We start from the raw sequence: 55,842 nt of genomic DNA on the forward strand, positions 1-55,842 counted from the left end.
CTTGTGCGACTTCCTCGGCCAACTGGTCCAGCGTCACGGCACTGGCCGTGGCCTCCCAGATGGCCGGTCCGATCCCGCTCAGCCGCACGATCTCCGACTCCAGCATCACCAGCAGGTCGCCGTCGATGGCCACGGCGTCCTTCGGTTCCACCCGGCGGATCCAGCCTTCGGGGATTTCTCCCGCTTCGGTTCCTGCTGCGGCTGTTGCTGCTCCTGCCGCTGCCGTTCCTGCGGCCGGGCGGGCTTCCCACGTGGGCTTGGAGCGGCGCTGCTTTTTGAATAGCGGTTCCAGGGCTTGGGGCAAGTCCGCGGCCTCGGAGTACGTCACCTGCCACACTCCGCCCACACGGTCGATCAGCCGGCACAGCGACTGCAGCGGCTCGTCGATCTCGGCCTGCGAGGACGAGTCCGGGATAAGCGCGAGCAGTGCGTCCGCCAACGGGAGCTGGCGGAGGGTTGGTTCTTCGTCCACGTTGGACGTCGGGGCGACCCGGTCCAGCTCAATCCGGTCCAGCTCAATCCGGTCGAGCAGGACGATGGACTGGATGAACGGCTTGGCGGGTGCCGGCCGGAGGCCGAGTTCATCCGGACCCACCTGGTGCTTGGGTGCGCCCGGCCCCTGCTTCACGGACAGCGGCTTGGGGTACGGAAGCACGGAACCGTCCGGTGCGATGGCGACAGTTTCGTCCGTGACATACCCGTACGTCCCGGCCAGCACCGAGGCCGCGGTGGTTTTGCCTGTTCCGGACTTGGCCACAAGGGCCACCACGGCGCCGGTGGCGGGATCCGCGACTCCGCAGGCGTGGAGCATCATGAACTCGCCGGCGTTCTCCAGGATGGCCGCGACCGTAAGGCGGGAGGTGAGGTTCTCAGCCAGTTCCTCAAAGGAGGCTGCCTGCAGGGCGAACGTCCCGCCGTCGTGCATCAGTGACATATACGAAACGGAGGCAGAGAACGGGAGGGACTCCGTGGGTTCCTTCGCGAGCGGCGGGACCAACGGCGCCTCGGTGCCGGCACAGCGCGACCAGGCCGAGCGCATGCTTTGCTGCTGCTCCAGCGTGACCGAGCGGCCCCAGCGGATGCCGAACTGCGTGCCCAGGACGTCGAGGCTCAGGATTGCCCCGCCGCCCCGAAGGTTTTCAACAAGCCACTCGCTGGGGAAATCCCACTCGAGCTGCGAATTGGCTCCGCGCTCTTTGTCCTGGCCCTTCATGACTCCCCCATCAGTCTTGCCGGTTGGTGCTTGGTTACTGGTCCTCTTGGTTACTGGTCCGCGCTGGCGGCGGTGGCTGCGTCCGCGCTGGCCGCGATTTCAATGAGCCGCTGGGCCTCAAGGCTGGCGAGGAAAGCCTCGACCTGCTGCGCCAGCTGGCCGGCCGCATCCTCAAATGCGGCTTCCAGTTCGGCGATGACGTCCGACTGGTCGCGGCGGCCGTCGATCAGTTCCCAAATGACCGCCGCGGTGCCGTCCAAAACCACCGGCTGGGTTGCGTCCAAGTGGAGCAGGGCGACCCTGTTTGTTGACTCGGTGCGGACTTCGGCGACGTCGGTGGAGTGGTGGTAGATCATGGCTAGAAGGTGATGGTGGGGTTGGGAGTGGTCGGCGCCAGTGGAGCTATCTGACTTCCCGTCACTGCAATAGTCGTGGTCATCACAAAGGCGTAAGCCACCTTGCTCGGCTTCGGGTTTACGGTTTCATAGTGGAATTTGAGGGCAGACTGCAATGTTGCATTGGCGCCGATGTTTCCTGTGTACGTAAAAGTCCTTTTGGAGCCATGAGCAGTAAAAGTGCTGGTTGAAGACGGAGTGAAGTTTGCGACCGACTCAACTCCGATTCCCACAAGGACGGTCCCCACTGGGGCGAGGTCTATCGTCAAGGTAAAGGTACCCGTGAAAGAGGTTCCCGAGTTGGTGATGTCCAACCGGACGGGTCCGCTCCCTGAGTATGTTGTGCCGCCACCACCAATCTTGTTAAAAGTCGGCGCACCCCCGACCCAGGCCGCGGTAATTCCGCCCGACGCCGCGGCAGCCGGAGCCGCGATGGCTGTGACGATAACGGGCACTGACCAGGCCACACCTCTGACTACCCTGCGGCGGCTGAAACCGCGCTCTTCGCCGCTCGTGACCTCTGCGTTCAGAACCTCAGACAATTGCGCCCCCACATGGATTTCGACTGGGGCCAGCCCTCATGGACCGGCCAGATGCTTTCACCGCGTTTCCGCCGGTTGCACCCACTTTCCCCAACGACGCGAAAGGTTCACGCAATCGTTTTGCAAGATTCGGTCAAGGTTTGCTGTGCATGGAGATGTTGAGCAATTCCATCGCTTAGTGCCATCACGGTTCCGACGACGGATTCGACCAGGGCGTCTCTCCCACCCTGTCGAGGGGACCCGGCGATCCAAGTGCCGCAACTCATCGCACCAAGGGATTGTGTACTAGAGCCGGCTTCCTCGTCCCTCGAGTAGCGGCGTTTCACGGACCTTTGCCCCCGGACAAGCGGCGGCTCCCTGCCGGACAGTGCTGCCTATACCGCCCCCGACCGAGTAGTCAAACGGGTATCGACCCGGGAAATTGGAGTAATCAAATTCGGAGAGACGGGTGAGTGACACTCGTGCCGTGCCCGGAAGCCCTCCGGTAGGTTCAGAGCACTTGGCCGGTTGGGAGGCCCAGATCAGACTAGAAACCCAGGTCAGATCGACGCATCCCACCCCAATCATCGTCAACTCCAGACCACCTGCCACCGGAAAATATCGGTCCGCCGCGCTCCGCGGACTTCGCTCCCCGGAGGGTTCCCTATTTTCACGCCGGAGGAAACTATGCCCTCACGTATTGAGTCAAAAGAAGCTGCATGGCCGAAACCCAGACCGATAAATCACGTGAGGCAAAGGCATTCCTTGAACCTCGATGTTCCTGCTGCCATGCCGGCGTTGCATCGAGTAGCCAGTCTGGCTGGAGATACTCTTGCGGCCACGCACAGACAGCCATCCGGGGGGCGCCTGTCCGTCGCCAAGCGGCTTTGGTCCGCGCAGCGCCTGGCCCTTCTCCTCGGTCTGCTGGATCTGGCGGCCGGCCTGTGCATCGCCCTAGCAGCAACAATTACCGGGTACCTGGACTCCTTCGCCGACGTTCTTGTTTTTGCATGCTGGCTCCTCGTTTGGTTCGTTTGCTCGACTGAAGTGGGAGGGGTCCCCCCACTGGGCGGGTTCTCTGGTCGCCGGAACACGATCGAAATCTTTGTCCTCAGCATTCGCTCCGGAGCCTCTGCTCTAGCCGTGTGCGTCGTGCTCGGAGTCATTATCGGCCAAGAGCATGGCTACCTCGAACTCATCGAGGTAATAGCCGCACTCAGCCTGTTCAGCGGCGTGGCTAGGGTGTTCCTAACGCGGCTGTGGTCTCCTCGAGTCCTGGTGGTCACGCTCGAAACCGATCCGATTCCTGTGGGCTACGCTCCAAACTCTACATACCGGCACCTTCCTGTAGCTGCCGAGCTGTTAGAGAATCCGGACCTTCTAGTGACCACAATCGCAGAAGCAGCCAAGGCGCTTGACGCATGCAACGTGGAGCTTGTCGGCGATGTGGGTCTTTCCGGCCAGCTTTGGCGAAGCCTCAGCTGGGCGCTGCGGGAGCAGCACGCCAGCCTGAGCTTCGCCGTCGCAGGCGGTCCACTACGCCAACGTAGGGTCAAATGCGCGGTCAAAGGCCCCCGTGTCGTCCTTGAGATTTCAGCTCCGGCGCAGCGCCTAGCCGTAAGGCTGGGAAAGCGGAGCACCGATATCGCAGGATCGATATGTCTACTTCTCATGCTTTCGCCCGTGCTTATTACCGTGGCGATATTGGTCAAGTTAAGTAGTCCTGGCCCAGCCTTGTACCGGCAGGAACGTGTGGGCAAGGACGGTGCTCTGTTCGATATTTTGAAGTTTCGTTCCATGGCCGATGGCTCGGACGCGCAACTGCAGTCCCTGCTCAGGAAGCAGGACAAGGGTGACACTCCCTTGTTCAAGGTGGATAACGACCCTCGAATTACGCGAGTGGGCGCCGTTCTTCGCCGGTACTCGCTAGACGAACTACCACAGCTATTCAACGTCCTTGGCGGCTCCATGAGCCTGGTGGGGCCCAGGCCCCAGCGGCCGGCAGAGGTTGCACTGTACCGCGGAGACGCCGCACACCGCCTTGGAGTACGCCCAGGGATGACGGGGCTGTGGCAGGTGAGCGGGCGTTCACGGCTTACCTGGGAAGAAGCTCAACGACTGGACGTTGACTACGCCCACAACTGGTCACTCTGGGAAGACCTACATATCCTAAGCCGTACCGCTCGCGCGGTCTTCGGAGCAGACGGTGCTCAGTGATGTCCCGCGGGATTGAGACCTCGGTGCCGCATCAAGATGCCGTCAACTTCATGAGTGAAAGCAGGGCCAGGGGCCGGGTGGGTCACAGTGCAGGAGCACAATTATTCGCGATAGGCCTCGTGGGCACGGCGTGCACCCTCTCCTTGGTTGCGCGGCGATTGCTGCCCGAAAGGTTCCTGCTTGACGACTATCACATCAAGTTAGCCATTGAGAGCCCGATGGCTGGTGAAGAAAAGGCGCAATCCTTCCGAAACATCGCCACTGTCTACAGGGTTCTTGGGCTCGGCTACGACCCGGCAATGGATGCTTTGTTGACGATGATCATTTTTAGCCTGGCGGTTTTTGCGGCCGCCAGGTGGACTGAGATCGCAAAATTCGGTGCTGTTGGCGTAACCGTACTAGCGAGTTGTTTCCTCTGCGCCGTTGTCTACTTGGCCCAGTACAGCAAAGAGTCCATTCCGGTCCTTCTGGTCCTGCTCCTTCTGACCATGCCTCGGCATATTGGGGCAGAAATCCTGTTTGTGGCGGCGGCGGTCGGTTACGGTGCTCTTTTCCGGCAGTACTGGTTTTTTGTGGCCGCAATTTACATCGTCTGGCGGTTGCTACTGACCAGAACCCGCAACCCCGTGTGGATGCTGGCCGCCGTCGCGATTCTGTATGCCTTGCTGGAGTTGACCTTTCAAAACTTCCTCGGCGCGGACCTCACCAGCTTCCGTCAAATCGTGAATGACTCCCGGGAGGGTGAGTCCGTTGCGTCCCTCATTTCAGATCCCTTGGCGGCCGACGGGTTCACCATGGTGCCCAGCGCGGTACTGCTGCTGCTGGGGCTGCTCGTACCTATCCAGCTTTTCCTGAGCGGGAACGCCATCCACATAATCTCCGGCGCGATGATCGCTTTCCTGTGGATTACCGCATTCAACGGAATCCTCCGCGCCAAGCCTGGGCAGGGCCGGCAGGAGCTGGGCCTCACCGCCCGGACAAAAACAGACTCAAGCCGCTCACTGAGGGCCACGCGGGCAGCCGCCCTACTGCTGGCGGTCGTTTTGGTACAAGCCATATTCGAGCCAGATTTCGGGTCCTACCTCAAGCATCTCACTCCCCTTCTTCCGTTATTCCTAACTCTGGTTCCGTTGCGTGGTCAGGACGTGATCGCATGAAAGTAATGCACGTGACCGACGCAAGTTCGGCCGGCGTTTTGACGTCAGTGACCACTCTCGCGAGGGCACAATCCACCTCGCCCTTGTTCAGCGAGGTTGTCTTCGCCTATGTTCGCCGTGAGGACACCCCAGGGCGCCAAGATATTCAGGCGCTCACGGGCCAGCATGTGGTCGTGCAGGAATGGTCCACCACAAGTGGTCCTGTCCGTTTGGTTGCGCTGACGTATCGTCTAGTCCTTGCATTGCGCTCGGAACACTTTGACGTCATTCATTTCCATTCATCCCGTGCCGGCTTCCTGGGCCGACTGGTCGCGCGACTAACTGGCCGCGCCGGCGATGCGGTCTACAGCCCGCACTTCTTTGCCTTCGCTCAGAGCGGCCTGAGCACGCCCCGGCGCGCAGCATACCTCTTCCTGGAGCGGGTGGCAGCGTTCTGCGCAGACAAGGTTGTGGTCGTATCGGATTCGGAGGGAACGCTGGCAAGAGCGTCGCTGCCAGGAGTTACCGTCGCAGTCCTTCCCAATGTCGTGGACAACGCGTCCTTGAGTGTCTATGCCCGCAAGTCCATGACCGGAAGCCATGGACCGCGTCTTTCGTCTGCCAAGCGGGTCTATCGTGTGGTGCATGTCGGGCGCATAGCTGAACAGAAATGCCCCGAACTTTTCAGTGCGGCCGTCGACGCACTGAATGAGCGCTTTCCGCCCGACGCAAACGTCCAGGTCGAGGTGGTTTGGCTCGGCGACGGCAGGCGGTCCCTGTTGGGCGACGGTACCCAGCGAATTCAGGTCAGTGGGTGGCTCCCCCGCGAGGCGCTGCGCGAACGGCTGGCTGCCGCCGACGTCCTTCTGTTCACATCCCGTGGCGAAGGCATGCCGATGGCCTTACTCGAAGCCCAGGGGCTTGGGATCCCCGTCGTCGCTTCAAGGGTGACCGGAGTATGTGACGTCGTGGACCACGGAATCACCGGATTCCTGGGCACGTCCGTTGACGAGCTCGCCGGCTATGTCTACCGGCTCCTAAAGGACGACGGGCTACGGGCACGGATGCGGCACGCATCCCAGGTGCGCAGTGCACTCCTTTTCGATGTCGGCGCCCATGCAGAACGCTCCATGGCGGCGTACCACGCACTGAAGCTCGGCAGCGGGGTGACGGTATGAAGGTCGCGACGGCAAAGCACAGGAGCGAACCGACAGGCATGGCCCGGCTCGGAGGGGATGCAACCACGGTTGCCCTGGGTCAAATGAGCGCCTTCGTCTATCCGTTGATCTCCATTCCGTACCTAAGCCGGATTTTCGGTACTAACGGACTGGGTCAGCTGCTTTTGGCAATGTCCATAATCAACGTATTGGTCCTGGTTGTGGACTTTGGTTTCGGCATGAGCGCACTCCGTCGCGTGGCGCTGGCCGAGACAGCTCGCGAACGGTCCCATATTGTGTCCTCAACGCTGGCCGCCAAGGTCCTTCTGCTCGTGGGCTCCGCATCCGTTCTCGGCATCCTGGTCCTGCTGATTCCGGAGCTCAGGGCACAATGGCATCTCTACCTCATCGGAGCCGTCCTGACAATCGGGGCAGCGGCCTACCCAACTTGGCTTTTGCAGGGAATTGGCAAGATCAAGACCTTCGCGGTGTTGCACGCCGCTTCGCGTCTTATCGCGCTCGTCGGACTCCTACTCACGGTCAGGACAGGGTCCGATAGTGCCCTGGCAATCTTCTGGCAGTTTGCGCCGGCCACGATTGCCGCAGTTGGTTCGTGGATCTACCTGTCCTCCATTGGTTGTCACCAAATCGACCGTCCGACCTGGCACGCAGCAATCAGCGCCCTACGCGAAAGCGCACCGCTTTTCGTCGGGTCAGTTGCCACAATCGTGATTTCAGCGATGAACACAGTCTTCCTCGGCGTACTCTCCACTATCCAACAAGTTGCCTTCTATGGGTCCGGTGAACGTCTCTCCAACGCCTTACGAGGCGTGCTGGGAGGAGTGCAGCAATCCTTGCTTCCGCGTATGAGCGCATCCATCGGCTCTGAGCACGGGGCGGCGCTGCGCCGCACTGTGCTCACCGGGTTGGTAGTGGTTTACGCATTGGCCGGTATCGCGTTGACCGCTTCCTCTGGCGTCCTCGTTCCCTGGTACCTAGGTCACGGATTCGATGCCGTGATCCCAGTCGCCCAACTGCTCGGGGCTGCCCTCTGTCTCACGGGCGTGTCCACGGCCCTGACGTTGCTCCTCATCGCCCACGGGCAAGCGAAAATCTCTTCCCGAGTGCTGCTGAGGGCCGCGCTCTTGCACCTTGTGGTGCTGCCCTTGGGTTGCATCAACTTCGGAGCACTCGGTGCGGCCGGCGCGGTCTGCCTCACTGAGCTCTTCATCGCAACCATGCTCGGCCTGTCATTTCGGGCCTTCGACCGGGACGAGACCTTTGCTCGACCCGCCGGCTACGCCGCTCTTCCTGGGGGAAAACCATGAATCCGACCGTGACAATCGTCATACCCGTATACAACAACGAGGACTTCGTAGCCCGCGCCGTACATTCGGCTCTGAACCAGTCCTTCAAGGACTTCGAGCTAATCATCATTGACGATTCGTCGACTGACCGATCTCTGTCGATTGTTCGTCAGGCGGTCAACGAACGATCGGAATCGGACCGGGACAAGGTTCGCATCATTGGCCGGGAACAGAACCTGGGGTACTCCGCCGCAACAAATACCGGTGTCAGGCTGGCCCGGGGGCGTTGGATCTGGTTCGTGGATGGGGACGACTGGGCCGAACCGGAGATGCTGCAACGGCTTATGGACGCTGCTAGGTCCCACGCAGCGCAAATAGCCGTCTCAAGGATACGCACAGTTCGCACGGCGACCGGAGCTACCAAGATCCTTCCTGAGTGGGCGCCGAGGGCTGCGGTGGCTACAGGGGTTGAATCGTTGAAACACCTGGCGCGTGGAGACATTGGGTCCTTTCAGACAAACAAGCTCGTTTCGAAAAACATCTGGGACGGCGTCGTCAGTCCCGGCAACGCCTATGGGGACCTGGCCATCATGCACAAGCTTTTCAGCCTCTGCGAACGCATTGCCTTCGTGGATGAGCCGCTCTACAACTACTCATTGCACTCGGGTTCAGTCACCGGATCGCTCCGGCCAAGCGTGTGGGACCTTACAGCCCTGCACAGCTTCGTGGACCCCATCCTGGACGAGGTTTTCGCCCCCCACGCGGCCCGTGCCCTCAGGAGGCACTTCACATATCGGCTGGTGTACTGGCCGCTGATTCACAATTCGGCCGCCGACATCAACTCGGGCGTGCTGGCGGAGGAAATTCAGTCGTGGACACGGCATCAAATCCGCTGGACGGAACTCTTGTGGCTCGTTGCCAGGGGGCGGGTGGCGCTGGTCGCCTCCCTGGGGCTGGCAAAGGGCTCACCAGATCTGCACAAGAAACTGTTTCGATACTACAAGGGGCGCACATCATGACATCGGCATTATTCTTCTCCGCGATCCGTCGATACTGGTACCTGATCGTCGCCGGTCTCATGCTCGGTGTGCTCGCTTCAGTGGCGGTCGGTTCTGTCATGCCAAAGACCTACGATGCGACGGCGCAAATCATCCTGTCCGCTCCCAAGGTGTCCGACCCCGCAGTAAGCAGTCTTTACGTCCGGGACCGGATGCCGACATACGCGGGTTTTATCAAGTCGGAATCTGTTTTGGCTAATGCTCGCAGATTGATGGGCACAGATGAATCAACCGGCTTTCTGGCCAGCCACATCGACGCCAGGGTTGAAGTCTCAACAGTCCTAATAACCATCACAGCACGCTGGGGCAACCCCCAAGGCGCCGCCGACCTGGCCAACGCCGTCGCGCGGTCCTATGGTGAGGTGGCCCCACTCCTGGACAACAAGGACGATCCTATCCTCCGCGCCGATATCGTCGAGGCGGCCCAGGCGCCGCTTGCCGACGCTGGCATGAGCATGACGGCCCTGATGATGATCGGGTCCACGGCAGGTTTGGCTGCCGGGCTCCTCGCAGCGCTCCTGCTAAGGGTCTATGGTCCGTACGCCCGTAGCGTCGAAGACATTAGTGAGGCCGCTGACGGCGAAGTCCTGGCCGTCGTGGCTGTTCCGCTTGGACGGGGGGCACATTCTGCCGACAGCCCGTCACCCCGCCGCTCGTCGTCGAACAAGCGCGGCAGCGCCGCTGATTCTTTTGCCACCTTGTACTCGAGAGCGGGCCTGGGCGGACTGGGAACCGGCCCGCGCCTCCTTGTGGTCGTCTCCACAGTGAACGGAGCCCATGCAGCCACGGTTGCGTGGGGCGTGGCAGCAACGTCCGCTGCGAGCGGCCAACGGTGCCTCCTCATGGCTGTCGATTCTGATGCCCGGGCAGTCCTGGAGAGCCACGCCGGTCCCATACCCGCACAAACAAACGCCAAAGTTCCGCAGCTGTTGAGTTCGGAAGCATTCACTACCGCTGAGGGAGGCGTCATAACCGTCGACAGCTTAAACATGCTGCTGCATAGCGCCGCGGGTTCCAAGGACCTTGTGGTGATTGCGGCGCCGCCTCTCGCTACTGATGCCAATACCCGGGCATTTGTGCAAATTGCCGGTGAGACCCTGCTGGCCACTCCGCTTCGGGGCTCCCGACTCGAGACGCTGCGCACCGCGTCCCGCATGGTCAGGCAGGCCGGCGCGTCAATTCTTGGGGTTGTTGCCACAACCTCCAGCACGTCCAATCCCCCTGCAGCGGTCCCAGTCGAGATTGAAGCCAAGACTGAGGCCTTGACGATCGGAGTAAGGTCATGAACGCAACGCGGCCCCCGAGGACAGGCCAGCCCGCCTACACAGTTCATCTCTCCACACCGGACGTGGGCCAGGCCGAAGAGGACGCCGTCGTGCGCGCGTTGCGCTCCGGGTGGGTGGCACCATTGGGGCCTGAACTTGTGTTGTTCGAGCAAGAATTGGCGGCACTGGCCGAGCGGAAGCACGCCCTCGCCGTCAGCTCCGGTACCGCAGCCCTCCACCTGGCGTTGCTGTGCTGCGGCGTACGTCCGGGAGACGTTGTGCTCTGCTCCACCATGACGTTCATCGCGACGGCCAATGCAGTCACTTATACGGGAGCCACACCGTATTTCGTCGATTGCGATGCCACGGGAAACATGGACCCCGACCTCTTGGCTGAAGCACTCGCCGGGCTTTCGGACCGCGGGGCGAAGGTAGCGGCCATCCTCGTAGTGGACATGCTGGGCAAGGTGGCCGATTACGAAGGAATTTCCGCGATCGCGATGCTGTACGGCCTGCCGGTTATATCTGACGCCGCCGAGTCTGTTGGCGCGTACCGGGAGGGGCAACCTGCCGGCTCTTTCGGGAAATGCGCAGCCTTCTCTTTCAACGGCAACAAGATAATCACGACCTCCGGCGGCGGAGTCTTGCTATGCGACGATGTGGAAACTGTCGAACGGGCAAGCTACTTAGCCAGCCAGGCACGCCAGCCAGTAATCCACTATGAGCACACAGAAGTCGGCTACAACTATCGACTTTCAAACCTTCTGGCCGCCCTTGGACGGGCTCAGCTGAATCGGCTCCCCGAATTCAAGGCCCGTCGACGGGAGATTCGGTCCACGTATCGAGAGTTCTGTGACGGACTGGACGGGGTGGAGATCTTTGGCGGCGACGACCAAGGAGATAACTGCTGGCTCACGGCCATCGTCATCGACCCTGAGCGCGCCAAATTCGATGCTCCTTCGCTCGGCGCCCGCCTGCAGGCAGACGGGATAGAGACCCGGCCGTTGTGGAAGCCGATGCACTTGCAACCCGTGTTTGCCTGCGCGAGCCAGTTTCCGAGGCTCGCCAACGGCACATCCGAACGATTTTTCAGGCAAGGCATAGTACTGCCGAGCAGCCCGAACCTGTCCGAAGACCAGCTCAGCATGGTCATTGACCGGATCAAGAGTTTTGCCACCGAGTTCGAACTGGTTTCCTAATCCCCTTGCATCACTGACCTACCCGAAAGGGACTGACATGAACTATCTTCACGGAGAAAACGTATTGATAACGGGTGGCGCCGGTTTCATCGGCACGAAGCTGCAAAAAGAGCTCGGGGCGGCCCAGCATGTTGCAGTTGTGGACAACCTGCATCCTCAAGTCCATGGCCTCGAGCCCAAGCCCGTCGACCTAGCCTTGAACGCGACGTTCTACAGGGGCGACATAGCTGACCCGGAAACCTGGGATGACGTCTTAACCGGGTTCAGGCCGACGGTGCTGATCCACCTGGCAGCGGAAACTGGAACAGGGCAGTCCTTGACCGAATCGGCCCGCCACTCCCACACCAATGTGCACGGGACGGCAGTCATGATTGACGCCCTCCACCGGGCCAATGCATTCCCGAAGCATGTACTGCTGACGTCCTCCCGCGCGGTTTACGGGGAAGGCGATTGGGCGGAACCCTCCGGACAAACATTCAGCGCCCAGCCACGGGACGCCGTTGCCCTTGAAAATGCCCGCTGGGCTCCCTTGGGACCAGCCGGTCAAGAAGGCAAGCCAATGCCCAACAGCGCCGCCCAGGTCAATCCACGGCCGACCAACATCTACGCGGCGACGAAACTTGCGCAGGAGAATATTCTGTCGTCCTGGTGCCAGTCATTCCAAGTACCACTGAGCATCCTCCGGCTTCAAAATGTCTATGGAGCCGGACAGGCGCTGGACAACGCCTACACCGGTGTCCTGACGTACTTCGCCCGCCAGGCCGCCAACGGCGAGACCGTGGAGGTTTACGAGGACGGCGGAATTATCCGTGACTTTGTCCACGTCGCTGATGTGGTGCAAGCCATACTCTGCGCGTTGTCCACGCCGCCGCCCCCCGCCCAGCCACGCACGCTGGACATCGGATCCGGGACACACGGGACTCTGTTTGCGTACGCGACGCAGCTGGCCACGGCCGCAGGATCGCCTCCGCCTGCCACGTCGCGACGCTACCGTGCGGGGGATGTCCGCTCCGCGTTCGCCGAAGTGGAGTCTGCCCGCCGGGAAATAGGTTACGAACCGTCGGTTCCGTTCCAGGAGGGCCTTGTTGACCTCATGGGCTGGGCCTACCAAGGAGCCAGCAAATGAATATCATCTCTCCCATTGCCCTCGTGACGGTCACCTACAACAGCGAAGACGTCCTGGATGACTTCTTCAACAGTTTGCTGAGGGATCCCAGCCTGCCCAGAATCAGGCTCTATCTCATCGATAACGCTTCCGCGGACAAGACACTTGAAGTTGCTGCCCGCTATCAAGACCGGATTGATATTTCGATCACAGCAAATGATGAAAATCTCGGTGTCGCGGTGGGTAATAATCAAGGCATTTCGGCAGCGCTGAGTGCTGACGCCGAGTGGATCCTCCTGGTGAACAACGACACCATAATCCCTGCGGGTACGATCGCCGGCTTGCTGAAAACGGCGACTGAACAGGGATTACATATCCTGACTCCAACGATTGAGGGTATTGAACCAGCCGAAAGTGTCTGGTATGCGGGGGGCACAATTTCTCCGTATCAGGGTATGAAGGTAAGGCACGAAAAAATGGGGTCGCCCATGTCCGGGGCACCCCGCGGATTGCGCAAAACCCCGTACGCGTCCACGTGCTGCCTCCTGATCCACCGTGACGTTATCGATCGCATCGGGGGCATGGACAAGGACTACTTCGTCTACTTCGATGATGTTGATTTTGCTATCAGGGCAAAGGCGGCCGGGTTCCCTTACTGGCTGACAGGAGAGTACAAAATAATCCACAAGGCGAGCAGCCTCACCGGCGGCTACCTTTCGCCCTTCTCCGTTCGATGGATTTCACGGAACTGGGTGCTGGTCACCCGAAAGCATTGTTCCCCGGTTCAGAGGATCACGGCGCTGGCCTATATGCAGTTGTGGATGCTCGCACGGATGGCGGTGCGGCGGGACACCATTGCACATTTCAAATTGCGCCAACGCTCGTTTCTGGAAGGACTGAAAGTGCCGATGACCAGCAACGGAGCCTTCGTCGGGCTTGAGTAATTATTCGGCCCAGCCAGCCCTGGCCTCCCCCTCCCCCACTACAACCCCAATCTGAAACTCCGAAGGGAAAAGGCAATGAATCGACGAGGTTCCCAAATGCACATCGTAATGGTGACGAATGTCGTGGCGCCGGACAAACTGGGCGGCTTGGAGAGATACGTCCGTGAACTCTCTGCAGAAATAGTCCGTCAGGGCCACTTGGTCACGGTTGTTTCAAAAAAGACCAATGACTTGCAGCCACTTGATGAAGAGTTTGCCGACGGCGTCAAAGTACAGCGCTACGACGTGCCGTCAAAGCGGGACCCGCTGTTTGCCATTAAATATCCATTTCTCGTGGCCATGGGCGTAAGGAGGGCAATAACGGCGGCAATAGCCGACGGCGACGCTGGACACACCATCATCCACGGACATTTCCCACTGCCCATGATTTATCCGCTGCTCCTCCGCATGCCGTATGTTTACACGTGCCACGCGCCAGTATATAAGGAGATATTGGACGAGCGGCAGGAAAGTTACCGCCTACCGGCGATTGTGCAGGGCGCGTTCATCGGCACCTTCAAGGCGGTTGAGAAGCAGATCATCCGTTCTGCGGAGCGCGTGGTCACTCTTAGCCAGTTCGTTTGCAACGAGGTGGTAGAGCTCACCGGCCAGGCTCCCGAGAGCATTACCCGCATCCCTGGCGGCCTCGACACCGCATGGTTCACTCCAGGTTCGCAGCCGGAGGCACTCGAGCGCGCCAAGGGGCCCCTTCTCTTCACCGCCCGCCGCTTGGTCAGCCGGACCGGAGTGGAGGAGCTAATCCGCGCAATGCCGTTGATTCTGGAACAGAAACCCGATGCGAGGCTGACCGTAGCCGGCGACGGTCCGCTCAGGGACCGGCTGCAACGCATCATAAAGGAATTGGAACTCGTAGAATCGGTTCAGCTGGTCGGCCGCATCAGCGACGCAGAGCTGCGGGACTGGTACAGGCGAGCAGACATTGCTGTGACCCCCACGCGGAACCTCGAAGGCTTTGGACTCTCAACGGTCGAGGCCATGGCGTGTGGTGCCGTTCCCTTGGTGACGCCCGTCGCAGCCAATCCTGAGATCGTCGGGAGACTCTCCTCAATACTCGTCGCACCAGCAGCTGACGCCCGAGGAATAGCAAGCGGAGTTTTGAAGCTCTGGCAGGCGCCCGGTTACACAACGCTTAAGGCGTCGGTCCGGACGGAAGTCCATCCACGGCTGGGTTGGCCGGAAGTCGGCAGTCAGTACCTGGATCTCTACCGCAATATGTTGAGAATTGGAGTAGAAATTCCGCGGCAGGTCATGGCGTCGGACCCTGTGTAGGAGGAAGCTAGGAGAACGCGCCGGCACCGTGTTGGACCGGCAGATCCGCGCATCAAGGAAAGCCGACTACTTACGGTCATTCCGTTCCGAGGGGCTTATGGGGTCCGGCCCAAGGGAGGCACGAACCGTGGGCAAGAAATTTCGGAGGAATCATGACAGGCCGTTTACAGCCGTTGCGCCGCCACAGCCTAGCGGCAGTGATCTTGTTGATCGTCGCAACTTCCATTACAGCCGCTGCGCCATCCGGGGGCGGCGGAAATTCATCAGGACCTAGTACGGGCGCGAATTCAATAGTGGGGCCGAGCGTTGCCGGTGCAGAGGGGCTTACGCCCGGTTTTGGCTTTATGGTGTTGTTCTCCACCAGCGGTCACGGCCCGACTTTGGAAGAGTTTAAAAAGGATATAGATCTCCTGGCGGCCAACGGGCAAAAGTGGGTCCGCTTAGGAATCGTGGGCTGGGACATCATGGAAATTTCGGGACCAAAACGGGAAATTATCTGGAATGATGCAGCGCTGAAACAGTATGATGCCGCCGTTGATTACATCAATTCCAAAGGTCTGTCTATTCACCTGATAACGGCGGATGCCGACAATGATCCAGCCATCAGTTTCGACGAATATAAAATCACACTGAAACAATTCTGGGACACTCTCGCACAACGATTTGCTAACAAGGTCCAAGTCTGGCAAGTGTACAGCGAATCCGACACAGCGCATTTTCGGTTGCTCAGCCAGCCCATCGAAGACATCACCTCCGATTATCTGTCCGACCTTGGCTCCATGCTGGCGATAGCCAGAACTTCCATAAAAGCGGTGAACCCCGGGGTGCTGTTGACAACAACATCGACCGGATGGCCGATGTCGGATGAACGCCAAGACAGATGGCAGAAGTACTTCGACGGCATATCGCAATACTTGGATGTCATCTCTTTGGATGTCTACCCGGCGGACAATTTCGTTGAAATACAGATGCTCCCAAAGCGCATCAACGACACGAAACTCCGATATGGAAAGCCCGTAATCATTTCTGAAGTGGGGCTGCAGGTTGCCGGACAATGGACCTCCGAGGATCAGCGTCTCTTCGTGCCTGCCGCGATAGCGGCAGCGAAACAGGCAACCCCGTTGGCCATCATTGTTTATCAGCTGCGCGACGACGGGACCAACGCTTTCGGACTCATCGAGGAAAATGGGGTGCAGCGTCCAAGTTTCATGGCAGCAATCCAGGTCATGAGGTACTAGCCCGGAGGTTTGATGGGCGGCTGCGCCTTCGATGCAAGGTTCCACGGTGTTTTTCCGCCGGTTTCGGTTGCTTTCAACGGCGGGTATGCAGAACTGCGCTCACTGAATCCGGTGTGGCTCCGGCGAGGACGCTACCGCGGCATCCTGCCAGCGGACAGCGGACAGCGCACCATCTCACAGACGAATGACGGAGCGGGAAGCAAGAACTGTCGGAGCCTGTTTGCCGTGCTCCTGGAAGGTGACTTCTACGTTCATCTCGAAGTCGCGGCGGTCCCTCCTCCCGCCACAGTAGCCATAGCGGTCGATCGCGAAGTCCTGCTCCGTTGAACCTGCGGCCACCTCGTACATGAAGGCCGCCGTAAACGTGCCACCCTTGATTGTCAGTGCGGGCGAAACGCACGCCGCACCCGCACCGACGAAGGAAAATGACAGGCTGCCAGGCGCCGGAGCCAGCCTACCGATCTGCAAAGCCGATGTGACGACGGGCACCACCGGACTCATGGTGATTTGGACGCTCACCAAGCCGGAGACGGCACCCAGGCCCCGCACGCGGAGTGCGACTGGCACCTTGACGGCAGGCCGAAGGTGGCCAGCCTCATTAGGGTGCGTTGTGGAAGGAATGGCCCGAATACCCGTGACGAGCACCGCTGAAGCCGCCGACGCTTCGCCTGCCGTGATCGGTACCGGAGCGTCCCAAGCAGGCGCGGCAGCGGCCGCCAAGGTCAGGGCGGCCTTCCTGTTCTGAACCGACCTAGCGCCTCCCCACACCGCCCTGCGGTGAGTGGCTCCGGCATGATCCTTGATGCGATACGCAAGCTCTGACATCTACGCCCCCCGTAGTAATCGATTGGGCTTCCCTGGCGGGCCGCCCTGCTGCTGTGGCCGGCTTTCACCGGTTGATTCCACTGTGCACAATGTGACGCTAGGTTCCCGCAACCGACCCGCAAGTTTCAATCAAGAATCTGCCAAGTCATCGGGGCGATTCGCCCGCAGCCGGAGGCACCTAGCGTGTTAAGTTGAATGCCAGGGATCGCACCGATCTGACAGCAATACCCGAAAGAGCCCTTACCGTGGAATCGCCAACGCCCGTACGGATCCTCACAGTCTGCACGGGAAACATCTGCCGCTCCCCCGTGGCCGAACGCCTCCTTCAGGCCGGCCTGGACCAGGTGCTGCCAGGGGCCTTCGAGGTGCGCAGCGCCGGCACCCGTGCCATGGTGGGCAGCCTCATCCAACCGCTGTCCTCAGACATCGTGCGCATGTACGGCGGCACGGACAAGGGCTTCGCCGCCCGGCAGCTGACCCAGAAGATCCTCCGCGACACTGACATCGTCCTCACCATGACCTCCAAGCACCGCGGCGAAGTACTCCAACTGGACGCCTCCCTACTCAAACGCACGTTCACCATCCGGGAATTCGCGCGGATGCTGGAGGCTCTCGAGGAACGCGACGCCGCCACCAGCGCCGGAGACAAACCTGGAGCCAGACCCGCCGAAAAAGCGCACGACGCCGGTACGCTGTGGCGCGGCCTGCCCGCCCGCCTCGCCTCTGTCCGGCACCTCGCCCTCGCCTCGGACAGCTCCGACAACGAAGTGGTCGACCCCTACAAACGCGGCCCCGAAGTCTACCGCCAGATGGAAGACGAACTGGCCCCCGCCATTCTCACCATCCTCCGCTACGCCCGGCTCAACACGCCCACATAACAGGACTTTCGGCGTCGGCCTTTTCCGCTTCAGCGGTGGTACGGTCCGGTTATGGACAACCAGTCTGATCCGGAAGGAGCGGCTGAAGGCAAGCCGCCGCAGGGAAACTTTGCATGGCTTCCCGTCTGGCTGCGCCGGCAGCCCACGTGGCTCAAAGCAGTCCTTGCCATGGTTTTGGTGATCGCCCTGGGCAGCACCGCCTACGCCTTCTCGCAGGTGGGACGCGGCGGGCAGCCAACCCCCACCGCAAGCGGAGGCACGACGGCGGAAGGCGCCACCGCGGTGCCGTCACCAACCACTGCGGCCCCCTCCCCCACGCCGACTCCGACCCCTACTCCGGAACCGCCGCCCGTTGCCATGAACGTGCTCATCATGGGCAGCGACAGCCGAGGAGACTTCCGCGCCGAAGAAGCCCAGGCTGCGGCTGGGACACAGGCCGACCAGCGCGCCGACGTCCTCATGCTGGTCCATATTCCGGCCGACCGGCAGAAGATCTACGGCATCTCGATCCTCCGCGACACGTGGGCGGACATCCCGGGCTACGGGCAGGCCAAAATCAATGCCGGACTGGAGCTGGGCGGCGTTCCACTCATGACCCGGACCGTGGAAACGCTCTTCAATACCCACATCGACCACACCGTGCTGGTGGACTTCAAAGGCCTCTGGGACGCCGCCGACGCACTGGGCGGCGTGGATGTGAACGTCACCGTACCTTTCACCTCCAGCACCGATTCCGGCCACTACTTCCCGCCAGGCGTCAACCACATCGGCGGCGCGGAGGCACTGCAGTTCGTCCGCGAGCGCTACGCCTTTGCGGACGGTGACTTCCAGCGCGTGCGCAACCAGCAGACGTTCCTCAAAGCGTTCATCGGCAAGTTCATGAGCGCCGGCACCCTTACCAACCCCACCACGGTGCTGGGTGTAGTGGGCGCCGTCCTCCCCCACGTCCTGGTGGACCCAGGCTTCACCCCGGAGGCGCTGGTGCGTCTGGGCTTCAGCCTCCGCGACGTGGGGCCGGAGGACGCCTACTTCTTCCGGCTTCCCGACGCCGGATTCGGTACCAGCACCACCGGCCAGTCGATCGTCCTCCAGAACCCCGCCGCGGTGGCCGCCGTCTCCGCCGCACTGGCTAACGGCACGCTGGCGGACTACGTGGCCGCCAACGGCTTCCAGGGCGGCAACTAGGAACTCACGAAGCCGAGGCGCACTGCTGGTGGTGGGTGCGGGAGACGTACCCGCGGCCATGGGCCTGCATGCCGTTACCGCCGCGGCCTGTGTCCTGCCCGTCTAACCTCTTCAGCTCCGGCTTTGGCGTTTGCTCCGGCTTTGGCGGACGGGTCACGTGTGTCAACGCGAGCACCCGCAAAAGCATCTGCTGCAGGATCTGCCGCAGGATCTTCGAAGGACCGGGATTCCTTCCGAGGCACAATCTCCGGTGGTGCTGTTGGGGCCAAAGAGTCACGCAGCCAGGACTGGGCACTTATCAGTCCGTTTGCCACGAGCGCACTGTCAATTTCAATCGCGTGCTCGGGGGCCGCTCTCTCCAGCCCCAGGCCTCCGGGGAGGTTGAGCTTTTGGGCATGTGGCCAGACAACGGCTAAACCCGCCAGCGCAAACAAAAGAACGCGCGCCTCCGGTCCAAGACTGTCAAAGGCTGGCAGAGCTGTATCGGCAAAGATCAAAGCCGGAATCGCTACCAACCCGAGTACCGGCAAGCCTCGCTTAGACAGCCGCCGGCGGAGGCGTTCCCTCTGCGGCCGTCGCAGAATGTGCGCCAGCCGCTTTGCTTCCTCACGATCGAATTCCGCAAGACTAGCAGTGAGCGTCTTTCCATCACTTAGGAGCCGCCGGTCTCTGGGCAGCCCGGACTTAGTCATGACCATTACGGCTTGCATGGCTGCATGGGCACCTTTACGCGACGCATGTTCCACTGCATCCCTACTCAACGGATCAGAGCCCAGCCGCGACGTAAAGGCCTTAGAGGACAAGGCGGCGACAAGCTCCTTGTCGAGCCGGAGTGCTGTGGCGTAATGCCGGGCAGCGTAGATGCAGTCTTGGAACTTTCGATTATGGTTGGCACGCGCCGGGTCCTCGTGGTGACGGATCGGGGCGTTGGAGTCGCGGAGCGAGTACTGCGGGTCAGGCTTCGCCGAGGAGGCGGCGTTTTCGAGGCACTCTGCCAGCAAGAGGTGCGCTAGGACATGCTCAGGGGCAAACCTTACTAGCGCCTCTGCTTCGCGCAACGCCAGCGTGAACTCTCCCGCCATTAGAGCGGCCTCGATGTACATGCACCGAACCCTCAGGTCGTGAGGGCGCTGAGACCGAAGACGGCTGCAGAAACCGAAAGCCCCGATCTTGTCACGAAGGCCCAGCGCCGCCTGCGCCTGCATAGCCAGAACCCGCCAACTCTGGCTGTGCTCCTCACCCACCAGTAGCTTCCGGGCCAGCCCGTAGTCGTGGGCAAGAAGTGCTACATAAGCCCGCTTGTGCGCCAATAGACCGTCAGCTGGCTTTTCCTTCAACGAGGCCAGCGCATCGTGGAGAGCGTTCTCCGTCACCTTGCAATAACCAACCACGTGGGTAGACAACCACGATAGAGTCTCCAGGCGGGTCGTCTCAATCGTCATTCCTTCAGGAGTGTCCCATCCGCTGGGTTGGCGCAACTTCTCCATTTCGGCCAGAATATCCTTGGCGTTTTGCACATCGAGCTGACACTTAAGGCCGAGCAATGCCACGCGAGTTGTCACCGGCAGTTCCTGATTACCCCATTTCTCGCACACTTCGCTTGCGTCACTCCAGTGGCCTCCAAAATCACCGCCGTCGTACTTGATCAAGGCATGGACGAGCGTTGCCGAAATTGCTGCCGCCTCCTTTTTGGACTCGTCGATGGTGTCCCGCTGCGACGGTCCAGCATCGGACGAAGCCTGCTCCGAATCGCCGGCGCCGGCACCATGCACTTCTAGTTTTCCGTTTTCCCTGCCCGGCAGTTTCAAACAGCTCAGAATGCCGATGGCTTCCTCAAATTGACCAACCTCAAAAAGGGATTGCGCCAGGTTCAGTTCCAAAGACCCGTCCCTGGGTGCCTGTGCCGGAGGTAGCTCCTCTCCAACCAGCTCCCGTAGCAGGGGAACAGCACGTTCGTGGTTGTCCGAGGCCACTGCAATCAGTGCACGCCAGTACTTCGATTCCCATACGAGGTCCGGAGCTACCGGACCGTCCGCGTTTTCGAATTGCTGGCAGCGGTCAAGAAACTCCAGGGCTTCGCTGAATTGCCCATGACGTACGGCAAGTCTCACTGCCTCGACACAGGTTCGCTGACTGCCTACCTTTGTGAGCGCTCGTAGAACCTCCCCAGCGAGCGGCGTCCACGCTCCGGACGCCTCTAGGAGAATTTGAACAACGGTTATGAGGTCTTCCGAAGCCGCCGGGGTCAGGTCTTCACGGTTGTAGAGCTCGATCAGCACCCTGGCAGAGGCATCGAGGTTGTCACAGACAGCAAGGCACCAGGATGCTTTTGCGCGACCCTCAATGTTTCCGTCGGCGCTAGCAAGGAACAACTGGGCTACGTCCGCTGCCTGTCTCTTACGTTGAGGATCCGCACTTAGGAGACGCCTCATCCACTCCAGATAATCTCCTGGGCGCATGGCTCCCGCTTTGTCAGCTCGACGAAACAAACCATGGGCTTGGTCCACGTGCTCGTCATCAGTCAGATGTGCCAATTGCCGAACAGCCGTGCCGTTGTGGGGACTACGGGCGGCAACGAAGCGCCAGAGTTCCGCCGCGAGACCCGGGGCGCCCGCAGCGGCCCACCCGTCCGCGGACTGCAGCAGCTGCTCATCCGTGGCAGCTTGGCAGCCTTCCATGTCTTTCGGGTTTATTAGCCTCGGACGCTGGCTGGTCTGCGTCATGACATAGCCCCTACGTAGTCTCCGGAGTCCGTTTCTGAAGAAGTACGGCCTTCTGCTGGTCGACAGTGATGGTGCTCAGCAGGGCAGCGAAGTCGGCACGGTACCTCTCGTATTCAGTAACCGGCGAAGTAGCCGTCGCCGTATAACCCCGACCGCAGACCACACCATATATTTGGGTCTGCCTCACCGGCTGGCCATCCTGCGGCACCCAGACAAATTCGCGGATCCAACCGTGGCCGTCGAGACCCTCAATGACGAAGGGCTCAAAGATCTTCTCTGAGTAGCCCGGAAACTCGCTTTTGAGGATTTCCCCCTGGACCTCTGCATAAGAGTCAGAATCAAAGCTGTCCGCCAGAGGTTCACTCGACATGATGAGGTTCGCCTGCCCGTCCGGCGCGAGCAGCGTGTACGACTCCTTGTAATACCAGGTCAGGGGAAGTTCGATGCTTAGAAGCGACACGGAACGGCTATCGACGTCGAATTCATCCTTGATGTCATCATTCATACTGATCCCCCAAACGAGGAGTGAAGGTAGGCAAAGTATAGGGACCGCCACATCCTGCGTCTATAACAGGCAACTATCGTTTCGCCCTGCCTGGCGCAAATCCGCCTACGACCCCGGCGCGCAGTGCGGCGTATCGTCGGCAAACAGGAACCAGTCCGGCAGTTCAGCGATAAACGCGTCCCGAACTGCGGGGGTTCCGGCCGCCCGCCAGTCAACCGTTGCTTTCACTTCAACTTCGGTCTTGTTCCACTCAAACCAGTTGATCATCTTCAGCTCGGGGTAGTCCTTCTGCAGCCGGGGATCAAAGAGCTGCCCCCACCATGCCCGCTTGATGTCCAGTTCGGCCGCCCCGCCCCCGCCCTCGACAACCAGCGCCGCCGTTTCCGGGATGGCGACCGGCTTCCCGCGGACAGCCCCGTAGTCGGCGTAGAAGTCGGGGACGGCACTGTCGTCCCCGCCGGCGCCGTTGTAGGTTCCGGTCAGCTGCTGGATGAACTTCCCAGCCTCCGGGAGCACGTTCGCGCCCCACGGATACGTGCTTCCCCAGTGGTACAGGGACATGCCCACCCAGTCCACGGCGTCGTCCCCGGGGTAGTACGGGGCGTAAGGATCGTCCGCACCGGTGACGGTGCCGTCGTGATCGGTGTCCAGCTCGACGGCGGCCGCACTTCCCGCCGCGGCCTGGTGCTGGCCGCCGACGAATGGATATCCGCCACCGTAGTTGGGTGCCCACATGGTGGCGCTGCCCGGGGCCGCGCGGTGGATGGACTCCGCCACGCGGCGGAACGCCGCCTTGTACTCGGCGGGCTGCTGGCCCCATTCGTACCAGGAGCCGTTCATCTCGTGGGCAAACCGCACGATCACCGGGACACCGGCCTTGTTGTAGCCGTTGAGCGTCTCGGCGAGCTGGTCGGTAGCCTCCTGGGTCACCGCCGCCAGCCCCTGCCGCGGCTCCAGCGTGAGCAGCAGCGTTCCGCCGTCGAGCTTTACCTGTTCGTAGGCGGCTTCCAGGTTGGTCTTATCGGCTTCGGCAAGCGGGAACTGCACAAAGTTAACCACGACGGCGGGCCGGCGGCCCAGGCTGGCGCTGTACTGTTCCAGCGTCTGGTTGGCCCAGTCCAGGTTCACTCCCGTGAGGATGCCCGACGCCGGAGCCAGGGATCCGCCGTCGCTCATCACACACGCGGGACTGCTGGCGGGCGCCGGATCCTGGGCCGGCTGCCCGGCGCAGGCAGACAGCGCCGCCATTCCCAGCATTGCAACGGCAGCGGCCCAGGCGCGTTTCCCATTCACTGGACTAATCTAACAACCCCGCCCCGGGCTGCTATCCAACCCGCCGGAGTAGGCTGAACCCGGAATCGTCAGACAACGCGCGGAGGCGGAACACACCATGGAGCAAGGCACGAAGGAACACCCCTGGACCCTGGTGACTGCCCCCGGCTCGTCGGAGTACACCATGTACCGCGACGAAGCCTTGGACCCGCCGTCCCTGGTCTGCCAGGTGGGATCCACCACGCTCAAGTACCAGCTGCAGGCGATTGAGGACCTACACAGCTGGCTTCTAGAGCAAGGTGACTGGGTTCCGCTAGGGGCGGCGGACGAAAACAAACCCGCCGCAGAGGGAACGGTTGAAGCGTGGGGCCGCGATCCCGCCAACCCGGTGGGCGGCTGGTACGGGTTGCGCAAGGGTTACCGCGGCCGGTTCGGAATGTACCTGCCTCCGCTGCTCGAAGCGCTGGGCCTGGCCGAACTGACGCACGAGAAGCGCAACAACAGCATCCGCGCTGTCGCCGCGCCGCCCGCTTAGGCGGCAAGGCCGCCGTCGTAATCTCCCGATATTTAGGCGGCGAGCCTCAAAGCGCTGTTCCGCATCCTGATTCCCGCCTCCGCAACCGAGGGCGCGGAGGCCAGGACGCTGATGTTGCATTCCGCCTGGAGCGGGTCAATGGACGCCGGCAGGTGGTGCGATTCCGAACATGCCTGCAGCTGCTCCATTGCAGCCGGCTCAACACGTGCGTGGCTCACATCCACCACCAGGCGGAGTCCTTCCTTCAAATGATTTGCCCTCTTCACAACCACATAAAGAGCCTGGAGGCTTTTCGCCGTCACGTGACCCTGGGCCGCTACTTCTGCCTGTCCGCAATCGAGATCGAGCCGTACTAAAACCTTGAGTTTGTCGTTCAAGTGTTTCCCCTATTCCTGCATGGCCGCGACGCTGCGACCTCCATCAGCCTAGGGAGCGAATGTGACCTACGCAACACTGAGCGTCACATGTGGACCGAGTGACGTTATGAACGGCGCGGGTCGTTGAACCCGGGTCCGGGGTGAGGTATTGGTTCGCCTACGATGGACCCGGTGACGATCGAGACGTTTGTGGCATGGATGGAACGCGGCCAGATCGGCCTGTATCGTGCCGCGATTGTTGCCGGCGGCACGGCGGGTTTCCTGGCGCCGGGGACAGCCCGCGCACTGGAGCTGGCCATCAATCCCGTGCTGGGGCTGCTGCTCTACGCCACGTTCCTGGGCATTCCGTTCGCTGCGCTGGGCCGGGCAGTGCGCGACGCACAGTTCATGGCGACGGTGCTGACGCTCAACTTCGCCGTGGCGCCCTTCGTGGTGTTCGGCCTGAGCCGGTTCGTTGCCGGCGACCAGGCACTCCTGGTGGGCGTGCTGCTGGTGCTGCTCACGCCGTGCATCGACTACGTGATTGTATTCTGCGGCCTGGCCGGCGGGGCCAGCGACCGGCTCCTCGCCGCGTCGCCGGTCCTGATGCTCGCCCAGATGCTCCTGCTGCCGGTATACCTATTGCTGTTCGTGGGGCCGGAGCTGGTGTCCGCGTTCGACCCGGCGCCGTTCGTGCAGGCACTGGTGGGGCTCATCATCGTTCCGCTGGCCCTGGCTGCGGGGACGCAGCGGCTTGCTCGGGGATCGGTGGCGGGACGGCGGTTCCTTACGGGGCGGTGGATCATGTCGGCCATGCAGACCCTGATGGTGCCGCTCATGATGGCAACCCTCGCCGTGGCGGTGGGTTCGCAGATCGGTGGCGTACGCCAGGAACTCGGGTCGCTGGTGGCCGTGATTCCGCTATACGCCGCGTTCCTGCTGGTGATGGTTCCGTTAGGCCTGCTCGCGGGCAAGGCGGCCCGCCTGGACGGCCCCTCAACCCTGGCCGTCGTGTTCAGCGGCGCCACGCGCAATTCGCTGGTGGTGCTTCCGCTGGCTTTGGCGCTTCCGGAACCGCTGGCCCTCGCCGCACTGGTTGTGGTCACGCAGACCCTGGTGGAACTCGTGGGCATGGTGGCCTGCGTGCGCTTCCTGCCGCGGTTTGTGCCTGCTACGAAAACCGCGGCGTGACCGTTACCGATCCGATGTTGGGCAAGGCATGGCGCACAGCATGATCAAGGCTGCTGGTGAGGTTCGCCAGCTCGTCCAGATCCCCGGCCGGGGTGAGCGGCACACTTATTTCAACGTGTAGCCGATGCCCGGACCAGCGCAGGCGCGACGTGGTTCCCGCAGGAGCCGAGTCTTCCGTCAGTGCGCTGAGGGTGTCGGTGAGCTTGGGGTCGACGCCGTCCATCAGGCGGCGGCCCACATCCCTAACGGTGCCCCAGAGGAGCACAGCGATGGCCACGGAGATCAGCAGCCCCACGATCGGATCGGCCAAGGGGAATCCAAGCCAGATTCCGACGACCCCGGCAACGACAGCCAGGGACGTGAACCCGTCGGTCCGCGCGTGGATGCCGTCAGCTACCAGCGCAGCGGAACCGATCCTCCGGCCCACCCGGATGCGGTAAATGGCGACGAGTTCATTTCCGGCGAAACCCACCAGACCGGCAGCCAGCACCCACCCCAGGTTGTGGACAGGCTGGGGTTCAAAGAAACGGCGGACGGATTCGACGGCGGCAACCACCGCGGAGAGCGCGATCATGGCCACGATGAAGAGGCCCGCCAGGTCCTCGGCGCGGCCGAAGCCGTGCGTGTAGGTACGGGTGCCCGGGCGGCGCCCGAGCAGGAAGGCGATCCACAGCGGCACAGCCGTCAGCGCGTCGGAGAAGTTATGGACGGTATCCGCCAGCAGCGCCACCGACCCGCTGACCAGGACGATAATCAGCTGGAAAATCGACGTGGCGCCAAGGCCCAGCAGGGAAACCTTCACGGCGCGGATGCCCTGGGCGCTGGTTTCCAGTGCCGTGTCGATCGAATCGGCGGAGTCGTGCGAGTGCGGAACAAACAGCTCGTGCAGCCACCCCTTCAGGCCGGTGGGGTGGTCGTGGTCATGGGCGTGGTCGCCGTGGGCGTGGGTATGGGCGCCGTGGTCGCCGTCGTGGTCGTGCTCGCCGTCGTGCTCGTGGTCGTGGTCGTGGTCGTGGTCGTGACCATGCTCGCCGTCGGGCGTGTGCGTGTGCGTGTGCGAACCGACGTCACGGCCGGCCGGCGGGATAGGGCGGCTCATGACGCGGCCTCTACGCTGGTTCCGTGCGGCGCAAGTCCGTGGTGGGGCGCAGTGCCGAGTGCGTGCTCTGCCTGGTGGATGGCGTCGGCCACGAGCTCCCACGCGTGGCCGTCCTGAAGCCGATAGTAGACCTTGGTGCCTTCCTGGCGGGTGGCCACCATCCTGGCGAGCCGCATCTTGGCGAGATGCTGGGAGACGGCGGCTGCGGACTTCCCGGCCTTCTCCGCGAGGGCGTTGACCGGAAGCTCTCCATTGCGAAGCGCCAGAATCAGCCTGACCCGGGTTGCGTCCGCCAACATGGCGAAGACCTCCACGGCGAGCTCCACGTACTGGCTGTCGGGGCCCAGGGTGTAAGCACTATTATCTGCATTCATACGCAGATACTTTCATAGCCGCTGCACGACTTCAAGCTGTTGAGCTAAGGGCCGGCGGCGCCTGCGCGGCACCCCATGGATGGTCGCGGGGGTACCGTGCTTAGTGGCCACCGAGTTTCCCGCCAAGGCGCTCACGCATGAGGGTGCTGGCGTCGTTGAGGCCGACGATCTGCACGTCCTTGCCGTGGTGGTGATATTTCTCGGTAATGGCGTCCAGTGCTGCGATGGTGGACGCATCCCACAGGTGGCTGGCGTGCATGTCGATGACCACGCGCTCGGGATCCAAGGCGTATTCAAACTGCGTGTAGAGGTCGTTCGAGGAGGCGAAGAACAGCTCCCCGTCCACCACGTAGGTGGCGGTTTCATGGCCGCCTACAGTGCCGACGCTCCGTTCAACGGTAACGAAGTGCGCCACGCGGCGGGCGAACAGCACCATCGCCACGAGCACGCCGACTCCCACGCCGATAGCCAGGTTGTGCGTTGTGACCGTGCCGATGACAGTGGCCACCATCACCATGGTTTCGCTCTTGGGCATCATCTTCAGCGTCCGGGGGTGGATGCTGTGCCAGTCGAAGGTGGCCCAGGAAACGAAGATCATCACGGCCACCAGCGCGGCCATCGGGATCAGCGAGACAATGTCACCCAGCACCACCACGAGGATCAGCAGGAAGACGCCGGCCAGGAAGGTGGAGATCCGCGTGCGGGCACCGGAGGCCTTGACGTTGATCATGGTCTGCCCGATCATGGCGCAGCCGCCCATGCCGCCGAAGAAGCCGGTGACAACGTTGGCCACACCCTGCCCCCAGGCTTCACGGGACTTGTGGGAGCGGGTGTCGGTGACGTCATCCACCAGCTTGGCAGTCATGAGGGATTCGAGCAGCCCGACGAAGGCCATGGCCAGCGCGAACGGGAAAATGGTCTGCAGCGTCTCAAGGCTCATCGGTACGTTCGGGATGAACAGTGTGGGCAGCGAATCGGGCAACTCGCCCTTGTCACCCACGGTGGGAACGACGACGGCGGCCAGGACCGTAATGAGGGTCAGGACCACGATGGCCACCAGCGGTGCAGGGACGGCCCTGGTCAGCTTCGGCAGGCCGAAAACGATCACCAGGCCAAGAACGACGAGAGGGTAGACCAGCCATGGGACACCGAGCAGCTCGGGGACCTGGGACATGAAGATCAGGATGGCCAGGGCGTTGACGAAGCCCACCATCACCGAGCGCGGGATGAACCGCATGAGCTTGGCGACCCCTGAGAGACCCAGGACGATTTGGAAGACGCCGGCCAGGATCACCGCGGCGACGAAGTAGTCCACCCCGTGGGACTTCACCAGCGGCGCAATCACCAAGGCAATCGCACCGGTGGCGGCGGAGATCATGGCCGGGCGGCCGCCCACAAAGGCGATCGTGACGGCCATGGTGAACGAGGCGAACAGGCCGATCCGCGGGTCCACCCCGGCGATGATCGAGAACGCGATCGCCTCCGGAATGAGTGCCAGCGCAACCACCAAGCCGGCGAGGACCTCGGTCTTGAGCCGGCGCGGCGACATCAGGGTGCCGCGGACCGATTGCAGCTGTTCAGGAGTGAAGGCCGGGGCATCCCCGGCAGTTTTTACGGCCATTGCTGGCTCCGTTCGTAGTCAAGAAGGCACAGGGCAGCGCCTTCGTTGTGCAAATGAATGAGGGGCGCAGCGTTGCGCGGTGAGTGGCGGCGGAGGAAAGGGTCCTACCCTTGAAGGTCACACCGCTCATTTCAAACTCTACCCTAACGTGAGGGTAGAGTTAATCCGACGACAGGACGGAGGTCTCTGATGACAGCGCGCACCAGCACCATGCACATCGGTGAACTGGCAGAAAGGACGGGGCTGTCCCTGCGGACCATCCGCCACTACGACGACGTGGGGCTGCTGCCGGCAACGTCCCGAACGGACGGCGGTTTCCGCGTGTACTCCGAAGACGACTTTGAGCGCCTCACCGTCATCAAGCAGATGAAACCCCTGGGGTTCTCGCTCGAGGAGATGGCTGAGATCCTGGACATCCTGGCATCACAGGACGCCGCCGAGGCTAACGACGGAAAGGCCAGCAGCGCGGCCAAGCTGACGGAGATCCTGGAGAAAGCCGTCCATCAGAGGACGAAGATGGCGCGCAACCTGGCGCAGGCGGATGAGTTTATCCAGAGGCTCCGCGGACTCTGAGCTAAGGGCCGGCGGCGCCTGGGGAAGCCTCGGTCTCAGAAGGCTTGTCACCGCCGGCCCAGCTCAACGTGATCCGGATCGTTGTCCGGGCCAGTTATCGGACTGGCGGGAGTTCCCAGGGGGACCAGGTCCTCCGCCGACCGACTCCTCAAGACTATTTACCGCCCACATCCTGTGCGTGAGTGGCCACTACTTGTCTTTAAGTTGCTCAAGTAACGCGCTGTGCAGGGCGCTACGCAGGGCTAAAGCGGACCACTCTATCCCCCGGTAGCGAACGCGTGTGCCTGCGGCGGAATAGCTTTATATATTGAGTCAATGACCCAGACTCCAGTGCAGCACCCAGCCGACAACACCCCTGCGGCCGCCGCCCCCGTAGCCAGGAAGGTCCCGTTCGAACGGACCCACCACGGCGACACCTTCGTGGACAACTACGAATGGCTGCGGGCCAAGGACTCCGCGGACGTGGTGGAGCACCTCAAGGCGGAGAACGCCTACCAGGAAGCGGTCACTGCCCACCAGGAACCGCTCCGCGAAGCCATCTTCCAGGAAATCAAGGGACGCACCCAGGAGACGGACCTGTCCGTACCGAACCGCAAGGACGGCTGGTGGTACTACACCCGTTCCGCGGAGGGCAAGGAATACGGCATCCAGTGCCGCGTCAAGGCGCAGAACACCGGGGACCCGGTGGCCGACTGGACGCCCCCGGCGGTGGAGGCCGGCGTCGAACTTTCCGGTGAAGAAGTCCTGCTGGACTGCAACGTCGAAGCCGAAGGCAAGCCGTTCTTCGCGGTGGGCGGCACGGCCGTGACCGTGGACGGCAACCTCTACGCTTACGCCGTGGACAACGCCGGCGACGAGCGCTTCACCCTGCGCTTTAAGGACCTGCGCACGGGTGAGATGCTGCCGGACGTCATCGAGAACATCTTCTACGGCGTCTCCTTCTCCCCCGACGGCACGCGCCTGTTCTACACCGTGGTGGACGACGCCTGGCGCCCCTACCAGGTGAAGTCCCACGTGCTGGGCACGCCGGTCACCGACGATGAGGTGATTTACCAGGAGGACGACGTCGCCATGTGGCTGGGCTTCGACCTTTCCTCCGACCGCCGCCACCTCGTGCTGAGCATCGGCTGCTCCGAGTACAGCGAGACGCGGCTGCTCCGCTTTGACGATTACGACGCCGGACTCAGCACCGTGATTTCCCGCGACGAACGCGTCCTCTACGAGGCCGAGCCGTTCCTCCTAAATGGCGCCGAAAAGGTCCTGGTGACGCACAACCGGAACGCCATCAACTCCATGGTGTCGGTGGTGGACGCGGCCGAGCTCGCCAAGCCGCTGTCCGAGCAGGAGTGGACCACCGTCGTCGAACATTCCGACCAGGTGCGCGTCAACGGCGCGGGCGTCACCTCCACGCACCTGATCGTGTCCGTCCGCAAGGACACCATTGAACGCGTCCAGGTGCTGCCCCTGGCCGGGCTGGGCACGCCCGCGCAGGGCGAGCCGGTGGAGCCGGCGTTCGACGAGGAGCTGTACACCGCCGGCGTGGCGGGCTCCGACTACGAGGCCCCGGTGATCCGGATGGGCTACACGTCCTACTTCACGCCGTCGCGCGTGTACGACTTTGTGCTCCCCACGCCCGAGCGGCCGGCGGGTGAGCTGCTGCTCCGCAAGGAGAGCCCGGTGCTGGGCGGCTACTCCCCGGCCGACTACGTGGCCACCCGTGAATGGGCGACGGCGGCCGACGGCACCCGCGTTCCCCTTTCGGTGCTGCGGCACGCGTCGGTTTCCCGCGATTCGACGGCGGCCGGCCTGGTGTACGGGTACGGCTCCTACGAGCTGAGCATGGACCCCGGCTTCGGCATCCCGCGGCTGTCGCTGCTGGACCGCGGGATCGTGTTCGTGATCGCGCACATCCGCGGCGGCGGGGAGCTGGGCCGCCACTGGTACGAGGACGGCAAGAAGCTCCACAAGAAGAACACCTTCACGGACTTCATCGCGGCCACGGACTGGCTGGCTTCATCTGGCTGGGTTTCACCTGACCGGATTGCGGCGATGGGCGGATCCGCCGGCGGGCTGCTGATGGGTGCCGTGGCCAACCTCGCGCCTGAAAAGTACGCGGCCATCGTGGCGGCCGTGCCGTTCGTGGACGCGCTCACCACCATCCTGGATCCGGAGCTGCCGCTGTCCGCCCTGGAGTGGGAGGAATGGGGCAACCCGATCACGGACCCCGAGGTGTACGAGTACATGAAGTCCTACACGCCCTACGAGAACGTTGGCCCCCTTCCATATCCGAAGATCGCCGCCGTGACCTCGTTCAACGACACGCGCGTGCTGTACGTGGAGCCGGCCAAGTGGGTGCAGGCCCTGCGTTCTGCGTCCACCGGGGCGCAGCCGATCGTGATGAAGATCGAGATGGACGGCGGCCACGGCGGAGCGTCCGGCCGGTACGTCCAGTGGCGCGAACGGGCCTGGGACTACGCCTTCGTGGCCGACTCCGTGGGCGCGACGGAGCTGCTGCCGGGGGCCGGGGTTAAGTAAGGGGTTGCTGGGCGCGCCGCGGGTTGAGCCTGCCGAAGCCCCGGCGCGCACTCTCGGCGATTTACCGATTTTGGCCGCTATGCCAGGTGCATAGCGGCCATTTTCGTCAAATGGATGAGCGCGAGGGCTCCACCACGGGGTTACTGCTGCGCCGGATTCAGCGGGAGCGGAACGATGGGCTGGTCATTGGCCGTCAGATCGATGCCGAAATCCTTGGCAAAGACGAGCCGTGTGTCCTTGTAGATTCCCGGGTGGTTTTCGTCCAGTTCAAAGACGCGAGCACCCCGCAGACGGTTCCGGTCAGCCCCGGGCAGTCCGTAGGCGCCGAATCCCGTCCCGGGTGCGTAGCCCAGCTGCACTCCGTAGTAGTTGCCCACGTAGGTGTTGACGTGGTCGTGCCCCACGAAGTACCCGAGCACATCCCCGCGTTCCAGGAAGGCGTTGAAGAGGCCGGAGTTGATGGGGCCGGGGCACTCGTCTTCATTCCGTTCCCCGACGATATTGTGCTTCGCGAGTGCCCGGGCGTGATCGGCGTCCGTTCGTGAATCAAGGCTGGAGAACCACATATTGCGGTGCTCATGAAGCGCGATGTGGCCCCACATGAGGGACGGCACTTTCTTGCCGTATTTCTGCTCGGTTGCGATGGACAAATTCCGGTACCAGCTCACCTGGTCCATACGTACCCAGTCCCAGTCCGGGTAGCCCTCGAAGTTCTGGCCGTTGATGGTGTCCGGGGCGTAGCGGCCGGTGTCGATGAGCCACAACCCAAAGGCCGGGGCCTTGGACCGCGAGGACTGCACCAGCAGCTGCGAGTTGGAGGTGCCGGTGAGTTCCGGGGCGGAATCGGCGTTCATGTTGAATTCGTAGCTCTGCAGGAACTGGAGCATTTTGGCCTCGGTCATGCCCGTTCGCTGCACTGAATCTTCGTCGTGGTTGCCGAATGTCACAGCCCACGGGATCTGCCGGGTTTCCATGGGCTGGACTACGTGATTAAGTGCCTGCTTGACCTCAAGTTCGGAGTCGCAGCCGCCGTTGATCACGTCTCCGTTGATCACCACGAAGTCCGGCTTCTCGGCATCCAGGGTGCGGTTCATGAGTTCGATCGTGCGGCGGTCAGTCTGCTCGTCGTCCTGGGTGTCGTTGAACTGGACAACCTTGAACGTGCCGTCCGGGCGGAAGATAAGGCTCGGCTTGGGCGCCTTCGCTCCCGGCGCCGCATGGCTGCCCGCCGCTGCGGCCGCTGTGATTCCCAGTGCCCCAAGCGTTCCGGCAGCAGCCAGTGCTGCCCTCCTGCTGAGCTGGGGCTGGCTGATACTGATGTTCATCGCTACCTCTCGTCGCAGACGCGGCCCCTATTCCGGGCCGCTGTTATGCCCAGACAGTAGGAGGGAGAAGTATCCCGCCCTGAAACAGGCGGTGAATTGCCGGTGCGTACCCAAAAGATGATCATCATGCTTACTATTGACTGGCATTAGGCACATCGGTGTAGAAACTGCTCACTGGGGGCAGCAGAAACCGTGCCGGAACTGGAGCTATTCGTGAGCACTGAACAGGGTTTGACCCCGCTTTCCGACGAAGAACTGATGGCACAGGGCGGCACCGCGCTTCCGGACAAGGAAGTGGCCTCCGTCCTGGACCTGAACGCCGACCTGGACCTGGGCATCAACGCCGCAGCACCCATCGACCTCGCCGTGGCAGCCAACGCCAACGTGGCGGCCCCGATCGACGCGGCAGCCTCAGCAAACATCCTCTCCTACGGGTCCGAGTCTCAGGCCCTGGCGGACCAGGGCGTGATCATCGATCAAGGGATCACCGCTGACGCCACGGCAGACTCCACCCAGGACAGCACCATTGACCAGGCACCCGAAACCACTGGCACCGATTCCACCGATGCCGGCGCTACTGACGGAACCACTACTGATGGAACCACCGACGGCGGCCTGCTGCCCGAGGGCTCAACGTCCGACGTCGGCGCCTTGCCGGTGGATCCCTCCACAGCCCTGGACGGGGACCTCCTGAACGTCAACGTGGACCTGGCCGCTGACGCAGACATTGCGGCTCCGATCAACGGCGCGGTTGCAGCCAACGCCAACGTGGCCGCACCGATCGACGCGGCCGTGGCCGCCAACATCGGTTCCATCGACAGCGACGCGTTCGCCGTGGCCCAGCAGGATGCCATCATCAGCCAGCACATCGACGGTGAAGCCACAGCTACCGCTGACCAGCAGTCCGATCTCCGCCAGTAACGCCCGGAATCCGACGTCAATGATGAGCAATTCCTTATGAGTACAGTGCACGGCGGGCCGTCCCGGGTGGACGGCCCGCCGGCTTCTTCCGCGCCCGCCGCCGCCGGCCGCCCGCCGGAAGACTCCGGACCCGCTGTTTCCGCGCCGGATCTCTCCCTGCCCGGCGTTCCCGTCCGGGCCGACGGCATCGAGCTGATCGGCGAAACACAGGGCTCCGGCTACTGCGAGCCGCCCTCGCTGGTCCGGCGTGCCGACGGGCAGGCCATCCAGCTCACCCGCCTCCTGTACCTGGTACTCGAAGCTATCGACGGCAACCGCAGCGTCGAGGAAGTCGCGGAGCACGCCAGTTCCCGCTTCGGCAGGCTGGTCAGCCCGGACAACGTCCGTACATTGATCAGCTCGCAGCTGTTGCCGCTGGGACTCCTGAGGCTGGCCGACGGTTCGCAGCCGGAGGTCAAAAAAGCCGATCCGCTCCTGGGGATGCGCTTCCGGTATACCGTGACCGATCCCGACCGCACGCGGAAACTAACTGCTCCGTTTGCAGTGCTCTTCAATCCGCTCATCGTTGTGGCGGTGTGCGCAGCGTTCCTGGCCGCCTGCTGGTGGGTGCTGATGGTCAAGGGACTCGGTTCCGCCACGCACGATGCCTTCGCCAACCCGGCCATGGTCCTGCTGGTCCTGGCCGTGACTGTGCTGTCCGCCGGCTTCCACGAGTTCGGCCACGCCGCCGCCGCACGCCGCGGCGGGGCCACGCCGGGCGCCATGGGTACCGGCCTGTACCTGATCTGGCCCGCCTTCTTCACCGACGTAACCGACTCCTACCGGCTGGGCCGCGGCGGCCGGATCCGCACGGACCTGGGCGGCCTGTACTTCAATGCCATCGTGGCGGTGGCCATCATGGGTGTCTGGTGGGCCACCGGTTTCGATGCCCTGCTGCTGGTGGTGGTCACCCAGATCCTGCAGATGATCCGGCAACTGCTTCCCCTGGTCCGGTTCGACGGCTACCACATCCTGGCCGACGCCACCGGGGTCCCGGACCTGTTCCAGCGCATCAAGCCGACCTTGCTGGGGCTGCTGCCGTGGCGTCGAACGGATCCGGAGGCCCGGGTGCTCAAGCCCTGGGCCCGGACCGTGGTGACACTCTGGGTGCTGGTCACCGTGCCGCTGCTGCTGTTCAGCCTGGTGATGATGGTCCTGTCCCTCCCCCGGGTTCTGGGCACCGCGTGGGCCAGCGTACTGAAGCAGCAGTCCCAGTTGTCCGAAAGCCTCACCGCCGGGGACATCGCCGGCGCAGCGGTGCGCACGCTGGCGATCGCCGCCGTCGCGCTTCCCGTGGTGGGAATCTTCTACATCCTGCTGCGGCTGGTCCGCCAGCTGACCACGGGGCTCTGGCAGAGGACCCGCGGCAAGGCAATCCAGCGCGGTGCCGCGATGGCCGCGATCGCCGCCGTTCTCGCCGGCCTGGCCTGGGCCTGGTGGCCTGGAGCAGACACGTACCGGCCGGTGCAGCCGTACGAGCGCGGGACCCTGGCCGACGTCACTACGGCTGTGTTTCCCACGTCGTCGTCCACGACGCTTCGGGAAGGCCGAGCCGGGAAGACTGTGGCGCTGTGGCCTGCGGGGGCAGCCAAGCCCACGCGGGAACAGCCCCAGCTGAGTATGGTGATGGTGCCCCGCACGGATCCTGCCGCCACCGACGGCCCGGCTGCCGACGGCGGTATTGCCGCGCCGCCGTCGTGGGTGTTCCCTTTCGACCGGCCGGCCGCGCCCGAAGAGGGCGACAACCAGGCCCTCGCGGTCAACACGCAGGACGGCACCGTGGTGTACGACGTCGCGTTCGCGCTGGTCTGGGCCGAGGACGGCGACACGGTAGACACCACTAACGAGGCCTACGCCTTCGCCAGCTGCTCCGACTGCGCAGCAGTTGCAGTGGGCTTCCAAGTGGTGCTGATCGTGGGCCAGGCGGACGTGATCGTTCCGGAGAACCTGTCCGCAGCCGCGAACTACAACTGCGTCCGGTGTCTTACATATGCGCTGGCCAACCAGCTGGTGCTCACTCTGGACGGGCCGCTGAGCGAGGACGGCATGGACCGGCTGACTGCGCTGTGGGCCGAGATTGCCGAGTTCGGACGCAGCCTGCAAAACGTTCCGCTGTCCGAAATCCAGGAACGCCTCAACGCGTTCAAGGAACAGGTCATGGACATCGTCCAGAACGACCCGAGCGCCACCAAGGGCACCCGGACTTCGCCAACGCCGGGCACCACAGCTACCCCGACGCCCGGCGACACGTCCGGGTCTAGCCCGGCGTCATCCCCCGGCGCCACCGGCACGGCCCCGGCACCCGCAGGAACGACGACGGCGGATCCGGCGCCCGCTGCTCCCGTCACCGGGGGCGCGGTAACGGAGAATCCCGGTGCGACTGCGGAGCCGACCGGCACGCCGACGGTCGGCCCGACGGAATCGGCCCCGGCTACTTCAGTACCGACGTCAACCGACGGGTGAGGCCGGGCGGTCATTGGGCCCGTCGGTGGCTGAGCCTGTCCGGCGGTTGAGCCTGTCCGGCGGTTGGGCCCGTCGGTGGCTGAGCCTGTGGAAACCCCCGGGCGCTCACGATTTGCCGATTTTGGCCGCCATGCGGCATGCATGGCGGCCATTTTCGTCAAATGGATGAATGGGCGGAAGTTGGACGCCGGTATTGTCCAGTAGAGCTGCCGCCTGAGCCGCCCAAAATTCGGGATTATTCCACTACGAGATTCTGGTGTCCGTCGATTAGCTCCCGGACGATGTCCAGGTGGCCCGCGTGGACGGACGTTTCAGCAAGCACGCGAAACAGGACCTCGCGCCCATCGGACATCGGTGGCGCGTCGAACACGCTGGCTGGAGGCCACCAGCGCGGAGGGGCATCCAGATCTGCCTCAGCAAGGACCCCATCACTTCGAGCGATCTGACGCTTGTCGAAGAACATGTCCTCGCTCCCTGGCCAGCTGAGCTAACAACAGTGCGTCGCTCATGCCGCGGGCTCGTATCCGACGAGCCAGTGAAGCCCGTGACGATCCACGACTTGGCCATCAGCCGCGCCCCAGGGCTTGGGCGAGAGAGGATCGAGCACCGACCCGTCAACGGAGAGCTTATCGAACCACTCATGAAGGACTGCCGGTTCGGCGGTTCCCAGCAACGAGAGCATGATGCCTTCGAGCCGGACCGTTGCCTGGCCTTCGGCTGCGTCTGATCCTGCCAGGGCAACGACGCCGCTGAGCACTCCATGGGCCACGGCTTCTGGTGGGCCGTCGCTCCTGCCGAAGTCCTCGTACGTATGCAGGGAAAGATCCCCGCCGAAAACATCAGCGTAGAAGTTCAGTGCATCCCGCGCCGTTCCAGGAAAAAGGACATAAATCTGAGGCCCCGCCATGCGGCCATTGGTCACGGCGGTCATGGCGGTGCTGTCCTTGACCCGGTCGATGGTGGCACCCCAGCCCTCTTGGATGCCACCGAGCATGAGTTTTCGCACTTCCTCGATGTCGAGAAGCTCAGAGAACTGAACCGTGAGGACGAGCTCCGTTTCCGTGCCGAGCTCGTTTAGCTGCACCGTGACAACGGGGGCAGTCAGCTCGTTCTCACCGTCGAGTGCGGGCCAGCCTCCCACTGCTCCCCAGCGGAAAACGAGTCGTTCGTCGGGAACAACCTCCAGGTAGATCCCCCCGGTTGGGTAGCTAAGGTCATCATTGACGATCATCTGCTGTTTCCACGTTCCCCCAACACGGAGGTCCACCTCGATGGGTGTGGTGGGAGTGGGCATGTCCGGGTTGTAGAACCAGGTCAAGTGCTCAGGGTCGGTCCACGCTGTGAACACGGAATGCCGCGATGCAGCCAAAATTCGGGTAAGGGTGAAGCTTCGATCCTGTGTCGGGTAGTCGGCCATCATCTATCCTCCGGTTCTGTGAGCTCATCGGGGCGATCGGGTGTTGTGGCGAGCTGAGCGTCAAGGCGATCCAGCCGCGTGCTCAAGAAATCGCGGTACGGGCGCATCCATTCCTCAACCCTCTGTAGCGCCGCCGGCTGGAGGCGGCAGTTCCTCCACTGGGCAGATCTGGACTTAGTGATCAGCCCGGCCTGCTCGAGCACTTTCAGGTGGCGTGATACAGAGGGCACGCTCATCGAGTGCGGGGCGGCTAATTCGGTAACCGTCGCCTCACCCTGCCGCAGTTGCCCCAGCAGGGCACGGCGCGTCGGATCCGCCAGCGCAAAGAAAATCGTACTCAGTTCGTCCATTTGCGCTCTAGCCTAATTACGCACCAGTGCAAATACAAGACTATTTGGTCGTCTGTGCTGTCACTCGCGCAGGTTTTAGGTGCCCACCGCGAAGGACCCCAACCTTTGACTACGGATAGTGGGCACCGACGGGACCGCAATCCCAAGGTCAAGGAGGTCCAAATCAGCTTGACTTTCTTACCGGGCTGTCCATTCGTCACGCAGCATGGCATAGACAACTTCCGTAGCCCATTCGCCCTTGTAGCGCCACTTGTCCACGTGCGTGGCCTCGAGGCGCATGCCCAGCCGTTCGCAAATGGCTGCCGAGGCCGTGTTCAGCGCATCCAGCTTGGCATCGATCCGGTGGAAGTTCAGGCCCTCAAACCCGAGCTTGAGCACCGCCTCTGCGGCCTCGGTGGCGTAGCCGTGGCCCCGCGCACCGGGCGCCAGGCTCCAGCCCACCTCGGCCTGCCCGAAACCCGGAAGCCATTTGAGCACCACTTCGCCGATCAAGCCGGGCGAGTCCGCGGCCTCGATGGCGAGAGCCACCCAGTCGCCCTCCTTGTCGAAGACAAAGTTGGCGTACTTCCCCACCCGCTCCATGCACTGTGTGTAGCTCTTGGCCTCGCCGGGCAGGAACCGTGCGGTCTCCGTCAGCGAATGGTAGGCATGGAAGGCGTCGAGGTCCGCGGCCTCAAAGCGCCGGAGGACCAGGCGATCGGTGCGGATGGGCAGTCTGATGTCCGGCATGGCTTGAGCGTACCCTCCTGCACTTCGCCCGGCTGCGGGGGCGGGAGCGCCAGACCGGCAGCATGGCCCTGCTTCTACGTCTCGCTGGGGCCAAGCGGTTCCTCCGCCTCACTGTCCGACGGCCGGGCAGAATCCTTAAGCTCGACAAAGAACGTGTGGGTATCGGTTTCTCCGATGTTTTCGCCGGAATGGTGCTGCGCCGGCAACCACCGGGCCACTCCGGAGGGCAGCTCCACTTCCACGGAGTTCCCGTTAGAGGAAATACGACGCCGGAAGGCACTGAGCGTAATCATCACGCTGTCAGGGTGGTTGTGCTCGGTCGTCGCGTGCCCCGGCGCGTCCGTGTACTCAAGCACCCGGACCCGCTCGTTTTCAAAAGCCACCCGGTAATTTTCCGGATTCGTTTCAACAGGATCGTTCGCCATGAACGGACTGTACGCCTGCGCAAGCCTCCGGGACCAGAGTCCTCTGAGCTCCCGGTTGTCTTGGCCCGACACCCCGCCCGTGGCGGTCCCGTGCCCCACACCCGTGACCCCGGAAACTAACCATGCTTACTATTGTGTGCACCTCATTTCCAGCCGAGGGTTCAACTGTCAGGGTCACACCGAAGGAGCAGTCATGGCGCTAAGCAAGGGAACGTCCGTGGAGTGGAACACGCCCCAGGGGCCCACCCACGGCAAGATCGTGGAGAAGAAGAACAGCGACTTCGAGCTGGACGGAAACCAGCACCTGGCCAGCGAGGAGGAACCCCAGTACGTGGTGGAGTCCGCCAAAACCAGTGCCCGCGCGGCCCACAAGGCATCCGCCCTGACGGAGAAGGGGTAGGGCCGTGGCCGGCCAGGAGCACCATGACGTCCTGATCATTGGCGGCGGAAATGCCGGGATCTCCCTGGCTGCCCGGCTGCACCGCTACGGCGTCACCGATGTGGCCGTGGCTGAACCCAAAGACCACCACCTCTACCAGCCGCTGTTCTCCCACATTGCCGGCGGCCGGGCCACGGCCTCCGAAGCCATCCGGCCGCAGGCTTCCGTCACCCCGCGGGGAGTGACATGGCTGCACGACGCCGCCACAGGAATCGACGCCGCCGCCAACACCGTGACGCTGGCCTCCGGTGCCAGGGTCACGTACGGCCAGCTGGTGGTGTGCCCCGGACTGCAGTTGGACTGGGACCAGGTGCCCGGGCTGGCCGACGCCGTCCACTCGCCGCACGGCGCTTCGCACTACGAGTTCGAGCTGGCACCGAAAGCCTGGACGCTGCTCAGCAGCCTCAAGGCCGGCACCGCGGTGTTCACCATGCCTGCCGGACCCATCAAATGCGGCGGCGCCGCCCAAAAGCCGATGTACCTTGCGTGCGACTACTGGCGCGAACAGGGGGTCCTCGATGACATCCGCGTGGTGATGGTCCAGCCCTACCCCACCGTGTTCGGCGTCCCGGGCGTGGATGAGGAACTGGACCGGAAGGTGGCCGAATACGGGATCGAGCTGCGGCTCAACAGCGAACTGGTGTCCGTGGACCCGGCGGCGCGGACGGCACGCATCCGGAACAACGCCGACGGCGGCACTGAGGAAATCGGTTACGACGTCCTGAACGCGGTCCCGCCGCAGTCGGCGCCGGACTGGCTCAAGCGTACCGACTTGCCCGCGCCCGGAGATTCCGGCGGCTTCGTGCAGGTGGACGCGGAAACCCTGCAACATGTCCGCTACCCCAACGTCTGGTCCCTGGGCGATGCCGCTGGCACCACCAACTCCAAGTGCGGCGGCGCACTACGCAAGCAGGCCAAGGTGCTGGCCAAGAACCTGGTGGCGGCCCGCAAAGGCAAACCGCTGAAGCAGAAATACAACGGCTACGCGGTGTGCCCGTTCACCGCGTCCCGCTCCACGGTGATCTTCGCCGAATTCGACGACCAGTACCAGCCGATGCCCACCATTCCGCGGGTCCCCACCTGGAAGGAAAGCCGGGCTTCCTGGGTGGTGGACCGCGACATCTTCCCGCAGGTCTACTGGACCCTCATCCTCAAAGGCCGCGCCTGAGCTACAGCGCTTTGCCACAAATGGCCGCTATGGGAGGTCCATAGCGGCCATTTTCGGCAAACGGGCAGCGTGCGTGACACGCGGAAGGCCCCGCGCTCCAGGGAGATCCTGGGGCGGGGGGCCACCGCGTGGAGTCAGTGCATCACCGGCTGGGGCGTGCCCTGTACGCGCCAGTGTTCACTTCCGCAGTGTCGTCGGGTCCGGACACTCCGGACCGGCTGCCCGACCAGGCACGCTACCTTTTCCTCGATCCCGGCGCTGCGGATTTCTACCCCGACTGGCCTGCCATCGCAGCCACCACGGTGGCGATGGCACGCTCAGAATCAGGGAGAAACCTACGTGACCGGGCGCGGAACGAACTGGTCGGCGAGCTGACCACGCGCAGCGCAAACTCTCCAGCAACCTCGCCCACGCGTAGGGAGTGAGAGAGCGTCCCAGGAAACCCGGCCAGTAGTGAGAGAGCGTCCCGGGAAACCCGACCCGTAGTGAGAGAGCGTCTGCGCTCGTCAAGTTTTTGAGACAGTTCTCGTTGTTGTTGTTTAGGCGGCCAGGGGTTCCTGAACGGTGCTTTGGTAAGCGGTGTGGGCTGTTACGGGTGGTGCGCCGCCGGCCCGGCGGTTGGGTCGCCGGCGGTTGTACCAGCCCTCGATGTAGTCCATCACAGCGCTCCGGGCGGCGAGCCTGGAACCGAAGCGCTTGTGGTGGTAGAACTCGGTTTTGAGGTGTGAGAAGAAGTTCTCGGCGACCGCGTTGTCCCAGCACACCCCGACCTTGCCCATGGACTGAGTGACCGCGTTAGTGCCGCACCATTGCTGGAATTCGTCAGAGGTGTACTGGGTGCCGCGGTCGGAGTGGAAGACCACAGAATTCTCGGCGAAGCGGCCGTGGTTCCGGGCCATCCGCAGGGCCGCGGTGCACAGGCTCGCACGCATGTGTCCGGCCATGGCCCAGCCAATCACCATGCCGGAGAACAGATCGATGACGGTGGCCAGGTAGAGCCAGCCCTCACCGGTGCGCAGGTAGGTGATATCGCCGACCAGACGGGTCCCGGGCATGGTGGAGGTGAAGTCGCGTTTGCCCGTGGCATCGAGCATGTGGTTCTCGATGTGGGCGGTCTTGGCCTGCTGGTCCTGGACCGTGGTCTGCTTCCAGGCCTGAGTTCGGATGGCACGCAGGCCGGTCTCGCGCATGATGGCCCCAACGGTTGGGGCGGAGACCTTGGTCCCGGCGGCGTTCAGCAGCAGGGTCAGCTGGTCCCGGCCGGCACGGCCTTCCTCCTTCGTGTAGAGGTTGGTGACCGCGGCGGTCAGATCCTCATGCCGCACCGCGCGTGGTGAGGGCCCGGCGGGGTTGCGCCACCGGTAGAACGAGGCCCGGGAAACCTTCAACGCCCGGCACAGCCACACCACCGAATGGTTGGCCTTCTCCGCTTCGATGAACTCGTAGAAGTCCTCTACTTTTGCTTCGCGGCAAAGAAGGCGCTGACTTTTCCCAGGAACTCGACCTCGGCCTTCAGCCTGGCGTTTTCGGCCAAGGCCTTTTGGTGCTCTTCCCAGGCAACCGGGCCCCTGTCCTCGGGCGGGACAGGAGCGTTTGGTTGACGTTCCCGATGCCGGTGAAGCCAGTTCCCCAGCGTGCTTTCCTTCACCCCGATCTCTTCGGCGACCTGCTTCACCGAACGGTTCGTGGACAAAACCAGCCGCACTGCTTCCTCACGGAAAGCGGCATCATATTTTCTTCTGGGCGTGGTCATCTGAAGTGAAGCTCCCATCAAGCTGTCTCAGAAAACCATACGACCGCAGTCCGGGTTAGGAGGCGGAATGCACGACGGCGGCGGTCGCCTCCGCGATGGCGCGCTCCTCGTCCGTAGGCACCACCAGGACGGGGATCAGCGACGCGGCGGTGGAAATGACGCGCGGTTCCTTGGACCGCTGACTGTTCAGCCCGGCGTCGAGCTCTATGCCCAGCGCCCCCAGCTTCTCCCCCACCAGCGTGCGGAACTGGTGCGAGTTCTCGCCGATGCCGGCGGTGAACACCAGGGCCTTGGCGCCGCCCACGGCAACGTGGTACCCGCCGATGTACTTTGCCAGCCGGTAGGAGGCGACGGCGAGCGCCATCGACGCGCGGGCGTCGCCGGCTTCGGAGGCTTCCACCACGGAGCGCATGTCGTTGTTGCCGGCCAGGCCCTTGAGCCCGGATTCGCGGTTGAGCAGCGAGTCGATGTCCTCGGTGGACCAGCCGGCCCGGCCCAGGAACACCAGGATGGAGGGATCGAGGTCGCCCGAGCGGGTGCCCATCACCAGGCCCTCCAGCGGAGTGAAGCCCATGGACGTGTCCACGGACTTCCCGCCCCGGATGGCCGTGACGGAGGCGCCGTTCCCCAGGTGGGCGATCACGCCGTCGAACTCGTCCACCGGAAGGTCCAGCAGCGCCGCCGCCTGGTGCGACACGTACTCGTGCGAGGTGCCGTGGAAGCCGTAGCGGCGGATGCCGTGGTTGGTGTACAGCGAGTCCGGCACCGCGTAGCGCCAGGCGTGCTCGGGCAGGGTGCGGTGGAAGGCGGTGTCGAACACGGCAACCTGCGGCATGTCCGGCCACTTCTTGGCGATGGCGCGGATGCCCAGCACGTTGGCCGGGTTGTGGAGCGGTGCCAGCGGGTTGAGCCGCTCGATGGCGCGGGTGATCTCGTTGTCGATCAGCACCGGTTCGCCGAAGCGCTCGCCGCCGTGCACCACGCGGTGGCCCACGGCATCCAGCGTCCGGTCCCCCAGCACTTCGTGGATGGCGGCATCCACCTGTTCCAGCGCCTCCGCGTGGTCCCGCGGGCCCTCGATCTCGCCGTCACCTTCACCGCCGTTGCCCATGCCGATCTTTTCGATCAGCCCCTCGGTGAGGACACTGTGCGATGCCACATCCCGCACCTGGTACTTGAGCGAGGACGAACCGGAGTTGATGACGAGGACGAGCACTGGGCCTCCTAAGCCTTGGCTGCTGCGGTGGTCGGTGGAAGTTCGATCGTAGCGCCATTGCGAAAGGTTCCGCGGGCGCTTAGAGTCGGCGGACAAATTGGACTATGCGAGGAGGGCCTTTCCATGACTGACAACGCCAGCGAGCCGGGCAGCACCGATCCGGACACCACTGCGCCGGAGAGCACAGAACCTGACACCGGGGCGAAGAAGCAGGATCCCACCGGCGTCGAAGGCGCCAACCCTGCCCTGGACGACACGGGGAAGGTCAAGGCCGCCGAGGTGGGCGAGTCCCCCGAACCGCCCGAAAACGTGGAGGACCTGGACCTCACCCCGGAGGGCCTCTCCGACGAACCCGCCAAGCAGGAGGACCCGGACAGCCCGGCAGAGCCGGAGAACAGCTAGCCGGAAAACAGCTAGCCGGAGAACAGCTAAACCGCCAAACGGCTGGCCGGCGCCTCGGCTACGCGTGCGCGGCCGCGGCTGCCGGTTCCACGGCCGGTCCCACGGACTGCGCCTGCACGGCGGTGATGGCCACGGTGTTCACGATGTCCTCCACGGTGCAGCCGCGGGAAAGGTCGTTCACCGGCTTGCGGAGCCCCTGCAGGACGGGCCCGACGGCGACCGCCCCCGAGGACTGCTGCACCGCCTTGTAGGTGTTGTTGCCGGTGTTGAGGTCCGGGAAGATGAACACGGTGGCCTGCCCGGCCACAGACGAGCCGGGCATCTTGGACTCCGCGATCGCGGCGTCGACGGCGGCGTCGTACTGGATGGGACCTTCGACGGCGAGGTCCGGCCGGCGCCCCTTCACGAGTTCGGTGGCCTGCCGGACTTTATCCACGGCCTCGCCGGTTCCGGACCCGCCGGTGGAGTAGGACAGCATGGCCACGCGCGGCTCCACGCCGAACTGCAAGGCGGTCTCGGCCGAGGCCAGCGCAATGTCCGCCAGCTGCTCCGCGTTGGGGTCCGGGTTGACCGCGCAGTCGCCGTACACCAGCACCCGGTCCGGCATCAGCATCAGGAACACCGACGAGACGATCTTCACGCCGTCGCGGGTCTTCACGAACTCCAGCGCCGGTCGGATGGTGTGGGCGGTGGTGTGCGCGGCGCCGGACACCATGCCGTCCACCACGCCCAGCTGCACCATCATGGTGCCGAAGTAGCTGCCGTCCAGCATGACTTCCAGGGCCCGGGCCAGGTCCACGCCCTTGTGCGCGCGGAGCTCCGCATACTTCTCGGCAAACTGCTGGCGCAGCTCGGACGTGGCGGGATCCACGATGGTCATGCCGGAGAGGTCGATGCCCTGGGTGGACGCCAGCTCCCGCACGTCCGACTCGTTGCCCAGGACGGTGAGGTCGCAGACGTCGCGCCGGTGCAGGATCTCCGCGGCCCGCAGGATCCGCACGTCGTTGCCCTCCGGCAGCACGATGTGCCGGCGCTGCAGCCTGGCCCGTTCAATCAGGTCGTGCAGGAACCGCAGCGGCGTCATCCGATCGAGCCGCGGCAGGTGCAGGCGCTCCACCAGCTCCGCATCGTCCACGCGTTTGGCCCACAGCCCCAAGGCGGAGGCCACCTTGCGGCGGTGACCGGACCAGATTTCACTGCGGACCTCGGACACCCGCTTGGCCGTGGTGTAGGTGTCGTCCGGGCTGGCGAACACGGGGAACGGCGCCTGCGCCAGCATCGAGTAGATGTTCGGTTCCGGGGCCAGGCCGCCGGTGAGGATCAGCGCTGACGGCACCGGGAACTCCGGCGAGAATGACGACGCCAAACATGCGACCATCACGTCCGCACGGTCACCCGGGACGATCACCAGCGCGCCGTCGTCGAGCACGTGCAGGAAGTTGGCCACGCTCATGGCCGCCACCTTGATGGAGTGGACGTCGCGTTCCATGTCCTGCCGGCCGGCCACCTGGCCGACCCCCAGGGCCGTGGCCACCTCGCCGGTGGTGGGCCGGGCAATGTCCTCCAGCTCCGGGAAGACATATACGGGCCGGCCGGACGCGCCGGGCTTCACGGCGGCCACGATCCCGTCCACGTCCTCCGGGTCCGCACGGTTCACCATGATGGCCAGCAGGCTGCAGCGTTCCGCCGCCAGTTCCTTGCGGGCAACCTCGACGGCGTCAGCCGTCTCCTCGACGGTGCGCCCCTTCGCGCCCACCACGGCAACGATGGACGCGGCCAGGTTGTTCGCGAGGCGTGCGTTGAGGTCGAATTCGACGGCGGCGTCCTGGCCGGTGAGGTCGGTGCCCTCCACGATCACCACGTCGCAGTGGCGCGACATTTCGGCAAAGATCTCCACGCAGCGGGCGTCGATCTCCGCCCGGTTTCCGTCGGCCAGCAGGGCGCGGACCTCGGCATACGTCAGGCCCCCGCGGCAGCGGTCGTCGTCGAGATCGAAGCGGGACTTCATCAGGGCCACCATGGGGTCCGACGCGGCGTCGGGTCCGTGGACCACAGGCTTGAAGAAGCCGATGCGGTCCGCATGCCGGTGCAGCGTGTCCGCCAGCCCCAGTGCTATGAGCGACTTACCGGATCCCGGTGTGGTCGCGCTGACGTAAATCCCCTTGGCCATGATCCGCCCTTAGGTAGTGACGTGGTGGTGCTCCGTTCCTCCATACTTTCACTTGTTGGCCGGGTTTCTCCACGAGGCTTGCGGGGCCGCCCCTGCCGCCAGGTCGTTGATCCGTTCAGTGGCGGCCCAGCTGGCGAGCAGCCGGAGGCGTTCATCCGACGGTGATCCCGGCACGGCCGGATAGACCGTGAGCCGGAAGCCGGGGTCCTCGGCAAGATCCATGGCTTCGTAGGCGAGCTCGAGCTCCCCCACCACCGGGTGGTGGAACACCTTGGTTCCGGCGTAGTGGCGCCGCACGTTGTGGGCTGCCCAGCGGGTCCGGAATTCCTCGCTGCGCGTGGACAGTTCCCCGACGAGGTCCGCCAGGCGTTTGTCGAAGGGGTTCTGGCCGCTGTAGGTGCGCAGGATGGCCACGTTGGTGTTGGCCGCAAGTTCCCAGTTGGGGTAGAAGTCCCGGGCCCTGGGGTCGAGGAAGATGAAGCGGGAGTGGTTGGCCGGCCGGGCGGGCCCGCGGTACATCTCCGAGTACAGGGCGTAGGCGAGCTGGTTGGCCGCCACGATGTCCATGTGCTGGTTGCCGATGAAGGCCGGCGCTGCCGTGATGGAGTCCAGCATGAACTGAAGGGCGGGCCGGACTGTCCCGCTCTGCAGCGGCCGCTGCCTGGTCCTGCCGGAAGGGCTGGCCGCCCGTGCCAGGTTGTAGAGGTGGTCCCGCTCGGCCTCGTCCAGTTTGAGCGCCCCGGCGATGGCGTCAAGCACACTCTCGGAGGTGCCGGCCAGGTTTCCGCGCTCAAGCTTGGTGTAGTAGTCCACGCTGACCCCCGCGAGCATGGCGACCTCTTCGCGGCGCAAGCCGGGGACCCGGCGTCGTCCGCCGTAAAGCGTCAGTCCGGCCATTTCGGGGGTGATCTTGGCGCGTCTTGAGGCGAGGAATTCGCGCACCGCCATCCTGTTATCCACCCGTTCACGCTACACCGGGCCGGACCACCTGAGGGAGGTACTGCCAGAACCCGGATAAGGAGAACCGTCGCTAGGAACGGCGCGGCGCGGTTGAATGGGAAACCACCCCGCATCATCAACTGGAACGGAGCCAGCATGACCGCCACCGGCGCCCCTGCGCACGCCACCGCACCCGGCCCCGCGCCCGCATCTGCACCGTCCGTCGGGCGGCCGCTGGCGGTTGTCCTTGGCCTGCTGACCATCTTCGGTCCGATCTCGATGGACCTCTACCTGCCGGTCCTCCCGGCCCTCACCGCCGAGCTCCAGAGCACCACGTCCGTGGCGCAGCTGACCATCACCGCCTGCCTGCTCGGCCTGGCCATCGGCCAGGTGGTTGCCGGCCCCCTTTCGGACCGTTTCGGCCGCCGCACGCCGCTGCTCATCGGCGTGATCGCCTACACCGTCACGTCGGTCCTGTGCGCCCTCAGCCCCACGGTGGAAACCCTCATCCTCGCCCGGTTCGTCCAGGGCCTCGCGGGCGCAGTGGGCATCGTGATCGCGCAGGCTGCGGGCCGGGACGTGTACTCGGGCGGGAAGCTGATCCGCTACTACGGCCGCCTCACCGTGCTCGGCGGGTTGGCCGCCATCATCGGCCCGGTGATCGGCGGGCAGCTCGCGGCGGTCACCGACTGGCGCGGAGTCTTCCTGTTCCTCGCAGCAGTGGGTGTGGCCATCCTCGTGGCGTGCCTGGTGGTCTTCCGCGAGACGCTGCCGGCAGACCGGAGAGTCACCGGGGGCCTCTCCCACACGCTCAACGACTTCCGCCGGCTCCTCGCCGACAGGATGTTCGTGGGAGCCGTCCTGATCACCGGCTTCACCTACTCCGCCATCTTCGCCTACCTGAGCGGGGCGACCTACATCCTCCAGGGCATGTACGGGCTCTCCCCGCAGGAGTACTCGTTCGCGTTCGGGCTTAACTCCGTGGGCTTTGTGATCTTCGGGTTCATCGCAGGCCGCCTGGCCGAGCACTGGTCCGAACGCGGAACCCTTGCCGCGGGCCTGGCCATGGCCCTCGCCGGCGCCCTGGGCCTGCTGGCCACCGCACTCCTGCACCTGCCCCTGATCGCCATCATCCTGTCCCTGTTCACCATGGTCAGCGGCGTGGCCGCCACCAGTCCGCCGGCCACCTCGCTGGCGCTCAAGGAGTATCCGGACATCGCAGGCACGGCCTCGTCGCTCCTGGGCCTGGCCCGGTTCGCCTTCGGCGGCCTGGCCGCTCCCCTGGTGGGCATCGGCGGTGCCAACGATCCGGTCCCGTTCGGGATCGTAGCGGCCGCCGCCGCAGCGGCTGCGGCGCTCTGCCTGGGACTGGTCCGCCGGCGTCGAAACCCTGGTGGCGAGGGTCAACGGGGCTGACGGGCAGCGTCCGCGGTGAGGCGCTGGGGAGGCTTAGGCCGACGCCTCATCCTGGCGGGTGCGCTGGCAGGCAGGCCGGCGCTGGCGGGCATGCACCAGTTCCTGAATGACACACCCCAGCGCGCCAGCGTCCGCCGGGTTGTCTGCCAGGGCCACGAGGCCGCACGCCACGGACGCGAGTTTGATGTTCCTGTTGTTGCTGTAGTTGATCAGCAATTTGAAGGCGTCATCCGATCCAATGCCGAGCCGCCCGATGAGGATGCCTTCGGCCTTCGCGATGGTGCTCCGCGTTCCCACGGCGCCCCGGACGGCTTCGCGCGCGGCAAGCTCTGTTTCCCGTTGGATCGTGGACGTCAGGTCCAGCATGATCCCCGAAACCGTGACCAGGTTCCCGGCCTCGTCCAGCACCGCTTCCCCCGTCGTCAGCACCTTGTGCTCGCGCCGCCGGGCATCGACGAGGCGATGGTAGATGGCCACATGCCCGCCGTGGGCATACACCCCGCGGGTGATCTCCTGGATGCGCGCCAAGTCGTCAGGGTGCTTGTGCGCCATCGTCAGCTCCAGCGTTGGAACCACGTCCCCCCGGCTGTAGCCGTGGATGGCGTAGACCTCGTCCGACCAGTCCATGGCCCGGGTCTTGGCGTCCAGGACAAACGTGCCGGCCAGCAGGGCTGACGCGCCCAAGGCGCTGGAGTATGTCTCCGCCCGCCCAAAAATTCCGTTCATCGGATCCCGCCGAGGGCCGCCGCGATTTCCGCCGCCCAGGCATCCACCGCACCCCAGTCCCGGAAATCGCCGGCCGGCAGCGCATCCTTTCCGGCGGGCACGAGCTTCATCAGCCGTTCGGCCAACCCGCTGGGCGGCGCATCCGGATCCCAGGCCCCAAAAAACACCTGTTCCCCGCGGGTGTGCACAAGGCCGGACAGCTTCTCGAATTCCTTGGGCCTGGCGGACTCAAGAACATCATGGCCCTCGGCATCCACGCGGTCCGTGCCCAGCGGCCCGCTGCTGAACAGCCAGACCGGCCGCCCGGACAAGAGGACCTCGTGGGTCTTGATAAAGGCCGTGACATCCTTCATGACATGGGCCATGTACGTTGCCCCGCCAATCACAAAGGCGTCGTACGGGGCGGGGTCGAAGTACTCGCTGATTGAACGGGCCTCGGCCGCCAGTCCGGCAGCCCCGAGGCCGGCAGCAATCCGTTCAGCAATCCCGGCTGTTGCTCCGTGCCGGCTCGCATAGGCCACAAGCACCTTCATCGGAGTTCCCCTCTCAACCTCCACGCGGCAGCGTCCTTTCAGCAACTGGTGTTGTCCCATGATCTCCGGAGACGGCTGCGGGCAGGTAGGGGCTTCCGGCCCGGACCCGGGCAGGGGCCGGGGCCTCGGCGCCGGCCAGGACTCCGGTCCGGGCAGGTGTCAGGAACCTGGTCCGGACACCGAAATCAGCCCCACCTCTTGACAGCATGCCCCAAAATGGGATTACCTAATGAACATTCGGTAAATAAAGCTGGAGGCAATGACGCATGGCTGAAGCAACACTCTCCGGGGCCACCCACCCCATCCTCGAAAACGACTATGCCTCCGAATGGATGGGCATCGAAGTCCTTGCCGTCAGCGAGGGCCACGCCACCATCCGCATGACCCTCCGGCAGGAAATGCTCAACGGCTTCGGCATGGCCCACGGCGGAATGATCTTCGCCTTCGGCGATACCGCGTTCGCCCTGGCCTGCAACCCGGCAGGCCCGCCTCCCGGCTCAGCGGGAGCCGGCGCAGCCAGCGCCGGCAGCGACACGATCACCGTAGCCTCCGGCGTCGACATCAATTTCCTCAAGCCGGCCTTCACCGGCCAGGTGATCACCGCCGTCGCCAATCGACGCGCCCATGCCGGCCGCAGCGGTCTCTACGACGTCCAGATCTACGCCGCAGATCCCCACCCCGCCGGCTCCCCCGCGGGACCATCCGCCGGTGCCGGCCCAGATGAAACCCCGGGCGAGCTCATCGCCGAGTTCCGCGGCCGCAGCCGCACCATCTCCAAGAAATAGAAACAGGGACCCCCAGATGACCCTCCACGCCACTGAACCAGCAGCTGCCACCGACGCCGTGCTGGACCGCGAAGAAACCATATCCCGCGACGAACTGGAGGCACTGCAGCTGAGCCGCCTCCAGCACACGGTCGCATACGCCTACGACCGCGTTCCGCTGTACAAGCGCAAGTTCGACGAGCACGGCGTCCACCCCACGGACCTCCGCGAGATCGCCGACCTGGGCAAGTTCCCCTTCACCACCAAGGAGGACCTCCGACTGGAGTACCCCTTCGGCATGTTCGCCGTGCCGCAGCACGAGGTGGCCCGCATCCACGCCAGCTCCGGCACCACCGGACGCGCCACGGTGGTGGGCTACACCAAGAAGGACCTCGCCGACTGGGCCAAGCTGGTGGCACGCTCCCTCCGCGCCTCCGGTGTCCGCCCCGGAATGAAGGTCCACAACGCCTACGGCTACGGCCTGTTCACCGGCGGCATGGGCGCCCACGCCGGCGCCGAGGCCCTGGGCTGCACGGTCATCCCGATCTCGGGCGGCCAGACCGAACGCCAGATCACCCTGATCCAGGACTTCAAGCCCGACGCCATCCTGGCCACCCCCACCTACCTGCTGACCATCGCCGACGCCATGATGAAGCAGGGCATCGACCCGGCCTCCACCTCGCTCAAGTACGCCGTGCTGGGCGCCGAGCCGTGGACCGAGGAAATGCGGCACGAGCTCGAAGTGATGATGAACATCAAGGCCTGCGACATCTACGGGCTCTCCGAGGTCATGGGCCCCGGCGTGGCCGGCGAAGCCGTGGAAACCCAGGACGGCAGCCACATCTGGGAGGACCACTTCCGCCCCGAGATCATCGACGCGTTCGACCCCACGAAAGTCCTGGGCGACGGCGAACACGGCGAACTGGTGTTCACCTCGCTCACCAAGGAAGCACTGCCCATCATCCGCTACCGCACCAAGGACCTCACCCGCCTGCTGCCCGGCACCGCCCGCCCAGCGCACCGCCGCATGGGCCGCATCACCGGCCGCAGCGACGACATGATCATCCTGCGCGGCGTGAACCTCTTCCCCTCCCAGATCGAGGAAATCGCGCTCCGGATCCCCGAGCTGAGCCCGCACTTCCAGCTGGAACTCACCCGCCCCGAGGGCCAGCGGATGGACCAGCTCACGGTGAAGATCGAACGCCGCGAATCCGTCACGGTTGAAGGTGTCGCGTCGGCCGCAAAGGTCCTGCAGCAGCAGATCAAGATCCACGTCGGGTCCTCCTGCACCGTCAGCGTCGTCGAGCCCGGCTCGCTGGAGCGTTCAAACGGCAAGCTCCGCCGGATCTACGACATGCGCCCCAAGGCGTAGCAGGCCTACAAAAACAACACCCGGCGGCCCGCACAGGCCGCCACTGGAAGGGCCCGGGATTACCCCCGGGCCCTTCCGGCGTGCCGGGAAAGCTCTCCCGGAGCGCTCCGCCCGCACCCGCATTGCCTTTTGTTGCCACAATTTAGGCAATCGGTTGCCAAACTGCGCTTCCTACCCCTAGTCTGTAACAGCACCCACGCAGTGGTGGGCGCTTTCTCCAGAATAGGAACAGCAATGACGCATACTCCCTTGCCTACGGGAACCCAGCACCACGGCGCACTACATCCGGCTGCCGTCAACAAGACCGAGCTCCGCCGCGCCGGCTGGGCAGGGTTCATCGGAACCGTTCTGGAAAATTACGACATGGTTGTCTACGGCGTAGGCACGGCCATCATCTTCAACACGCTGTTCTTCCCCAACGTCTCCCCCGCGGTAGGTTTCATCGCCAGCTTCGGCGCCTACGCCGTAGGCTTCGTTGCCCGGCCCATGGGCGGACTGTTCTTCTCCCGCTACGGCGACAAGATCGGCCGGAAGTTCGTGCTCGTGGCCACCCTGGCCCTGATGGGCACGGCCACCTTCGCCATGGGCCTGCTGCCCACCTACGAATCCGTGGGCATCCTGGCCCCCATTCTGCTGACAGTCCTCCGGTTCATCCAGGGCTTCGGCGCCGGCGCGGAAATGGCCAGCGCCGTGGTGCTGCTGGCGGAATTCGCACCCAAGGGCAAGCGCGGCGCCATGACGTCGCTGGTGTGGGCCGGCGCCGCCGTCGGCTCCGTCTTCGGATCCGGCGCCTGGATCCTGGTGCAGCTGCTGCCGCGCGAAGACCTCGAATCCTGGGGCTGGCGCCTGGTGTTCCTTTCCAGCGCCCTCGTGACCGTGGCCGCGTACCTGATCCGCCGCAACATGAAGGAATCGCCGGTCTTCGCCGAGCTCAAGAAGGAACACGTCGAGGCAGCCTCACCGGTCTCCGAAGTCCTCAAGAAGGGCCGCCGTCCGCTCCGCCAGGTGTTCCTCATCAACATGGGCACGCACGCCCACTCCTACATCTACCAGGCGTTCCTGGGCACGTTCCTGATCTCAGTGGTCAACATCGACAAGGCACTCATCCCCCAGATGCTGGCCATGGGCGGCCTCTTCGCCATTCCCGCCGCACTGCTCGCAGGACGCGCCACCGACCGCTGGGGCCGCAAGCCCGTGAACGTCTTCATCCTCGCCTTCCTGTTCCTGTTCTCCTTCCCGGCGTTCTGGCTCAGCAGCACGGGCAACGTCTGGCTGATCGCCCTGGTCTACGCCGTGGGCTTCACCTTCGCCGTGGAGGGCGGCATCGCGGCCCAGTCGGCCATGTACGCGGAGCTGTTCGGTTCCAAGTTCCGGTACGCCGGGGTGGCCATTGCCCGCGAGTTCTCGGCCATCTTCGGCGGCGGCATCGCCCCCATCATCTGCTCGGGGCTGCTTGCCTGGGCCACCGGCTCCTACTGGCCCATCGCCGTGTACATGATGGTCATCGTGGGCATCTCGCTGTTCCAGGCGATCAAAGCCCCGGAGACCAGGGACCGCGACCTCACGCTGGAAGAGAACGCCAGCTAAGCGGGCCTTCCTGGCAACGCACGACGACGGGTTGCCACCGACATTGGGGATGGTCCCCGGCTGCTGCAGCCGGGGACCATCCTTTTACGGGAGGCTTTCAGTGCACTGCTGCCAATGCGCGACAGCGCTGTGACGTGCCGATGGCTAACCGCCAGCCGGGCAGCCCAATGTGCCTGATCCCGTCCCGGTCTATGAAACTGTTGGAGCGCGAACCGGTCCCCGCGCCGGTGATTACTCCTATAAGTTTTCTAGCACCGGAGCACCGGGCAGGCAAGGGATTTCAGGTACATGACACCCGATGCGCCTATTGACCGAACGTTCATGAGAAAATGGCCGGTATGTCCACTACTGATGCACCCACCAAGCGCGGCCGCCCGGGATACGACCAGCAGTCGGTGCTGCAGATCGCCGTCGAGGTCTTCAACCGTCACGGCTACGACGCCACGTCCATGGGCATCCTTGCCGAAAACCTGGGTATTTCCAAGTCGGCCATCTACCACCACGTGCCCTCCAAGGGCGACCTCCTCAAGCTCGCCCTGGAAGAAGCGCTGGGCGGCCTGGAGGCCATCCTGGAGCAGCCGCAGGCCCAGTCCGGAAGTGCCGAAGCCCGGCTGGAGTTCGTGCTGCGCGGGACGATCTCCGTGCTGGTGGAACGGCTTCCGTTCGTCACCCTGCTGCTGCGCCTGCGCGGCAACACGGACATTGAACGCAACGCCATGGAACGCCGCCGCACCTTCGACCACAAGGTTGCGGCCCTGATCTCCGCCGCCCGCGACGAGGGCTCCCTCCGTGCGGACATCGATCCCCGCACGGTCACGCGCCTCCTGTTCGGCACCATCAACTCGATCGTCGAATGGTACAAGCCGGGCGGCTCGCTATCCCCCGAAAAGCTGGCCGACGACGTCATCACAATGGCGTTCAACGGCCTCCACGCGGCACGCTGACACCCTCCTTCACCACCTGTTCCACACCGCGGCCGGACAGCTGCCGGGACAGTCATTGACGGCGGTAAAAGTGGCGATCACCCTGTAGTCATGGCCACGAAGTTATCCGAAGTCATCTTCGGCACATTCCCCGATTTGAGGTACCAGCCCACCCCCAAAAGGGTCCGGGCGATGACGGGCGGGAACACCGTCGTCGACACCTCCTACGCGATCCTGGTGTGGGAGCCCAGACGCGTCACCCCCGTCTTCGCCGTCCCCGAAGTGGACCTCCGGGCCGAGCTGGCGCCGCCCGGTCAGCAGGCGGGCGAGGTGCCCGAATACGGGGTGAAACTCATGCTGGACGCGCCGCCGTCGCTGGATCCCCGCACCGGTTTCGGCCGGCACACAGCGGCCGGTGAGGAGTTCGACGTCGTGACCTCCGACGCGAGGCTGCCCCGCGCGGCCTTCCGGCCGGCTGACCCCGACCTCGCCGGGCACGTTGTGCTGGATTTCAACGCCTTCGACTGGCTGGAGGACGACGAGGAGATCATCGGCCACCCCCGCGATCCGTTCCACCGCGTGGACATCCGGGCGTCGTCCGTCACCGTTGAGGTGAGGCTCGACGACGTCACGCTGGCCGCCACCAACGGCGCGCAGCTGCTGTACGAGACCATGCTGCCGGTGCGCTACTACATTCCTCCGGCGGACGTCCGGCTGGACCTCATGGACGCCGGCGACAAGAAGACGGTGTGCCCCTACAAGGGCACTGCGAGCTACCTGAGCTACCCGCCGGCCGAGAACGGCCGGAACGTCGCGTGGATGTACGACCAGCGCTTCCGCGACGCCGCGCAGATCCACGGGCTGGTGTGCTTCTTCAACGAACGCGTGGACATCACCGTGGGCGGCGTCAGGCAGGAGCGGCCGGTCACGCCGTGGTCCACGACGCCGGCAGGCTCACCCTGACGTGCGCCCGGCGGGTTACCGGCCCGCCTAGTCAAGGCCGGGAAAA

General features: G+C 63.9%; 53 protein-coding genes and 1 pseudogene (2 of these 54 only partly in view). 29 read left to right on the top strand and 25 right to left on the bottom strand.

Annotated features, from left to right (window positions below; genetic code table 11):
• The 3 genes in view from AC1MDG_RS16440 to AC1MDG_RS16450 are tightly spaced (at most 50 nt apart) and all read right to left on the bottom strand, a layout consistent with a single transcriptional unit that may run on beyond the window.
• Positions 1 to 1,213, bottom strand: the 5' portion of a protein-coding gene (locus AC1MDG_RS16440; protein ID WP_479805212.1) for an ATP-binding protein. Its footprint begins 92 nt before the window's first position; 1,213 of the gene's 1,305 nt are visible here — the first part of the coding sequence; its start codon is at positions 1,211 to 1,213; its stop codon lies off the left edge, out of view.
• 50 nt (positions 1,214 to 1,263) lie between these two features.
• Entirely contained in the window at positions 1,264 to 1,569 is a 306-nt protein-coding gene (locus AC1MDG_RS16445) for a PqqD family protein (protein ID WP_479805213.1), read from the bottom strand.
• A 2-nt stretch (positions 1,570 to 1,571) separates the two neighbouring features.
• A complete protein-coding gene (locus AC1MDG_RS16450; RefSeq protein ID WP_479805215.1) occupies positions 1,572 to 2,063 on the bottom strand; it encodes a hypothetical protein in 492 nt (163 codons plus the stop codon).
• A gap of 831 nt (positions 2,064 to 2,894) precedes the next feature.
• Between AC1MDG_RS16450 and AC1MDG_RS16455 the strand changes: the two genes are divergently transcribed.
• From AC1MDG_RS16455 to AC1MDG_RS16505, 11 genes are all read left to right on the top strand, one after another.
• Positions 2,895 to 4,346 (top strand): exopolysaccharide biosynthesis polyprenyl glycosylphosphotransferase, encoded by a 1,452-nt coding sequence (locus AC1MDG_RS16455; protein WP_479805217.1) that lies wholly within the window; start codon positions 2,895 to 2,897, stop codon positions 4,344 to 4,346.
• A complete protein-coding gene (locus AC1MDG_RS16460) occupies positions 4,346 to 5,503 on the top strand; it encodes a hypothetical protein (RefSeq protein ID WP_479805219.1) in 1,158 nt (385 codons plus the stop codon). Before AC1MDG_RS16455 ends, AC1MDG_RS16460 begins: the two co-directional genes overlap by 1 nt.
• Positions 5,500 to 6,660, top strand: coding sequence for a glycosyltransferase (locus tag AC1MDG_RS16465; protein WP_479805221.1), 1,161 nt, complete (start codon positions 5,500 to 5,502; stop codon positions 6,658 to 6,660). The genes AC1MDG_RS16460 and AC1MDG_RS16465 overlap by 4 nt, the downstream gene beginning before the upstream one ends.
• A complete protein-coding gene (locus AC1MDG_RS16470) occupies positions 6,657 to 7,967 on the top strand; it encodes an oligosaccharide flippase family protein (RefSeq protein ID WP_479805223.1) in 1,311 nt (436 codons plus the stop codon). The genes AC1MDG_RS16465 and AC1MDG_RS16470 overlap by 4 nt, the downstream gene beginning before the upstream one ends.
• Complete coding sequence (locus AC1MDG_RS16475) at positions 7,964 to 8,965, top strand: glycosyltransferase family 2 protein (RefSeq protein ID WP_479805225.1); 1,002 nt, start codon at positions 7,964 to 7,966, stop codon at positions 8,963 to 8,965. The genes AC1MDG_RS16470 and AC1MDG_RS16475 overlap by 4 nt, the downstream gene beginning before the upstream one ends.
• A complete protein-coding gene (locus tag AC1MDG_RS16480) occupies positions 8,962 to 10,290 on the top strand; it encodes a hypothetical protein (protein ID WP_479805227.1) in 1,329 nt (442 codons plus the stop codon). The genes AC1MDG_RS16475 and AC1MDG_RS16480 overlap by 4 nt, the downstream gene beginning before the upstream one ends.
• Positions 10,291 to 10,352: 62 nt before the next feature.
• Complete coding sequence (locus AC1MDG_RS16485; RefSeq protein WP_479805229.1) at positions 10,353 to 11,468, top strand: DegT/DnrJ/EryC1/StrS family aminotransferase; 1,116 nt, start codon at positions 10,353 to 10,355, stop codon at positions 11,466 to 11,468.
• Between the two features lie 37 nt (positions 11,469 to 11,505).
• Complete coding sequence (locus AC1MDG_RS16490) at positions 11,506 to 12,594, top strand: NAD-dependent epimerase/dehydratase family protein (RefSeq protein WP_479805231.1); 1,089 nt, start codon at positions 11,506 to 11,508, stop codon at positions 12,592 to 12,594.
• On the top strand, positions 12,591 to 13,517 hold the full coding sequence (locus AC1MDG_RS16495) for a glycosyltransferase family 2 protein (RefSeq protein ID WP_479805233.1): 927 nt from the start codon (positions 12,591 to 12,593) through the stop codon (positions 13,515 to 13,517). Before AC1MDG_RS16490 ends, AC1MDG_RS16495 begins: the two co-directional genes overlap by 4 nt.
• 96 nt (positions 13,518 to 13,613) lie before the next feature.
• Complete coding sequence (locus AC1MDG_RS16500) at positions 13,614 to 14,846, top strand: glycosyltransferase family 4 protein (protein ID WP_479805235.1); 1,233 nt, start codon at positions 13,614 to 13,616, stop codon at positions 14,844 to 14,846.
• Positions 14,847 to 14,998: 152 nt separating this feature from the next.
• Positions 14,999 to 16,084 carry a hypothetical protein gene (locus tag AC1MDG_RS16505; protein ID WP_479805237.1) on the top strand — a complete coding sequence of 362 codons (1,086 nt, stop codon included), beginning with the start codon at positions 14,999 to 15,001 and terminating at the stop codon, positions 16,082 to 16,084.
• Positions 16,085 to 16,258: 174 nt separating this feature from the next.
• On the opposite strand, the gene AC1MDG_RS16510 is transcribed toward AC1MDG_RS16505, so the two are convergent.
• Complete coding sequence (locus tag AC1MDG_RS16510) at positions 16,259 to 16,603, bottom strand: hypothetical protein (RefSeq protein WP_479805239.1); 345 nt, start codon at positions 16,601 to 16,603, stop codon at positions 16,259 to 16,261.
• Between the two features lie 551 nt (positions 16,604 to 17,154).
• On the opposite strand from AC1MDG_RS16510, the gene AC1MDG_RS16515 reads away from it, so the two are divergent.
• Positions 17,155 to 17,787: an arsenate reductase/protein-tyrosine-phosphatase family protein gene (locus AC1MDG_RS16515; RefSeq protein ID WP_479805241.1), complete on the top strand. Its 633-nt coding sequence runs from the start codon at positions 17,155 to 17,157 to the stop codon at positions 17,785 to 17,787.
• A gap of 51 nt (positions 17,788 to 17,838) precedes the next feature.
• Positions 17,839 to 18,972 carry an LCP family protein gene (locus AC1MDG_RS16520; RefSeq protein ID WP_479805243.1) on the top strand — a complete coding sequence of 378 codons (1,134 nt, stop codon included), beginning with the start codon at positions 17,839 to 17,841 and terminating at the stop codon, positions 18,970 to 18,972.
• Between the two features lie 74 nt (positions 18,973 to 19,046).
• Here AC1MDG_RS16520 and AC1MDG_RS16525 read toward each other — a convergent pair whose 3' ends face one another.
• The 3 genes from AC1MDG_RS16525 to AC1MDG_RS16535 all read right to left on the bottom strand — a co-directional run bounded on the left by AC1MDG_RS16525 (position 19,047) and on the right by AC1MDG_RS16535 (position 23,493).
• A complete protein-coding gene (locus tag AC1MDG_RS16525) occupies positions 19,047 to 21,695 on the bottom strand; it encodes a hypothetical protein (protein WP_479805245.1) in 2,649 nt (882 codons plus the stop codon).
• Positions 21,696 to 21,705: 10 nt separating this feature from the next.
• Entirely contained in the window at positions 21,706 to 22,200 is a 495-nt protein-coding gene (locus AC1MDG_RS16530) for a DcrB-related protein (protein ID WP_479805247.1), read from the bottom strand.
• 105 nt (positions 22,201 to 22,305) lie between these two features.
• A complete protein-coding gene (locus tag AC1MDG_RS16535) occupies positions 22,306 to 23,493 on the bottom strand; it encodes a glycoside hydrolase family 26 protein (RefSeq protein ID WP_479805248.1) in 1,188 nt (395 codons plus the stop codon).
• A 97-nt stretch (positions 23,494 to 23,590) separates the two neighbouring features.
• Here AC1MDG_RS16535 and AC1MDG_RS16540 point away from each other — a divergent pair, with 97 nt between their 5' ends.
• A complete protein-coding gene (locus AC1MDG_RS16540; RefSeq protein WP_479805250.1) occupies positions 23,591 to 24,007 on the top strand; it encodes a DUF6855 family protein in 417 nt (138 codons plus the stop codon).
• A gap of 32 nt (positions 24,008 to 24,039) precedes the next feature.
• Here the strand turns inward: AC1MDG_RS16540 and AC1MDG_RS16545 are convergent, their stop codons facing one another.
• A complete protein-coding gene (locus tag AC1MDG_RS16545; RefSeq protein ID WP_479805252.1) occupies positions 24,040 to 24,384 on the bottom strand; it encodes a hypothetical protein in 345 nt (114 codons plus the stop codon).
• 162 nt (positions 24,385 to 24,546) lie between these two features.
• Here AC1MDG_RS16545 and AC1MDG_RS16550 point away from each other — a divergent pair, with 162 nt between their 5' ends.
• Positions 24,547 to 25,554, top strand: coding sequence for an arsenic resistance protein (locus AC1MDG_RS16550; RefSeq protein ID WP_479805254.1), 1,008 nt, complete (start codon positions 24,547 to 24,549; stop codon positions 25,552 to 25,554).
• On the opposite strand, the gene AC1MDG_RS16555 is transcribed toward AC1MDG_RS16550, so the two are convergent.
• From AC1MDG_RS16555 to AC1MDG_RS16565, 3 genes are all read right to left on the bottom strand, one after another.
• A complete protein-coding gene (locus AC1MDG_RS16555; protein WP_479805256.1) occupies positions 25,535 to 26,653 on the bottom strand; it encodes a cation diffusion facilitator family transporter in 1,119 nt (372 codons plus the stop codon). The two genes, AC1MDG_RS16550 and AC1MDG_RS16555, sit on opposite strands and share 20 nt — an antisense overlap.
• Positions 26,650 to 27,027, bottom strand: a complete 378-nt coding sequence (locus tag AC1MDG_RS16560; RefSeq protein WP_479805258.1) for an ArsR/SmtB family transcription factor — start codon at positions 27,025 to 27,027, stop codon at positions 26,650 to 26,652. The genes AC1MDG_RS16555 and AC1MDG_RS16560 overlap by 4 nt, the downstream gene beginning before the upstream one ends.
• Before the next feature lie 100 nt (positions 27,028 to 27,127).
• Positions 27,128 to 28,648, bottom strand: coding sequence for a SulP family inorganic anion transporter (locus tag AC1MDG_RS16565; RefSeq protein WP_479805260.1), 1,521 nt, complete (start codon positions 28,646 to 28,648; stop codon positions 27,128 to 27,130).
• Between the two features lie 189 nt (positions 28,649 to 28,837).
• Between AC1MDG_RS16565 and AC1MDG_RS16570 the strand changes: the two genes are divergently transcribed.
• Positions 28,838 to 29,221 (top strand): MerR family transcriptional regulator, encoded by a 384-nt coding sequence (locus AC1MDG_RS16570; RefSeq protein ID WP_479805261.1) that lies wholly within the window; start codon positions 28,838 to 28,840, stop codon positions 29,219 to 29,221.
• A 315-nt stretch (positions 29,222 to 29,536) separates the two neighbouring features.
• On the top strand, positions 29,537 to 31,756 hold the full coding sequence (locus AC1MDG_RS16575; RefSeq protein WP_479805263.1) for a S9 family peptidase: 2,220 nt from the start codon (positions 29,537 to 29,539) through the stop codon (positions 31,754 to 31,756).
• A 140-nt stretch (positions 31,757 to 31,896) separates the two neighbouring features.
• Here the strand turns inward: AC1MDG_RS16575 and AC1MDG_RS16580 are convergent, their stop codons facing one another.
• Positions 31,897 to 33,081 (bottom strand): metallophosphoesterase family protein, encoded by a 1,185-nt coding sequence (locus tag AC1MDG_RS16580; RefSeq protein WP_479805264.1) that lies wholly within the window; start codon positions 33,079 to 33,081, stop codon positions 31,897 to 31,899.
• Between the two features lie 231 nt (positions 33,082 to 33,312).
• Between AC1MDG_RS16580 and AC1MDG_RS16585 the strand changes: the two genes are divergently transcribed.
• Together AC1MDG_RS16585 and AC1MDG_RS16590 are read left to right on the top strand one after the other, a co-directional pair.
• Positions 33,313 to 34,002 (top strand): peptidoglycan-binding protein, encoded by a 690-nt coding sequence (locus AC1MDG_RS16585; protein WP_479809122.1) that lies wholly within the window; start codon positions 33,313 to 33,315, stop codon positions 34,000 to 34,002.
• Positions 34,003 to 34,038: 36 nt separating this feature from the next.
• Positions 34,039 to 36,504 (top strand): hypothetical protein, encoded by a 2,466-nt coding sequence (locus AC1MDG_RS16590; protein ID WP_479805265.1) that lies wholly within the window; start codon positions 34,039 to 34,041, stop codon positions 36,502 to 36,504.
• A 235-nt stretch (positions 36,505 to 36,739) separates the two neighbouring features.
• On the opposite strand, the gene AC1MDG_RS16595 is transcribed toward AC1MDG_RS16590, so the two are convergent.
• The 6 genes and pseudogenes from AC1MDG_RS16595 to AC1MDG_RS16620 form a co-directional block, all read right to left on the bottom strand.
• Entirely contained in the window at positions 36,740 to 36,967 is a 228-nt protein-coding gene (locus AC1MDG_RS16595; RefSeq protein WP_479805267.1) for a mycothiol transferase, read from the bottom strand.
• A gap of 42 nt (positions 36,968 to 37,009) precedes the next feature.
• Positions 37,010 to 37,411 carry a VOC family protein gene (locus AC1MDG_RS16600; RefSeq protein WP_479809123.1) on the bottom strand — a complete coding sequence of 134 codons (402 nt, stop codon included), beginning with the start codon at positions 37,409 to 37,411 and terminating at the stop codon, positions 37,010 to 37,012.
• Positions 37,412 to 37,507: 96 nt separating this feature from the next.
• A pseudogene (locus tag AC1MDG_RS16605) lies at positions 37,508 to 37,924 on the bottom strand (SRPBCC family protein); the annotation flags it as partial.
• On the bottom strand, positions 37,921 to 38,271 hold the full coding sequence (locus AC1MDG_RS16610) for an ArsR/SmtB family transcription factor (protein WP_479805269.1): 351 nt from the start codon (positions 38,269 to 38,271) through the stop codon (positions 37,921 to 37,923). The gene AC1MDG_RS16610 and the pseudogene AC1MDG_RS16605, both read right to left, overlap by 4 nt.
• A 177-nt stretch (positions 38,272 to 38,448) precedes the next feature.
• On the bottom strand, positions 38,449 to 39,000 hold the full coding sequence (locus AC1MDG_RS16615; protein WP_479805271.1) for a GNAT family N-acetyltransferase: 552 nt from the start codon (positions 38,998 to 39,000) through the stop codon (positions 38,449 to 38,451).
• 74 nt (positions 39,001 to 39,074) lie between these two features.
• A complete protein-coding gene (locus tag AC1MDG_RS16620; RefSeq protein WP_479805273.1) occupies positions 39,075 to 39,425 on the bottom strand; it encodes a cytoplasmic protein in 351 nt (116 codons plus the stop codon).
• A 193-nt stretch (positions 39,426 to 39,618) separates the two neighbouring features.
• Between AC1MDG_RS16620 and AC1MDG_RS16625 the strand changes: the two genes are divergently transcribed.
• From AC1MDG_RS16625 to AC1MDG_RS16635, 3 genes are all read left to right on the top strand, one after another.
• Entirely contained in the window at positions 39,619 to 39,825 is a 207-nt protein-coding gene (locus tag AC1MDG_RS16625; protein ID WP_479805275.1) for a hypervirulence associated TUDOR domain-containing protein, read from the top strand.
• 4 nt (positions 39,826 to 39,829) lie between these two features.
• Positions 39,830 to 41,032 (top strand): NAD(P)/FAD-dependent oxidoreductase, encoded by a 1,203-nt coding sequence (locus tag AC1MDG_RS16630; RefSeq protein ID WP_479805277.1) that lies wholly within the window; start codon positions 39,830 to 39,832, stop codon positions 41,030 to 41,032.
• A 188-nt stretch (positions 41,033 to 41,220) separates the two neighbouring features.
• A complete protein-coding gene (locus AC1MDG_RS16635) occupies positions 41,221 to 41,457 on the top strand; it encodes an MmyB family transcriptional regulator (RefSeq protein WP_479809124.1) in 237 nt (78 codons plus the stop codon).
• A gap of 114 nt (positions 41,458 to 41,571) precedes the next feature.
• Here the strand turns inward: AC1MDG_RS16635 and AC1MDG_RS16640 are convergent.
• Together AC1MDG_RS16640 and AC1MDG_RS16645 are read right to left on the bottom strand one after the other, a co-directional pair.
• A protein-coding gene (locus AC1MDG_RS16640) for an IS3 family transposase (RefSeq protein WP_479805279.1) occupies positions 41,572 to 42,785 on the bottom strand; the annotation gives its coding sequence in 2 pieces (ribosomal slippage) (positions 41,572 to 42,524 and positions 42,524 to 42,785; 1,215 coding nt in all).
• Positions 42,786 to 42,840: 55 nt separating this feature from the next.
• A complete protein-coding gene (locus AC1MDG_RS16645; RefSeq protein WP_479805281.1) occupies positions 42,841 to 44,001 on the bottom strand; it encodes an acetate kinase in 1,161 nt (386 codons plus the stop codon).
• A 123-nt stretch (positions 44,002 to 44,124) separates the two neighbouring features.
• Here AC1MDG_RS16645 and AC1MDG_RS16650 point away from each other — a divergent pair, with 123 nt between their 5' ends.
• Positions 44,125 to 44,403 (top strand): hypothetical protein, encoded by a 279-nt coding sequence (locus AC1MDG_RS16650; protein WP_479805283.1) that lies wholly within the window; start codon positions 44,125 to 44,127, stop codon positions 44,401 to 44,403.
• Between the two features lie 58 nt (positions 44,404 to 44,461).
• Here the strand turns inward: AC1MDG_RS16650 and pta are convergent, their stop codons facing one another.
• Together pta and AC1MDG_RS16660 are read right to left on the bottom strand one after the other, a co-directional pair.
• Entirely contained in the window at positions 44,462 to 46,573 is a 2,112-nt protein-coding gene (gene pta / locus AC1MDG_RS16655; RefSeq protein WP_479805285.1) for a phosphate acetyltransferase, read from the bottom strand.
• Between the two features lie 48 nt (positions 46,574 to 46,621).
• The gene (locus tag AC1MDG_RS16660; protein WP_479805287.1) at positions 46,622 to 47,533 is read right to left on the bottom strand and encodes a helix-turn-helix transcriptional regulator; all 912 of its coding nucleotides are present in this window, start codon (positions 47,531 to 47,533) and stop codon (positions 46,622 to 46,624) included.
• 135 nt (positions 47,534 to 47,668) lie between these two features.
• On the opposite strand from AC1MDG_RS16660, the gene AC1MDG_RS16665 reads away from it, so the two are divergent.
• A complete protein-coding gene (locus AC1MDG_RS16665) occupies positions 47,669 to 48,928 on the top strand; it encodes a multidrug effflux MFS transporter (RefSeq protein WP_479805289.1) in 1,260 nt (419 codons plus the stop codon).
• A gap of 33 nt (positions 48,929 to 48,961) precedes the next feature.
• Here the strand turns inward: AC1MDG_RS16665 and AC1MDG_RS16670 are convergent, their stop codons facing one another.
• Together AC1MDG_RS16670 and AC1MDG_RS16675 are read right to left on the bottom strand one after the other, a co-directional pair.
• Positions 48,962 to 49,654: a PAS and ANTAR domain-containing protein gene (locus AC1MDG_RS16670; protein WP_479805291.1), complete on the bottom strand. Its 693-nt coding sequence runs from the start codon at positions 49,652 to 49,654 to the stop codon at positions 48,962 to 48,964.
• Entirely contained in the window at positions 49,651 to 50,211 is a 561-nt protein-coding gene (locus AC1MDG_RS16675; RefSeq protein ID WP_479805293.1) for a flavodoxin domain-containing protein, read from the bottom strand. The genes AC1MDG_RS16670 and AC1MDG_RS16675 overlap by 4 nt, the downstream gene beginning before the upstream one ends.
• A gap of 242 nt (positions 50,212 to 50,453) precedes the next feature.
• On the opposite strand from AC1MDG_RS16675, the gene AC1MDG_RS16680 reads away from it, so the two are divergent.
• The 5 genes from AC1MDG_RS16680 to AC1MDG_RS16700 all read left to right on the top strand — a co-directional run bounded on the left by AC1MDG_RS16680 (position 50,454) and on the right by AC1MDG_RS16700 (position 55,796).
• Complete coding sequence (locus AC1MDG_RS16680; protein WP_479805295.1) at positions 50,454 to 50,972, top strand: hotdog fold thioesterase; 519 nt, start codon at positions 50,454 to 50,456, stop codon at positions 50,970 to 50,972.
• A 16-nt stretch (positions 50,973 to 50,988) separates the two neighbouring features.
• Positions 50,989 to 52,323 carry a phenylacetate--CoA ligase PaaK gene (gene paaK, locus AC1MDG_RS16685; protein ID WP_479805297.1) on the top strand — a complete coding sequence of 445 codons (1,335 nt, stop codon included), beginning with the start codon at positions 50,989 to 50,991 and terminating at the stop codon, positions 52,321 to 52,323.
• Between the two features lie 234 nt (positions 52,324 to 52,557).
• On the top strand, positions 52,558 to 53,910 hold the full coding sequence (locus tag AC1MDG_RS16690; protein WP_479805299.1) for an MFS transporter: 1,353 nt from the start codon (positions 52,558 to 52,560) through the stop codon (positions 53,908 to 53,910).
• Positions 53,911 to 54,248: 338 nt separating this feature from the next.
• Positions 54,249 to 54,854, top strand: a complete 606-nt coding sequence (locus tag AC1MDG_RS16695; RefSeq protein ID WP_479805301.1) for a TetR/AcrR family transcriptional regulator — start codon at positions 54,249 to 54,251, stop codon at positions 54,852 to 54,854.
• 90 nt (positions 54,855 to 54,944) lie between these two features.
• Complete coding sequence (locus tag AC1MDG_RS16700) at positions 54,945 to 55,796, top strand: DUF427 domain-containing protein (RefSeq protein ID WP_479805303.1); 852 nt, start codon at positions 54,945 to 54,947, stop codon at positions 55,794 to 55,796.
• 27 nt (positions 55,797 to 55,823) lie between these two features.
• Here the strand turns inward: AC1MDG_RS16700 and AC1MDG_RS16705 are convergent, their stop codons facing one another.
• On the bottom strand, positions 55,824 to 55,842 hold the end of the coding sequence (locus AC1MDG_RS16705; protein WP_479805305.1) for a hypothetical protein. The gene runs 362 nt beyond the window's last position; the window shows 19 of its 381 coding nt (coding positions 363-381); its start codon lies off the right edge, out of view — the gene reads right to left on this strand; it ends in the stop codon at positions 55,824 to 55,826.

The organism is Arthrobacter sp. AIWTK1, from assembly GCF_056680535.1.

What these genes read in the sequence shown, in the direction of transcription:
- AC1MDG_RS16505 (WP_479805237.1), top strand. Translation starts at nt 14,999, where the DNA reads ATGACAGGCCGTTTACAGCCGTTGCGCCGCCACAGCCTAGCGGCAGTG.
- AC1MDG_RS16465 (WP_479805221.1), top strand. Translation starts at nt 5,500, where the DNA reads ATGAAAGTAATGCACGTGACCGACGCAAGTTCGGCCGGCGTTTTGACG.
- AC1MDG_RS16615 (WP_479805271.1), bottom strand. Translation starts at nt 39,000, where the DNA reads ATGCCGGACATCAGACTGCCCATCCGCACCGATCGCCTGGTCCTCCGG.
- AC1MDG_RS16550 (WP_479805254.1), top strand. Translation starts at nt 24,547, where the DNA reads ATGGACCCGGTGACGATCGAGACGTTTGTGGCATGGATGGAACGCGGC.
- AC1MDG_RS16700 (WP_479805303.1), top strand. Translation starts at nt 54,945, where the DNA reads ATGGCCACGAAGTTATCCGAAGTCATCTTCGGCACATTCCCCGATTTG.
- AC1MDG_RS16500 (WP_479805235.1), top strand. Translation starts at nt 13,614, where the DNA reads ATGCACATCGTAATGGTGACGAATGTCGTGGCGCCGGACAAACTGGGC.
- AC1MDG_RS16565 (WP_479805260.1), bottom strand. Translation starts at nt 28,648, where the DNA reads ATGGCCGTAAAAACTGCCGGGGATGCCCCGGCCTTCACTCCTGAACAG.
- AC1MDG_RS16620 (WP_479805273.1), bottom strand. Translation starts at nt 39,425, where the DNA reads ATGGCGAACGATCCTGTTGAAACGAATCCGGAAAATTACCGGGTGGCT.
- AC1MDG_RS16600 (WP_479809123.1), bottom strand. Translation starts at nt 37,411, where the DNA reads ATGGCGGGGCCTCAGATTTATGTCCTTTTTCCTGGAACGGCGCGGGAT.
- AC1MDG_RS16625 (WP_479805275.1), top strand. Translation starts at nt 39,619, where the DNA reads ATGGCGCTAAGCAAGGGAACGTCCGTGGAGTGGAACACGCCCCAGGGG.
- AC1MDG_RS16480 (WP_479805227.1), top strand. Translation starts at nt 8,962, where the DNA reads ATGACATCGGCATTATTCTTCTCCGCGATCCGTCGATACTGGTACCTG.
- pta (WP_479805285.1), bottom strand. Translation starts at nt 46,573, where the DNA reads ATGGCCAAGGGGATTTACGTCAGCGCGACCACACCGGGATCCGGTAAG.
- AC1MDG_RS16610 (WP_479805269.1), bottom strand. Translation starts at nt 38,271, where the DNA reads ATGGACGAACTGAGTACGATTTTCTTTGCGCTGGCGGATCCGACGCGC.
- AC1MDG_RS16475 (WP_479805225.1), top strand. Translation starts at nt 7,964, where the DNA reads ATGAATCCGACCGTGACAATCGTCATACCCGTATACAACAACGAGGAC.
- AC1MDG_RS16595 (WP_479805267.1), bottom strand. Translation starts at nt 36,967, where the DNA reads ATGTTCTTCGACAAGCGTCAGATCGCTCGAAGTGATGGGGTCCTTGCT.
- AC1MDG_RS16570 (WP_479805261.1), top strand. Translation starts at nt 28,838, where the DNA reads ATGACAGCGCGCACCAGCACCATGCACATCGGTGAACTGGCAGAAAGG.
- AC1MDG_RS16525 (WP_479805245.1), bottom strand. Translation starts at nt 21,695, where the DNA reads ATGACGCAGACCAGCCAGCGTCCGAGGCTAATAAACCCGAAAGACATG.
- AC1MDG_RS16490 (WP_479805231.1), top strand. Translation starts at nt 11,506, where the DNA reads ATGAACTATCTTCACGGAGAAAACGTATTGATAACGGGTGGCGCCGGT.
- AC1MDG_RS16445 (WP_479805213.1), bottom strand. Translation starts at nt 1,569, where the DNA reads ATGATCTACCACCACTCCACCGACGTCGCCGAAGTCCGCACCGAGTCA.
- AC1MDG_RS16575 (WP_479805263.1), top strand. Translation starts at nt 29,537, where the DNA reads ATGACCCAGACTCCAGTGCAGCACCCAGCCGACAACACCCCTGCGGCC.
- AC1MDG_RS16540 (WP_479805250.1), top strand. Translation starts at nt 23,591, where the DNA reads ATGGAGCAAGGCACGAAGGAACACCCCTGGACCCTGGTGACTGCCCCC.
- AC1MDG_RS16560 (WP_479805258.1), bottom strand. Translation starts at nt 27,027, where the DNA reads ATGAATGCAGATAATAGTGCTTACACCCTGGGCCCCGACAGCCAGTAC.
- AC1MDG_RS16470 (WP_479805223.1), top strand. Translation starts at nt 6,657, where the DNA reads ATGAAGGTCGCGACGGCAAAGCACAGGAGCGAACCGACAGGCATGGCC.
- AC1MDG_RS16665 (WP_479805289.1), top strand. Translation starts at nt 47,669, where the DNA reads ATGACCGCCACCGGCGCCCCTGCGCACGCCACCGCACCCGGCCCCGCG.
- AC1MDG_RS16495 (WP_479805233.1), top strand. Translation starts at nt 12,591, where the DNA reads ATGAATATCATCTCTCCCATTGCCCTCGTGACGGTCACCTACAACAGC.
- AC1MDG_RS16695 (WP_479805301.1), top strand. Translation starts at nt 54,249, where the DNA reads ATGTCCACTACTGATGCACCCACCAAGCGCGGCCGCCCGGGATACGAC.
- AC1MDG_RS16670 (WP_479805291.1), bottom strand. Translation starts at nt 49,654, where the DNA reads ATGAACGGAATTTTTGGGCGGGCGGAGACATACTCCAGCGCCTTGGGC.
- AC1MDG_RS16460 (WP_479805219.1), top strand. Translation starts at nt 4,346, where the DNA reads ATGTCCCGCGGGATTGAGACCTCGGTGCCGCATCAAGATGCCGTCAAC.
- AC1MDG_RS16520 (WP_479805243.1), top strand. Translation starts at nt 17,839, where the DNA reads ATGGACAACCAGTCTGATCCGGAAGGAGCGGCTGAAGGCAAGCCGCCG.
- AC1MDG_RS16555 (WP_479805256.1), bottom strand. Translation starts at nt 26,653, where the DNA reads ATGAGCCGCCCTATCCCGCCGGCCGGCCGTGACGTCGGTTCGCACACG.
- AC1MDG_RS16680 (WP_479805295.1), top strand. Translation starts at nt 50,454, where the DNA reads ATGGCTGAAGCAACACTCTCCGGGGCCACCCACCCCATCCTCGAAAAC.
- AC1MDG_RS16650 (WP_479805283.1), top strand. Translation starts at nt 44,125, where the DNA reads ATGACTGACAACGCCAGCGAGCCGGGCAGCACCGATCCGGACACCACT.
- AC1MDG_RS16690 (WP_479805299.1), top strand. Translation starts at nt 52,558, where the DNA reads ATGACGCATACTCCCTTGCCTACGGGAACCCAGCACCACGGCGCACTA.
- AC1MDG_RS16590 (WP_479805265.1), top strand. Translation starts at nt 34,039, where the DNA reads ATGAGTACAGTGCACGGCGGGCCGTCCCGGGTGGACGGCCCGCCGGCT.
- AC1MDG_RS16530 (WP_479805247.1), bottom strand. Translation starts at nt 22,200, where the DNA reads ATGAATGATGACATCAAGGATGAATTCGACGTCGATAGCCGTTCCGTG.
- paaK (WP_479805297.1), top strand. Translation starts at nt 50,989, where the DNA reads ATGACCCTCCACGCCACTGAACCAGCAGCTGCCACCGACGCCGTGCTG.
- AC1MDG_RS16580 (WP_479805264.1), bottom strand. Translation starts at nt 33,081, where the DNA reads ATGAACATCAGTATCAGCCAGCCCCAGCTCAGCAGGAGGGCAGCACTG.